The following is a 57,671-nucleotide window of genomic DNA, read 5'->3' as shown; positions in this document are numbered from 1 at the left end:
CTTTCGTTGTAGGTTTGTCCGCGCTTATTCCCTATGTGGGAGCGGCGATTGTTACTGTACCAGTTGCTTTAGTAGCTTATTTCCAATGGGGTTTTAACTCTGAGTTTGTCTGGTTGATGATTTGGTTTTTGGTAGTGCAAATATTAGACAGTAATTTGCTGGTGCCCCTATTGTTTTCGGAAATGGTAAATTTGCACCCAGTTGCAATTATCTGTGCGGTATTAGTATTTGGTGCATTGTGGGGGTTCTGGGGCGTGTTTTTTGCGATTCCCCTCGCGACACTGATTCATGCCGTCTTGAATGCATGGCCCAGCCTTAACCGAACCATGCCAGAAGCTCGTGTTGTTTAAGCCTTAAGCTTAAGTTGCGCTTGATGGCGATCTAATTGGTCAGCAGTTAAGAGGAAGACGCCATCACCACCGCGCTCAAACTCTAACCAGTGGAAAGGAATATTGGGATAGGCTTGTTGCAAAGCATATTGGCTATTGCCTACTTCCACAATCAAAATACCATCATCGTTTAAATAATGGCGTGCCTGTGCCAAAATGCGCCGTACAATGTCTAAACCATCTTTGCCAGCGGCTAAACCCAGTTGTGGCTCGTGGCGGAATTCATCGCCCATGGCAGCAATATCGTCAGCATCTACATAAGGTGGGTTGCTGATGATGAGATCATAACGTTTGGCTGGCATTTGTTCGAACAAGTCGGAGTGAATAATATTTACATGTTTGGTTAATTTATGACGCTCAATATTAATAGCGGCGACTTGTAACGCAGGATCAGAAATATCGCTTAAATCTACTTCTGCATCGGAAAAAGCATAGGCACAAGCAATGCCAATGCAACCGCTACCCGTACATAGATCTAAGATGTTTTGCACACTTTCCGGTTCCAGCCATGGATAAAACTGCTTTTCAATGAGTTCAGCCAGCGGCGAGCGAGGTACTAATACACGCTCATCAACAAAAAAGGGTAGTCCGGCAAACCACGCTTCTTTGGTCAAATAAGCAGCCGGTTTCCGTTCATTAACACGCCGCCATAAAACATCACTTACTTGCTTTTGTTCTGATTTGGTCAGGCGAGCATTAAAATATAAACTGGGTGTGTCGACAGGCAAATGGAGCGTGTGCAAGACTAAATAAGCAGCTTCATCCAGTGCAGAGGCCATACCATGTGAAAAATTTAATTCCGCTTCGCGAAACCGACTGGCTCCCCAACGGATAAAGTCTTGAATAGTAATCAATTCTTGACTAGAAAGTACGAGCGGATTTGAGGCCACAGTGCAATTCCTATTAATTCTTAGCGTTAATTAACGTATCATCCCTCATTTATCTTGTCATTTTAAATGCTTATGCTTAATCGTGCCAGTTTTGCTGACTATGTGAAATCTTTACCTTTTTATGTGTTACCGCATCATTTCTTATCGCGTATCGTGTTTAAACTCACGCGTGTACGCTCGAAAAAGTGGGTACCCGTGGTGATTCGGCATTTCGCTAAAGCGTTTCAGGTGAATTTGTCCGAAGCTGAACAGCCCGATCCGCAAGCTTATGAAACTTTTAATGTTTTTTTTACGCGACCTTTAAAAAAGGGACTTCGGCCTATTGTTCAGGGTGAAAAATACATAGCTAGCCCCGTGGATGGTGCGATAAGCCAATGTGGAGCAATTACGCAGGGACGTATTATTCAGGCCAAAGGGCAAGACTATACGGTTCAAGAATTATTGGGGGGGCTGGTCGAAACGGCTGCCCCTTTTATAAACGGGCAGTTTGCTACTATTTATTTATCACCCCGTGATTATCACCGTATTCATATGCCTTACGATGGGCGGTTATGCGAGCAAATTTATATTCCAGGGCGATTATTTAGCGTCGCGGGTTTTACCGCACGTGCTATCCCACGTGTTTTTGCACGAAATGAACGGGTAGTTGCTTTATTTGATACCGCATTTGGCAAAATGGCGATGGTATTAGTGGGAGCTATGAATGTGGCAGCGATTGAAACGGTCTGGGCTGGTTTAATTACGCCACCCCATCGTCATGCCATAAAGCGCGACATTTATGATCAGATAAAACTGGAGAAGGGTCAAGAAATGGGGCGCTTTAATATGGGATCGACGGTCATTTTATTATTTGAGTCAGCTAACTTGCAATGGTCTGAGGGCTGTGCGCCGGATATACCAGTGCGCTTAGGTGAGTTATTGGCTGAGTTTGCTTGATGTCTTTTGATGTCTAGTCTCTATTGAGTGTGCTTAAACTTTTGAATTTTTATGGCGATGAAGTATGAAACCCTATCAACATGCTTTTCTTGATTTTGCTATTCAACTTAATGTGCTGCGTTTTGGCGAGTTCACCTTAAAGTCAGGGCGAGTTAGTCCTTATTTTTTCAATGCTGGCTTATTTCAAACTGGCAGTGCCTTGAGTCAATTAGGGCGGTTCTATGCGCAAGCCATTATTGATTCGGGTGTTCAGTTCGACATGCTATTTGGCCCTGCGTATAAAGGTATTCCTTTAGTGTCTACGGTAGCAATTGCCTTAGCTGAGCAACATGGGCGCGATTATCCTTATGCCTTCAATCGCAAAGAGGCTAAAGATCATGGTGAGGGTGGTGTGATCGTAGGGGCGGCTTTACAAGGCAAAGTCCTAATCATTGATGATGTGATGACGGCTGGGACAGCTGTGCGTGAAGCAGCCGCTTTAGTCACTAAACAAGGGGCCAAGGTGGCCGGTGTTGCCTTAGCATTGGATCGCCAAGAAAAAGGCGTGGTAGGGGATTTATCGGCAGTGCAAGAAGTCGAGAAAAATTTAAGTATTCCGGTTATTAGTATCGTGCGTTTAAATGAAGTCATCCAGCATGTTCATGCACAACAGAGCGACCAGAAGCTTATCAAAGCCATTGCAGATTATCGCGCCCATTATGGTGTTATGGATTAGCGACTAGCATGAAAAACCCCCAGCGCTTGATGTTTTGGGGGTCTTGTTGGAATCTTAGTTCAGTCAGTAAACTAGGATTAGAGGAGGTTGTGGCGCTTCAGCTTAGTACGTAAAGTAGCACGGTTAATGCCCATACATTGTGCAGCACGAGATTGATTGCCATGTGTATATTTCATCATGACATCCAGCATAGGTTTTTCTACTTCATCCATCACTAAACGATGGATATTAGTGGCATCATGATCGCCAAGCGCGTCTAAATATTCTTGTAGCGTGCGCTCAACGGTTTCTGATAAAGAGGGATCTAAGGCGCGATTTGGTGTACTCATTTTCATGTAACCTTTTAATATTAAGCCCATGCAGCACTAAGCCGGTTCGACTAGCACCACATTTGTATGGACAATTTGTCGTGAATCTCTCTAAATTTGTTGTAATTTGATTTTTCGGTTATCCAGTCCAAAATACCATCTGATATTGTAAGGTCTTATCCGAAGGCCAGCCTCCACGCCGGAAAAATCATCCGGGGCTGTGACAAATCTTGTTACAACGATGGCCAGCAATTTAGACAAATTTTATTTCGCCCAGTTGCATTAACCTTAGGCGCTGAATGCCCATTGTTCCACCATTTTCTGTTTAACAGTTTGTCAGCCAACCGCAGGTTTGCTTGATATTAAAACACCGAAAATAAGCGGAATTTTCTTCTCTAACGCATAACCTGCATAAAAGAATACCACAGACGATAAATTCTTCGTCAATAGCAAGACGAGCGTAAGTGATGCACGGACAAATGGAAAGTTTAATAGAATTTACTAATTTATGTCCGTGCTAGAGAGGGCTTATATGCTATGAAATTTAATCAGTAGAAAGATTTTTGGCCTTAAAAAATAGCCAAATTGCATAAGTTGCTAATAAAATAAACAATGGTAAGGTAAGCTCTGGCATACTAAAGCCCATAAAGCGCCAATCTACTTCGGCACATTCACCACTACCCTTAAAGACATTGTTAATGACCGAGCTGAGCGGTAGGGTTTCTAACCAATAATCTAAGCCAGGACCACAAGCAGGCACTTGATCTTTGGGTAAATGCTGCAACCAGACATGGCGGCCAGCCACCACTACGCCCCATAATGCTGACAAAAATAATAAAACCCCATAAATTCTTTGCCCAATCAGTCTAGGATTGTGAATAAAGCCAGCCAATGCCACCAAGCCAATGCCAATCACAGCAAAGCGTTGGAAAATACACAAGGGGCAGGGTTCAAGGCCTTGTATATGTTGAAAATAGAGTGCCGCACCCATCATGGCTAAGGAGAAGAGAAATAAAATTAAGTAGTGGTAACGTATGGTCATCATAAGTCCTGATCAATAGAGCCTAGCTTTGTGAGGGCTGAATTTTAGCGCTTTTTTCAGCCGAACTGTCTTTTTCTTTTGCATCACCGTGTAGGCGCTTTTCAATGTCTTGAAACTGGTTGGTGGTGCGTTCTAAGACCAAGATATCACCGGCTTTAATAAGCATATTGGGTTCAGGGTTATCGCCGCGAATGTCGCCACGGCGCAAAGATTTCAAACGGATATTCAACTCCTCAAGCCTAAGATCGCTAATCATTAAGCCAACAGCCTTATCTTTTTCTTGGATGGTCACTGTATGTAAAAAGGTCTCCGTGCGGCGGCGTGGTGCATTAAACTCTTGGCCATGGAAAAAGCTTTTTAAAGAACGATAACCATCAGCACGTAAACGATCTACCACTTCTGTGATTTCATTATTCGGTAAATCAAGACTTTCCAAGACACGGCGCGTTACCATGACGCTAGCTGCAATCGCTTCTGGTAAAACTTCGGTTGCTCCCGCATCCATTAAAGGCTGCATGGCTTGTTCTTCACGGATCCGAACTAAGATGGGTACAGATTTTTGTTTTTTACGAGCAGCCTCGGTAATACGCTTTGCTATTTCAGGGTCAACGACGGTAACAACAACCATACGTGCACGATATAAACCGGCGGCAATTAAAATTTCGGGGCGTGTTGCGTCCGCATAATAAACCTTATCGCCTGCATCCCAAGCTGCACTCACAATACTAGGATCTAGTTCTAAACCGATATAGGGAATATTCTGTTCTTGTAAAAGGCGGGCTAGCACTTGTCCTACTCGACGGTAGCCGCAGATAATCACATGGTTTTCGATTTCTTTAACTTCGAGACTGAAGGTATGAGCTTCTTTATAACGCTGTTTTAAATATTGCGCACCAACTAATTTGCGAGTCAGTTTATCATTATAGCGAATAATAAAGGGTGCTAAAGCCATGCTAATGACAACCGCGGCCAAAGCAGCTTGCACTTCTGATTCATCCAGTAATTGATTGCTTAAAGCCAAGGCTAATAAAGCAAAACCAAATTCACCGCCTTGCGCTAACACTAGGCCAGTACGGGTTGAAGAAGCTAATTCACCCGTAAATAAACGGGTCAAGCCAGCAATTAACGTCGCTTTAACAATAGTCATGCTAAGAACTAATAATAAAATAGGCCACCATAATTGAGGAATGACGGCTAAATCAATTTTAGAGCCAACAATGATAAAAAATAGACCCATCAAAATATCGCGAAAGGGACGAATTTCACTTTCAATTTGATGCTTATATTCAGTTTCACTTAAAAACATCCCTGCAACAAATGCCCCTAAGGCGAGCGATAGACCAAGCGCTTCCGTTATCCAAGCAGAGGTTAAAGCGACTAATAAAACCGTGATATTAAAAAGTTCGACCGATTCTGTTTCAGCAATGTATTTAAATAGGGGGCGCAACAAGTAATTCGATAGCCAGACGGTAAGCATGAGCCCAAGAATACTGACCAAGCCTTGTAGCAACATGACTAATAGGTTCATATCTTCCCCGCTATTTCCACTGAGCAAAGGAATAGCGATTAAGAAGGGCACGACAGCAATATCTTGGAATAAGAGGACACCAAGGGCCAATTGGCCATGGCGAGCTTGTAATTCGCCTTGATCAGTTAATTGTTTGACAACAATAGCAGTGGATGAGAGCGCCATAGCACCCGCTGCGATGACTGCGCCTTGCCAACTAATATTAAAGAACTTTAATAATAAAAAGCCAGTTAGTGTTGACACTAGCATTTGCAGGCTGCCTAATCCTAAAATAGTATTACGCATTGCAAGAAATTGTTTAAAAGAGAATTCTAGTCCAATAGCAAATAAAAGAAAAACTACGCCAACTTCCGCCATAAAATCTATTGAGTGATTTTCGGGTAGCCAGCCCAATGCGTTGCTACTGGTGAGAGCGCCCACTAATAAATAACCTAGAATAGGCGGTAATTTAAAAGAGCGAAACAGAATGACTGCGGTCACTGACATAACCAGCAGTAATAAAATACCTTGTAATAAATTAATATTCGATTCCACGAAGCCCTCAAGTCCTAGTTTAACGTTATATTCTGGACGCCACTGCTACAATAAGTGGTTGTTTGCTTGGCTTCGACTGCTACTAAGCGAGTCGATATGATAGAGTAATTTTATTTCTTTTTGGTGAAATTCATTAAGCGTTTGCGTTTATGTTGTTGTCGCGGCGTTAAGGTATTACGCTTACCCTCAAAAGGATTATCACCCGTTTTAAATTCTAATTTAATCTGCGCACCTTTAATTTTTAATGTTTTCTGGAAATAGTTAATTAAGTAGCGTTTATAGGCAACCGGAATCTTTTCTGTTTGGTTACCATGAATAACCACTACAAAAGGATTGCTACCACCTTGATGCGCAAAACGTAATTTGATACGTCGACCTGCGGACATAGGCGGTTGATGCATACTAACCGCTGTTTCCATAATACGTGTTAGACGTGAGGTCGGTACTTTTAACATAGACGACTCATAGGCTTCATGAATCGATTTGTATAGATTACCCACACCAGAGCCATGTAAAGCAGAAATAAAATGGCGTTCAGCAAAATCTAAAAAAGTGAGTTTTAGAGAAAGTTGATGCTTAATATAATCGCGCTCATCATTTTCTAGGCCATCCCATTTATTGATGGCTAAGACTAAGCCCTTACCTTCGTCTAAAATCAAGCCAAGTAAGTGGGCATCTTGATCCGCAATCACATCGTGGGCATCCAATACCATCACAACAACATGGGCGGCACGAATAGCTTCCAGCGTTTTAATAACACTAAATTTTTCAATCGTTTCATTCACACGACTACGGCGCCGTACACCTGCCGTATCAATCAGTGTGTATTGGCGGCCATCTTCACGTTCGAAAGGAATGAAAATACTATCGCGTGTTGTCCCTGGTTCATCAAAGGCAATAACACGTTCTTCGCCTAAAATACGATTAACTAAAGTAGATTTTCCCACATTCGGGCGACCTACTATAGCAATACGAATCCGAGAATCTTCTTCTGGCTCGGCTGTTTCATCCGTTTCACTAAGCTCAGTTTCTGGTTCCGGTACATCGGTCGGAAAATGCTCCAGTACAGCTTCCATCATCGCCGTAATACCGCGATTTTGAGCAGCGGCGATTTTATGAACTTCAGTAAAACCTAAGCCATAAAATTCGCCTGCGACTTGATCCGCATCGACGCCGTCAATTTTATTGATTAATAAAAAGACAGGCTTACCCGTTTGGCGCAAGTCTTTAGCGATGGCTTCATCACCAGCATTTAAGCCTTCACGCCCATCGACCAAGAATAATAAACCGTCAGCCTCGTCAATGGCAGCTAAGGTTTGCTTAGCCATTTGCTGGTCAATACCTTCTTTTTGTTCGCTTAGGCCACCCGTATCGACCACTAAATATTCGCGCTCAAATAATTCGCCTGTACCGTATTGGCGGTCGCGCGTAAGCCCGGGAAAGTCTGCGACTAAGGCATCGCGCGAGCGGGTGAGTCGATTAAACAATGTCGATTTGCCCACATTGGGGCGGCCTATCAAGGCTAATACTGGTTTCATAATGATGCTAATTGGTAGGCAGCTAGCACGCCGCTTTTGCCAAAAGTATAAATGACTTGGTTAAAATTCACAGGTGCTACCGTGTAACCGAATAATTGCCTTGCAAAGTAGGCGCAGTAGGTTCACGGCGCGCTAAATCCTCTATTGTCTAAGATAAGTTGCTCGTTTGTGGATCAGTTTCCAGACCTGCTCTAGTTTACTTATTGAATAAAGCTGGCATTAACGCTCCGCTAGAGCAGCAGTATCTCAGGAAATGCTTAAGCTCCTTGGCCTAAATTATCCAGTTTTAGCTGAATCAGTTCATTACCGCCCGCTTGATTAGCAGCAATGGCTTTTTTATAAGCTTCACGCGCTTCATTGAGCTGGTTCTTGGTAACAAAAATATCACCCTTTAGCTCTTGCTTAAGGGACTCATACGCCGTTGAGCTAACACTATCCACCAATTTTAAAGCTTCATCCTGCTTATTTTGATCCAGTAACACCCGAGCTAAGCGTAAGGTAGTCACTAGCTTTAAATCGGGGTCTTTACCGTTATCCATCACCCAGCGCAAAGCTTTGGCAGCCGCCTCTAAATCACCCTGTTCCGCCGCAACTTTCGCGGCTTCTAAGGAGGCCAAGGCTGCATAAGGTGTTTTCGCATAACTAGCTTGCAACTCTGACACTAGTTTGTCAGATTGGGTTTTATCGGTTGTTTTAAGGAGTTTTTGATATTCCAGTGCAGCGGCTTCCGTGGTTTGTACCTGATGCTTCTGCCAATACTCCCAGCCGAATAAACCCACAATCGCTAATATGATGGCGGCAATTACGGAGGAGCCATATTCACGCCACCATGCTTTGACATCTTCGGCTTTTTCTTCGTCACTTTTGTACTCAATCATGCATTAGCCCTTTGCTACTCTGCTGTTTATTAGTTGAATTAATTAATCGTAAAACGAGCCACACTGCCTTTAATATGAGGAGCGAGATTATAGGCCTGACCATTGAAGTAAATTCGTACACCTTCAGCATTACCAATCTTAAAGCTTAGGGGCGTGCCGGTTTTAAATTCCTTCCAAGTATTGGCGGTATTCAAAGCTTCAAAAATAATTTTATTGCGACCATCACGTACTTGTAACCAAGCATCATTTAAAAACTCCATCCGCACGACAACCGGCCCATCAATGGGTTGCTGGCGCGTCGCAGGGGCAGGTGTTTTAGTACTAGCAGTGTCTGTCGCAGCACTAGCCGGAGGTGTTGTTGTCGCTGGGGGAGTAGCGGTAGCCGTAGTAGTCGTTGTACTGGGTGCAGTTGTAGTACTTGCTGTGGCATCGCTTGGCGGTGTGCTAATTGCAATAGGCTCTGTTGGTTTTGTATCAGATGTAGCTGGCGTGTTGACATCGGCTGGTTTAATGTCAGTTGATAAAGCACCTGCTTCAACCGAGGGTTTGCCAGTATCTTTCATCGCCAAGCTAGTCGCCTCTGGTGTAGTGGCCGTCGCCGTGTTACCCGAGGCTGTTGTGCTGTCAGTTGGCGGAGTGGTACTAGGAGTTGCGGCAGTTGTAGTGGCATCAGTAGTAGCAGGCGATGTATTAGTGTCCGACGCATTAGTGCTTACAGTGCTGTCCGCTGTACTGGTATTGCTAGCCGTATCGGCAGATGAACTATTGGATGTCGTACTACTGCTGGGTAGTGGTGCGGGCAGGTCCGTCTTAGCCATAGAAGCTGTTGGGTGCTTGAGTGTGGCCTTTTCTGAAAAACTTGCCCAAGTATTTTTTACCCAGTCTGCAACGCTAGGAACCATAGACAACATGGCAAATAAAGCCACGACCAATACCAAGCCAAATAAGCGCAAGCCATTGCCTGAGCCTAAATAAACACGTTTATCACGTTGTTTAGGGTCTTTTGAAGCTAGGGACGAGGTATTGGTGATAGTAGGTGTGTTGCGAATCGCAGATTTAATGGGCTTGCCTGCTTCCGCAGCACCAACACGCAATACTTCGTAAGTACGAATTAAATCCTGAGGATCGCTGCCATCTAAGCGCGCGTAGCTACGCAAATAGCCACGTACATAAGGCGGATCGGGTAGGTCTTTAAAGTTTTCCGCTTCTAAAGCATTAACAATGGCTGATGACAAGCGCATTTCACTAGCGGCTTGTTCAACATTCATATCCGCTTTATCACGAATAGCTTTGAGCTTGTGCGATAAATCCCCGGGCAGAATTACAGAAGGATCACGCGCAGGCGCTTGTGGGGTTGCTTGATGTTCAGTGTCTTGTATTGGTTGAGTTTCTGTCACGCCCAGCTCCATGGAATCATAACAGCTAGCTACCTTGATTTAAGCTAGCAGCTTCATTGCTTTTGGGGAAGCGCGCTAATAGGGTTGTTGCGCATTTCTCCGCTTGATCAGTGTCATTTAAGGCTCGGTTTATCTTAGTACACAACCACAAGGTTTCGGGTGTGTCTGAGCCTTGCTCATTATACCGATAAAGGAACGCTTGTGCTTTGGCATTTTCGCCACGCATGTGCTCAATTTCGGCCATTCGATATAATGCTAACGCAAATTTGGGGTTGCGCTCTAAGGCAAGGCGATAATGGTGTTCGGCTTGCACATAATCCCCTTGTTTTTGTAAACAAACGCCTGCATTGGTATATGCAAATTCAGGGGTAGGATACAGAGGATTACTGAAGGCCACCGAAAATGCCTTAACCGCTTCTGCATAAGCGCCCGTTTTACATAAATGCGAGCCATAATTATTTAATAATTCAGGATTACGACCATCGCGCTCTAAGGCTTTGCGAAAGTGTACCCTTGCTTGTTCATTATAGCCTAAACGATCTTGTAACAGGGCATAATAATGATGCGCTTTAGAGGAACGTGGATTTTTAACCAAGGCTTTTTGTAAGTTTTCATTGGCTAAATCAAGTCGTTCTTTCTGCAAATACCCAATACCTAAGTCGGCGTAATAATCGGCAGTTTTTGCATCACTCGTTTTTGGTTGGCTAGATGTCGTCTCGCAACCGCTCAAAGCTACACATAGCAGCAAAGCGGCTAAGCCTTTTATTGTTTTCATTATTAAAGCCCCTGTTCAAGCCGGGCGAAATGTATCTCTCTACGACTGCGATCATTCACTTGGCCTGCTAACTGCCCACATGCCGCTTCAATATCATCGCCCCGCGTTTTTCGTGTTGTTATGGTATAACCGTAGTTTGTTAAAATATCACGAAACCGATAAATCCGATTGTTACTAGAGCGCTTATAACGCGTATCTGGGAACGGATTAAAAGGTATCAGATTAATTTTAGAAGGTATATCTTTCAATAGCTTAGCTAGCTCATGAGCGTGCTGATCACTATCGTTTACCCCATCAAGCATTACATATTCCCAAGTAATATGATTGCGTTGATTGTCTTTTTTATCTAAAAATCGTTGGCAAGCTGGTAAGAGTACTTCAATCGGGTATTTGCGATTGAGCGGAACCAGCTTATCACGCAATTCATTATTAGGTGCATGTAAAGAGACAGCCAGCGATACATCAATCACATCGCCTAAGCGATCTAGAGCTGGGACAACCCCTGAAGTACTGACTGTCACGCGACGCCGACTTAAGCCATAAGCATTATCGTCCAGCATCAGTTGCATCGCGGCCACCACATTATCAAAATTCAATAGTGGCTCACCCATGCCCATCATGACTACATTGGTGATAGCGCGCGCTGATTTAGCATCCGGCTGTAAAGCGCGTTTTGCAATCCATAATTGCCCAATAATTTCGGCAACACTCAGATTACGGTTAAAACCTTGGCGCGCTGTGGCACAGAATGTGCAATCTAAGGAACAGCCCACTTGTGAGGAAATACACAAAGTGCCCCGATCATCTTCTGGGATAAAGACCATTTCGATGGCATTGCCGCTTTCTAAGCGTACCAACCACTTACAGGTGCCATCGATGGAGCGGTGTTCTGACATCACTTCAGGAGCACGAATTTCAGCGTGCTCTTGAAGGTAGTTACGCATGGTTTTGCTCAGATTTGTCATCTGCTCGATGCTATCGACACCCTGTTGGTGTATCCATTTCAAGACTTGGGTAGCACGAAAGGGTTTCTCGCCAAGGCTAGCGAAATAGTCTTTTAGTCCATCATGGCTAAAATTCAGCAAATTAGTGCGAGCAAAATCTGTCACAAAATAACCTTAGCGCAGCGCTAATCAACGTGTACGTGGGCAAAGACCATCTTTAAAGAAATAAGCGATCTCAATTTTAGCGTTTTCTAGGCTGTCAGAACCATGAACAGCATTTTCATCGATACTATCAGCGAAATCCGCACGAATGGTACCTTTGTCAGCGTTCTTAGGATTGGTTGCACCCATCAATTCGCGATTCTTAGCGACAGCATTTTCACCCTCTAAGACTTGAACCATGACTGGGCCTGATGTCATAAATGCAACTAAATCGTTAAAGAAAGGTCTTTCTTTATGAACAGCATAAAAACCTTCTGCTTGTTCCTTGCTCAGGTGTATCATTCTAGCCGCCACAATCTTCAAACCGGCTTGTTCGAAGCGGCTATAAATTTGACCAATCACGTTTTTTGCAACAGCATCTGGTTTAATAATAGAAATAGTTTGCTCAATGGCCACAGTGTAACTCCAATAAATCTTGAGTGAAGATAGAATAAACGTTTTGCGGCGCATAGTGTAATGCCTGTACCTAGTACAGGTAAACAAGATTGCTTGACGATGAGCTATCGATGCGCTTGGATGAAACGGGCTGGCTCGAAAACATGACGTTTAGTCGATGGAATGATTTATAGAAAGTGAACCTAACATTAAAATAGTGTCACTAATTATGACTCTAAAATGAAGGAATAAGAACACATGCGATTGTTTCTCAACAAATTTAGCCTAGGCTTAGTTGCTGCTTGCTTATTGGGTGCAACACCGTGGGTAGCTGCTAATAACCAAGCTTCAGCTCTGGGTTCTAATACCAATGAAGTCACTGAGGACGATTCAAGTGTGCCTTTCATTGACTTATTCCGTGCTGCTTTACCGTTTGCAGAAGCGCGCCCTTGGCTTACGGGACAAAATGTCCAAATGGATGCTGATGGTTGGCCCGCGCGTTTAAACGGTCAAATTGCGGGAACACGTTTTTTAAGTAATTTGCCCAGCGCAGCCATCCCAAGTGGCCAGTACATTGTGTTATACGATGGTCAAGGCAAAATCCAATTCGGTGGTGATGCAAAATTGGTCTCGATGGAGCCTGGGCGTGAAATTATTAGCCTGACACCGGGCAGTGATAATAAATTCGACGCGACTTTGCGCATTGTAGAGTCCAACCCTAATAACTATGTACGCAATATTCGTATTTTACCCCCTGATGGGATGTGCGCTAATAATCCTTTCAAGCGCGTACCAAATGCCGGAGCCTGTCCGGGCAATTACCAGTCCTTCGAGCAAAATTACGCACAGCAAATTTTTAATCCTGATTATTTAAACTATATGAAGGATTTCAAAGCAATTCGTTACATGAATTTTAGCGGGGTGAGTAATGACCCACGTTCTTCATGGAATCAGCGTAATAAAATGACTGATGCTACTTGGGGGGGCAAGCAAGGTACCCGTGGCGCACCGATTGAAATTCAAATTGAATTAGCTAATCGTGTCAATGCGCATCCTTGGTTCACGATTCCTCATGCAGCAGACAATAACTATGTGACGCAGTTTGCTCAGTTGGTCAAACAACGCTTGCGCCCGAATTTAAAGCCGCACATTGAATACAGTAATGAAACATGGAACTTCATTTTCTTACAAGGTAACTATGTGCGTGACATGGGCATGGCGCGTCGCTTGGACAGCAATAAGAATCGTGCAGGTTATCGCTTTTATTCCGAACGTTCAGTCGAAATCTTTAAGATTTGGGCGAATGTGTTTGGGGGTAGCCAACGTCTAGTGCGTATTTTGAGTGGCTGGACTATTGATACTCAAGTGACTGAAACCATTTTAAGTCATAAGGATGCTTATAAATATGCAGATGCTTTTGCGATTGGGCCTTATTTCTTTGGCGATCATCAATCGATTCAAACAGTACGCACCTTAGATCAAACGTTTAAATTATTAACGGATGATCAGTATCGTTATTCCATTAATAATGTTTTAGAGTTTGTGCATAAACAAGGTGTGGTAGCAGCAAAATATAATCTACCCCTTATGGCCTATGAAGGTGGTCAAGGATTGGTAGATTTTAAGACGACTGATGATATGCAAATGCCAAATCCCTTGTTGTATCAAGCTAATCGTCATCCACAAATGGCTACCTTTTATACTAGATTCTTAAATGGTTGGGCGCAAGACGGTAATACCACTTTATTTATGCACTATACTTCACCCCGCACTTATCGCCGTTATGGCGCTTGGGGGAGTAAAGAGTATGTGAGCCAGCCAACGAGCCAAGCTCCTAAGCATCAAGCCTTATTAAACTTTATTAAAAGTCGTCCATGCTGGTGGGATGGTTGTCGCCAATAATGACTTAAAGGCTCCTAATAAAAAGCCCGCTTTAGAGCGGGCTTTCTTTTATCTAATCCTTGTAGTGTTAACACTCAAGGATTATTAAAAACAGAGTTATTCGGAAAAAACGAGAGAAATACCGCGCGCCAATAAAGTGGTCACTAAGCCCAAGCTAAATCCTAGACTGAGTAGCGTTATAAACAAATGCAGTAAATGATTGACATCGGTCTGAGTCAAATTGTTAACTAATGCAGCACCTTTGGTTTCTTGCAACATGGCGATTAAACCTAAGGCTGCACCACTAATAAAACTACCTGTGAAAAGTAGTATAGATGAAGAAGCGTGTTGTGTATTCATAACAGCTATTACGCCATAATGCCTATTAATAAAAAATAAGGCTCTGTTTAATTGGCAAGGATTAGGTGATAGGTGTTTCCCATCCGTCGTGTACGGTTGAAATGGGAAAATGAACGTTGGCAAAATAGCAGCATTTATAATAATAACTGACATTGCCATGAATTTAGCCATTGTGTATAGCCGAACGAATGCTGGTTTGGATGCTCCTCTAGTCAGTACCGAAGTTCATCTTGCCAATGGTTTGCCCAGCTTTTCAATCGTGGGATTGGCAGAAATGGCGGTGCGCGAGAGCCGTGATCGGGTGCGTGCAGCCATTATTAATTCAGGTTTTAGCTTTCCGATTAAGCGGATTACGGTGAATTTAGCGCCTGCGGATATTCCCAAAGATGGTGGTCGTTTTGATTTGCCGATCGCCTTGGGCATTTTAGCGGCTAGTGAGCAGATTCCAGCAGATACTTTTCAGGATTATGAGTTTATTGGTGAATTATCCTTGGGCGGGCAATTGCGTGCGGTGCGTGGTGTGCTACCAACCGCAATTAAAGCACGAGTGAGTGGGCGCAAATTGATTTTACCAGCCGATAATGCTCCCGAAGCAGGCATTATACAGGGATTAGACGTTTTTCCCGCTCAAGATTTAGCAAAAGTTGTCGAACATTTGCAAGGGGTCAAGCGCTTAGTGCGTTGGCAACAAGCTATAGAGCGCCACAAAACCAGTTACTCGATGGATTTAAGTGAGGTAAAAGGTCAGTTTCCAGCACGACGTGCGTTGGAAATTGCTGCGGCAGGTGGTCACAATCTCTTAATGGTGGGGCCGCCCGGCACGGGTAAAACGATGTTAGCCAGTCGACTGGCTACTATTTTGCCCGACTTAAGTGAACAAGAGGCCTTAGAGGCTGCCACACTTGCTTCGATTAGTCATTTGGGTTTTGATGCAAATGATTGGGGTAGGCGTCCTGTGCGCGAGCCGCATCATACTTCCTCTGGTGTAGCCTTGGTGGGTGGTGGATCAAGTGTAAAGCCGGGCGAAATTTCTTTAGCTCATCATGGTGTGTTATTTCTGGATGAGCTGACAGAGTTTGATCGTAAGGTCTTGGATGTTTTGCGTGAGCCTTTAGAAACTGGCCGCATTACCTTATCGCGTGCGGCACGCCAAGCAACTTATCCGGCTCAGTTTCAGTTAGTAGCGGCCATGAATCCTTGTCCGCAGGGGCGTGCTTGTGATTTTCAAGCCCATTGCGAATGTACGCCAGAGCAGCAAAAACGCCATCGTGCACGCATTTCTGCACCTTTTTTGGATCGAATTGATTTACAAGTTGATGTGCCACGCGTGAAACAGGAGGATCTACAGTCGTTAAAAACAGGGGAGTCTAGTGCAGTGGTGCGTACACGAGTACTCCAAGCACGCGAGCGTCAATATGAGCGCCAGCAAAAAACTAATCATGCGCTGAGTGGAGGGGAGGTCGATCGTTATTGTACGCTTGCCCCTAAAGATCAACATTTATTAAGCCATGCCATGGAACAGTTTAAGCTTTCTGCACGTGCCTATCACCGCATTTTGAAAGTGTCGCGTACCATTGCTGATTTGGCAGAGAGTGATGCGATTCAAACGCGCCATTTAACAGAAGCGCTGTCTTATCGTGCTTTGGATCGTCTGGCTTAGTTTAAGCACTAACCCGATTGCGCAACACGCCGATCTTTTCTACTTCACACTCGACCACATCGCCGATCTGCAAATATTCCGGTGGATTACGCGCAAAACCGACACCGCTCGGAGTTCCGGTGGCAATAATATCACCAGCTTCTAAAGGCATGGCGCGTGATAGTGTGGCAATGATTTCCGCAATAGTGAATAACATAAAGCGAGTATTGGAAGCTTGCTTCGTCACGCCATTCACGCGGCAAGCAATAGTGAGTTGCTGTGGGTCGCTGATTTCATCTTTGGTAACAATCACGGGGCCAATAGGGCAAGCACCATCAAGACTTTTACCGAGGAAATATTGCTTATGATTAAGCTGAATATCGCGCGCACTAATATCATTAATGACGGTATAGCCGAACACATAATCCAGTGCATTCTCGGGGCTAATTTTTCGCCCTGTTTTGCCAATAATGACCCCTAATTCGGACTCCCAGTCTAATTGTGAACAAGTATCAGGGTCATACGGAATATCCGTTTCATGCCCAATGACGCTGGTGACTGATTTGGTAAATACAATCGGATAAGTTGGCTTTTTGGCGGTTTTGCCTGTCAAATTTAAAGCTTCTTCAATATGTTCGAAATAATTTAAGCCCATGCACATAATATTTTTGCGTGGGCGAGGAATCGGGGCAAGCCATTGCACATCTTTTGCGGCCACTCGCATATTGGTTGTGGCTTGACTTAAAGCTGCATTAAAATCGGCCTTGTGTTCAATCAGGCTTTGTAAATCGTGCCAACCCGCTTGTGCGAAAGCAGGTTCGAGCGCAGGTAAAATTAAGTGGTCGTCTTGCTCAATAAACACATACGGTTGGTTCTGATAACGACAAGTTCCTAAACGCATAAACCCTCCTAAAACCCTCGCCAACCGTCATAGAGCAACTTCAAACCAGTCAAAAATAACACTAGATAAGTAATCTGGTAAAACAATTTGTCCGAGACGCGCTTATGCAAATACACCCCCACCCCAATGGCAAGAGCCGCCAATGGCAACAGCATCAGCGAGATTTTAAAATTACTGAAGTTAAGTTGGCCTAGTATCGCATAAGGAATAAGTTTGAAGTAATTGACGATGGTGAAAAACAGTACTGTGGTTGCCTGTAGGGTAGTTTTCGCTAACTGTTGCGGCAGCAGATAAACGCTCAATGGGGGGCCGCCTGTGTGAGAAACAAAGCTCGTCAAACCAGCAATAAACGCCCAAAACCTCCCTGCATTCGGACTTGGCTTGTTTTTCATCCAACGTTGTGCCGGTTTGAACCAATTATTTAAGGCAAAACCGGTTGAGATGAGTCCAATGACAAAGCGAATATGATCAGCATTTAGATATTGGAAGGTGAAGGCGCCTACGACGGTACCAATCAGTGCAGCAGGGACGGTGATTTTAATATGTTCCAATGACCAACGCCGCCAATAAGCACGCATCGCCATCAAATCCATGGCGCACAGTACAGGCAATAAAATGGCAGCAGCCACCATCGGTGGCATGGCAAGTGCCATGATGGGTACGGCTAACATGCCAAACCCACCACCAAAGCCGCCTTTAGAAATCCCTACAATCGTAACCGCGATAAAGGTCAGCAACCACGCTTGAACACTCCACTCCATTTAGGCAGCTTTGGCGCGGCGTTGCAGCCAAATCGCTAAACCTTGACCATTCAAATCAATGTCGAGCGCTAATAACTCACGAATTTTTGCTGCGCTGAAACGGACACCATGTGCTTGTGCGCTGGCAACCAGATTTTTTGCAACTTTTTCTTGAATGCGGGCTAAGCGGCCTTCGGGTTGCTGTTCTTCACTCAAGGCAATATCCACCATGTCTTGCAAGCTTTTGCGTAATAAGGGGAAGAGGCGATCTAATTCGGTCACACGGCTATAATGCGTCAGTAACATGGCGTTGGGGTTTTTGCTTTCGTATTTGAGCAAGGTTTTTTTCCAACTTTCAGGGTCGAAAGCCACAGGGGTAGTGGTGGCGAATAACCAAGCGCCTTGCTCGGTGTCGAATTCGCGGTAGGATATGCCAAAGGTGTCACCCGTGAACCATGAGCGAGTACGTTCGTCGAAGATGCTACCGTGATGATTAGCATGGCCGGGGGTGTCATAGAAACCTAGTTGGCGGCCATTGAGATTGAACTGAAAACCATCTTCTGCGCTAATCAGGCGTTCTTTGGGTACTGGTGTTAAGGTTCCGTAATCGCGAGCAAAGACTTCTGCGCCATAAACAGCACTTGCTCCCGCGATCAGTTTGGCAGGGTCTATCATGTGCGTTGCGCCCCTCGGATGCGCAATCATGGTCGCTTTCGGGCACAAACGCATCAATTCACCCGCACCACCCGCATGATCAAGATGCACATGGGTCGGAATTACATATTGAACATTTTCTGGCTTTAAACCCACGTCTGCCAACGCTTGCATAATCAAGGGTACGCTGTGATAAGTCCCACTATCCACAAAAGCCGCTGTATCGCCTTCCACAATCAAATAACAAGCCGCAAAATCATCACGGCATAAGGCGGTGTCAATGCAATAAATACCATCACCTAAATCTTGGTAGTGAGCTTGGGGCATGGGCGAACTCCTTGGGTTTAAAAAACCGATATCGAGTGGGTGCTAAACAAGTGTTGGTATTTAAGTTGTTTATTGATTGTGCTGAGTTGTATGAAGTCGTGATCATGGTGCAATAAAATGAGACTGTGCTCAAGTGCAAAGTATTGAGGTAGTTTACGTGCTCCGCCTTAACCCCCTATACTGCTTTTTGGCGAGGATTAGTGAGTATCATCAACGTGATTACTCATTTAAAAAATTAAAGTCCTGCAATGTTAATCCATACCGATTCAAGTAGTCATGGAATATCGATCCTTCAAATATTTTAAATCATGACTGATTATCTCTTAACTATAAAATTCTGCTGACTCGATAATTGAACTGGAAAATCAGTTAAATCGAATCAAGAAGCTATCGCTAGCGCCGCCTAAATAATTGATCATCAGGATGCTAAATATATCGTAGTAGAAGTATATGCCTGATAAAGTTTTAATAAAAAACTTTTTAAAAAATTAAGATGATCCTAAAAATGGAGGGTTTCTGATCCGATAAGATTATTGTATCTAAAGTTGTAGAGTTGCACTACTAAAGTTTTAACTAATAAAAATTAGCTTGAATTTTTTTTTTAAAAGTTGTTTATATTTTAATCTTATTATTTAAAGTCAAGGTACGACATGCTATGTCACAGCAACTAAAAAATTATCCCCGCGCATTATTAGCCTTAGTCATTAGCAGTGTGTTCCTCAGCGCCTGTAACGACGATAATACCTCTGCCTCCGCCACCCCAATCACCGCCACTTTAAAATCCCCCCGTGTTACTAACCTAGTGTATCAAGGTAATCAGGGTAGTACAGGCCGTACCAATGAAGCAGGCGAATATACCTGTAAATCAGGCGAAACGATTAGCTTTAACTTAGGCAAAACGGCAATAGGTACAACGACTTGTCAAGCCGGTGACACAAGTCTGATGCAAATGGTAGGGGGTGGTCTAACGACTCAAAATGCCTTACAAGAAATGCAACGGGCTGGTGGTACGCTAGAAGTATTGCCCTATGACCAGTGGATTAATCGTTTAAGTTTGCTTGCTGAGTTGGATAGTAATGCCAATTTAAGTGATGGCATCCAGTTGCCTACAGGTTTGGATAAACTTGCTGCACTTAACACGACGAGCCTCGATTTCAAACAAGATCACAGTGTGTTTGGTTCGCAACTGGCGCAAGTCTATTATCCATCTGTGGGCGCTGGTTTGTATCAACGTCCCCTCTTAAAGGCTAGCCAAGGGGAGTTAATTAAAGGTCTAGAAGCCGAATCAGCTGGTAGCTTGAAATTTCCTGCCTATGTGCCGCTCAAGAAAACCTTGAACTCTACCAACGATTCATTTGCTTACACATGGGATGCGCAAGGTCTGCTGCAACAAATAAGCACCGCTAACGGAATAGAAAGCGCAACCTTTGATACGCAAGGTCGCTATCAGCTAGTAACTTCTCCCTCTAGTACAGGTGGGAAAATCGAATTAAGTCTAGTATGGAATAATCAAAATCAGCTTACCAGTATGGTGCAAACCACTTATGATAAGGCTGGCACTAAAACTAATATCATGAGTGACAACAAGGTTTATGATGCCAATGGTTATACGATTCAGCATAATGTTACTAACGCGGATTTAAGCACCAAAACCACACAATCTACCAAGTCTACAATGACTTACACCAATCAAGGTCAAGTGCAACAAGTCATTGAAACAATCACGACTGAAGTGAATGGTGTGGTGGATGCTACTAAAACAACACTCGTGACCATTGATTCTACCTATGATGCTAAAGGGAATTTAAGCACCTTAACCAAGCAAATTACCAATAGTGAGGGTGGTTTTGTCAGTAAGGAGTTAACACAATTCATTTATAATAATCTGGGCGCGATAGTCGAACGGACTTATCAAGACTTAGATATGAATGGTAATAGTAAATCCAGTAATAAATTAACTAATAGCTATACGGCTGATAGTTATTTATCAGGCGCGACCCGTGTTTACCAAAATAATAATCAAGTGATTGGGAGTTATAAAGATGTCTATCAATATGGTACGAATGGGCATTTAATCCGTAAGGTAAGAGCACATTATAATGCGGCCTATAATAATGCTAATAAACCTGTGCGTACTTTTGATTTAAATCTTACTTATAATGCGTTGGGTTTACGTACTGAGTCTAAAGAACAGACCACTCAATATCAAGATGGTCAAGGTGTGACACTAAGCACACCGACGGTTAATACAGTAACCAAACAATGGGTATATGATGCCAATCAGAACCCTATTAGCCAACAGATTGATAGTAATGGTGATGGTATATTTGAAACTAAAACACAATGGACATGGCAAGCGGTGGCTAGTATAGGTAATGCTGTATTAATTGATCAATATAAAGCCGATACACTGGCGGAAACCTATTCCACTGATAGTGCTTCGGAGGATGGTTGGGAGGTGGCATTAATGCCAAAGCCTCCATTGCAGCTTTGGGGTGCTATTGTTTGGGGATTAGTTGGATTTGCAGCTATAATATATGTTCTCATGTAACCAATGTCTATACAGATGAGGTGATTGCAGACATCGTTATGTCAGCATTTGATACAAGCGATAAAGCTCTTCCAAAGCCTGATTGGGCGTTAAATCATTGGGGCTTAACGCTTGCAGGGCAGTTTTAATTTTTTCGGTGTGAGCTAAATAAGCTGCTGCGCATAGCGACTCGCCAATTGATTTGCCAACGATGGTTTCACCACATTAAAGCGGCAATTGGTACATAAATCACCTTTCTTAGAAAAAGAAACTAGATTTTTCCGCCATTGACTGAGTGGTTTACCCGCGTAAATATGGAAAATCGTTGGTTCTTTTGTTAAATCTCCCACAATGGCTTGTTGGTGATATTCGACATCAGAACGGATATTGCAGCACGGAATGACTTTGCCATTGTAATCGATATATAAATGTTCAAAAGGTGAAAAACAAGGCGCTGTGCGTTGATAATCTTGGAAAATAGCTAAAGTATCACCGCGACTACAGCCGTTTATATCAAAATTGCGTGCATACTGGCGAATCGTTAAACCTTCAAAGTCAAGTTGCGCTTCTAGCCATTCATCTTGCTTTTCTTTTACAATCTTACCAGTCAGCTCTAGGCGTTCTTGAACCTTGAGCATCGTTTTTCGCATTTTCTCATGATCATAATGCTCCTGATTCGCTAAATAGATTTGAATATTTAAACTATCAAGGCCAGCTTCTTTTAATTCGTGCAAGTAGGTATTATTAAGATAATCACCGTTGGTATTAGTGTGTAAGTGGGCTTTTGGTAATAAGTGACGGGCCTGCTTAACGCGCTTTAATATAATTTTATCGGCCAATGGCTCATTATAGCGGCTATAAGATATTTTTCCATCATAGTCGATTTCGGCTAATTGCTCCAAAATAGCAATATAGAGCGCTTCAGGCATATAAATATTGGTAGATCGGCGATCAATAAAGGAGTTGGGACAGAACCAACAAGTCCGATTGCAATAAGAAAAAGCTTCTATTTCTACTAAATTGACCGAATGCTTAAACAGTGATTTAGCAGCTTCTAGATTGTCTAAAGGTCTGAAGTGGGAGGGCTTAATCTTTAAAAATCTTAGAAATTGCATTGCGTTGAACTGTGTTTGGAAGGCGTAAGGATGGCTATCTTAACGTTATTGATGTGGCAAAGTCGATTGGCACAAGTAAAGGGCACGCTATCAAGCATGAGCGTGTTCTTCGCCCTGTGAGTATGCCTATGTGGCGTGGGTTGAAAATATTAGGGCACTCAGGAAGTAACTTTCATTAGGGTCACGTTGAGAAGGTGAGGGTGTGAGAAGCAAATTTAATGATCATGTCCTCTTTATTGAGGTCAAAGGGTAGTAGAATGATGATTCTGGGTTGTGCTGCTGCGTGCTAGCAACCGCCAACAGCTAGCACAAAATCCTGCAACCTGTTACCTTATCGCCCTTAGTCAGAAGTCCGAGTCTCCCGATGAAATCAAGAAAAATCCTCATTACCAGTGCGCTTCCCTATGCCAATGCCAATATCCACTTGGGGCATATGTTTGAGCATATTCAAACGGACATCTGGGCACGCTTCCAACGCTTACGTGGGCATGAATGCTATTATGTGTGCGCGGATGATGCTCATGGCACGCCGATCATGCTCAGTGCACAGAAAAATGGAATAACGCCACAACAATTAATTGATCGTGTGTATCAAGAACATACTCGCGATTTTGCAGGCTTCAATATTAGCTATGACAATTATTACACAACACACTCGGACGAGAATCGCGAGTTTTCTGAGTACATTTATTTAGCAGCACGCAATAATGGCCACATCGACAAACGCACCATTCGCCAAGCCTATGACGAACAGGCACAGATGTTTTTGCCAGATCGTTTCATTAAAGGTGAATGCCCGCGTTGTGGTGCGCCCGATCAGTATGGCGATAATTGTGAGGTCTGTGGTGCTACTTACGCACCGACCGATTTGAAAAATGCCGTTTCGGTCGTATCAGGCACCAAGCCTATCGAAAAAGAAACCGAGCATTATTTCTTCAAGTTAGGTAATTTTGAAGCCTTCTTGCGCGATTTTTTGCAAAGTGGTGCGGTTCAAAAAGAAATTGCCAATAAACAAATGGAGTGGTTTGAGTCTGATCAAGGCTTAAGCGATTGGGATGTATCGCGTGATGCACCTTATTGGGGTTTCAAAATTCCCGATACTGAGGATAAATATTTTTACGTTTGGTTGGATGCCCCCATTGGTTATTTAGCCAGTTTCAAAAATTATTGCACGCGCAGTGGTTTAAATTTTGACGAATTTTGGAAAGTGGGTTCTGAAGCTGAAGTTTATCATTTCATTGGTAAAGATATTGCTTATTTCCATACCTTATTCTGGCCAGCTTTGTTAAAAAGCGCAAATTTTCGCACACCCACGGCGGTATTTTGCCATGGTTTCGTAACGGTAAATGGCGCAAAAATGTCAAAATCGCGCGGCACGTTTATTCAAGCCGAAAGTTATCTGCGTCATTTGAATCCAGAATATTTGCGTTATTACTTTGCCAGCAAACTAGGTAATAGTGTTGATGATATTGATTTGAATTTGGACGATTTTCAGCAGCGCGTGAATAGTGATTTGGTTGGTAAGGTAGTGAATATTGCCTCACGCTGCGCTGGTTTTATTAACAAGCGCTTTGATAATCGATTAACTGCTACCTTGCCTAATCCGGCTTTATACCAAGAATTTGCCGCAGCCAGCGAATCCATCGCTGAGGCATTTGAACAACGCCGTTATAGCCAAGCGATTCGCGAGATTATGGCGTTGGCGGACAAAGCGAATCAGTATGTGGATGAGCAAAAACCGTGGGCATTGGCGAAAGACGAAACGAAGCTTGCGGAAGTGCAGGCTATTTGTACGCAAGGCTTGAATTTGTACCGTGCGATCATTACTTACTTAAAACCAGTATTGCCTCAATTGGCCGCAGAGAGTGAGGCTTTCTTAAATGCAGGCGCGCTGCGCTGGGCGAGTGTGCAAGAGCCATTATTGGGTACGAGCATTAATACCTTCAAACCTTTAATGACACGTGTGGAACAGGCGGCGGTGGATGCGATGATTGAAGATAATAAGCAAGCTTTGGCGGCGGCACAGGCAAGTCCTGTGACCCAATCTAAGCATTTGACTGATGACCCGATCAGTGCGCCGATTCAATACGAAGATTTCGCGAAGTTGGATTTCCGTGTTGCCAAGATTGTCAAAGCGGCGGCGGTAGAAGGGGCGGATAAATTAGTGCAACTCACACTGGATTTGGGGGGTGAGACGCGCAATGTATTTGCGGGCATTAAATCAGCCTACCATCCGGCTGATTTAGAAGGGCGTTTGACTGTTATGGTCGCGAATTTAGCGCCGCGTAAAATGCGTTTTGGAGTTTCCGAAGGCATGGTCTTAGCGGCAGGTCCTGGTGGAAAAGATATTTTTGTCCTCACGCCAGATGCAGGTGCTGAGCCTGGTATGCGTGTTAAGTAATTAAACGAGGCGATTGGATATATGCTCGGAGCGCTGTTTAAGCCTAAGTGGCAACATAAGGATGCCAAAGTCCGTTTACAAGCCCTGTCCAGTTTGGAAGCCAATAGCGCTGAATTATTAGGATTGGCGCAAAATGATCCTGATGAAGCGGTGCGTTTGGCAGCCATTGCGCGCTTAATTGATATTCCTTTATTAATCAAGTTTGGCAAACAAAGTGGCAAAGTCGCTGAGATTGCGCGTGCGCGTGTTGTGGCATTGGCGCATAACACTTATGGTCAGGATAGGTTGTTCGCGGAAGTCTTTGATTGGTTGAAAGACCAAGCCGACTTAATGCGTGCTTTAGTAGAAAACAAAAAGCGCGATTCCTATATTCGCCGTTTGGCCTTGGCGCAAATTGATGATTCACAGTTATTGTTCCGCATCGCGAGTACAGAAGATAGCAGTGCACGCGAATTGCAAATCGAAGCGGCTACGCGCTTACAAGATTTAGAGTTATTACGTCAGCTTGAAAAGCATTACGGCCACAATAATAAGCGCTTGCGCCAGTTAGTCAAAGATCGTACTGCTCAAGAGCAGGCACGCGAACAAGCGAGACAAGCCCTAGAAAGCCTCTGTGCTGATTTAGAAAAGCTCGGCTCCACGGGGCAGTGGGCGCAAGATCGTACACGCCATAAAGTCTTATTGGAAAGTTGGCGTAAGCAAGCCACAGCCGAAAATCCAGCAATCTCCCCAGACTTGAGTGAGCGCTTTGCTAAAGCGGATAAAACCTTTACCGAGCGTTTACAAGTTTATGAAGCAGAGCAAGCGGTGGAAGCTCCGCGTTTGGCTATTTTTGAGCAATGCTTAAAAGATGGTCTTGCCTTGCAAAAACAGTTGGAGCAGGGTGAGCAGCTCTTATCTAGCGAGCAAATTGACCAGCAAATTGAGGCTTTGCAAGAGCGTTGGGTCAAAGCGGAAACGATTAAAGGCGAGTTACAGGCGAGACTCAATCAGCGTTGGCTTGAGCAATTTATGTATTTGACCGAGGCGCGTGATGCACTAGCTAAGCAAATGGCAGGTTTGGATCAATTGCACCAATGCTTGCAGCGTGCCGAGGTGATGCGTCAAAGCGAGAAGCCAGTGCAATCCGCAAAAGTGACTGAGCTGCAAGCGGATTGGGTGAAAATCAAGCGCCCGCAAGGCTTGCAACAGGCTATTCAACAGCTCGAAATACGTTTCCAACAAGCGATGAGTAGCTTAAATGCGCGTTTGCAAAAGCAAATTGCGCAACGTGATCAGACTATTGCTAGCCTCAAGGCCGAATTAGCGCAAATGGAGGCCGATTTAGAAGCTGAGCAATACGGGGAAGCAATCGATTTACACCGTAAATTATCACAGCTCCTGCAAGATCATACCGATCTTCCTGCGCGTGAGTTAAACGAAATGAAAGGGCGTTTGAAAGCAGCGACGCCTTTGATTTTAGAGTTAAAAGATTGGCGGCGTTGGGGCACGGATCAAGCCCGTGAACATTTGATTGAAACCGCGCAATGGTTAGAGAATGATGAAAGTTTAGACCCTCAAGTGCGGGCGCGTGAAATTAAAGCGTTGCGCGAAGAATGGCGTAAATTAGCGCACATGGAACCGGGGCAGCAGCGCAAGCAGTGGAAGGTGTTTGATAGCAAGGTGAATGCGGCTTATGAAGTCAGCAAGCAGCACTTTGCTGAGCAGGCCAATGAACGTGAAGCGCATTTAAAAGCGCGTGAAGCGATTTGTGCTGAGCTAGAAAATCTTTATGTGCAAACCGATTGGCAAGCTGCTAAATGGCAGGATATTACGCAGGCGATTAATCGTTTGCGTAAGGCTTGGAAAGAATGTGGTACGGTCGGTCATAAAGAATGGAAGCCAATCAATGACCGTTTTAATGCAGCCATGGATGCGTTGGATGGGCAGTTAAATCAAGAGCGTGAGCGTAATTTCCAATTGCGCCAAGGCTTAGCGAATACGGCGCTCGCGCTATCCGAGCAAGCGGATGTGCAAGATGCGGTGGAAAAAGCCAAGCAATTACGCAGCCGTTGGCAAATTAGCGTGCCTTCACGCCCCAAAGATGAACAGCGCATTTGGAAGCAATTCCAATCTTCTTTAGATAAGGTGTTTGAGCGTCTGCGTGAATCGCGCCAAGCCCAACGTTCTGAGCAAGATGAGCGTATTGCACGTAAAAATGCCATTTGTGCTGAATTGGAGGCTCTCCAAACACTGGAAGGTGAAGCTTTTAGTGCTGCTTATGCACAAGTTGACGAGCAGCGTAAAGCCTTTCAAGCAATTCGCGATATTCCTAAATCGGTACATATCAAGTTGGAAGAGCGTTTCCAGCGTGCTGAATTAGCCTTACGTGAGCGTGCTAATCACGTGCGTTGGCAGCGTAAGTTGGCTGAACTGGATCAATTGGCACAAGACTCGGAGCAGCGCAAACAAGCCTTACATGATGATCAAGTCGCCTTGGTAGCTCAGCAAAAGGCGGGTGAAAACCTGTGTTTACAATTGGAACTATTGCTGAATTTACCTACGCCAGAGGCTTTCCGGCAGGCGCGTATGACGTATCAGGTCGAGCATTTGTCTGAAGCGATGCGTTCACGTTCTGCGGCACAAGATCGTGAGCAAAATGCGTTGAAATTATTAAAGGATTGGTATCGTTTAAATGCCATGCCAAGTGATGCTTTAACCAGTCAGCAAGAGCGTATTGTAGCGGTGCGTAAGGCTTTGGCAGGCGCATAACACAAGGTGCTTGATACTTGTTTCGGGTCAGTATGAAGTCAATCAGCATACTGATGCTGTTGAGTTTACGATGTAAGCGTGTTTATTCTGGCGCTCGGCTAATTCAATAGTACCGCGCTCTTAAAGCTTGTTAGCTTGAAAGATCTATGCTTTACCTCATCCCAAGCTTATTTGCCTTAAAATACTAAGGACGATTTTTATGCTGAAATTATTAAAAATATTAGGTTTTTGCGTACTGTTAGCGAGTAGTCAAGCGTATGCCAAAGAGGATTTGGCAGTGGTGTATCAGCCTTCTAAAACCGCTCAGGCCATGCAGCAAGACTTGCAACAGTCTGAATCCTTAAAAGCATTATTTAGCACACTGAATGCGCATTTTAAATTTCCAAAAGGTTTGAAGGTGGTGTTTAGTGATGAGGATGATGCCGCGTATGATCCTGAGCGTAGTGAAATCATTATGTCTTATGCCTTCGTGACAGAAATAAAGGCTTTATTTAGCAAAGCGAAAGCAGATTTAGATATTTCCCCTACCGAAGCAGCAATCCAAACCTTGAGTTATATGTTAATTCACGAGGTCGCGCACGCCTTGATTGATCGGTATGCCTTGCCTGTGGTGGGTAAGGAAGAGGACGCGGCGGATGGCTTGGCGAGTGTGATTTTAAGTGAGTATTTCGAGGATGGACAAGAAACCATTTTAGATGCGGCGGGCTTCTTTGACCTTGTCAGTGCTGATCGTAAAGTATTGAATGACGAGGATCTTTGGGATGAGCACAGTTTAGACGAACAGCGTTTATATACTAGCTTATGCCATGTGTATGGCAGTGATCCAAAAAAGTATGCGGCTGTCAAAAAAATCGCAGGTTTTCCCACTGAACGTGCTGAATTATGTGAAGAGGAGTATGCGAATCTAGCCAATAGCTGGAATGTATTGCTAAAGCCTTATAGGAAGTAGTGAGTTTTTAAATCCCCTCACTATCTACTAGCGTTTGGTTGGACAAGCTCACCATCAGCAAGCTTTAAAAAAAAATTCACCCCGCTAAAACACTAGATTTAATGCGGGGTATAAAAGTATGGGAGCTTATTCAGGTCGCATATGCGGAAATAGAATCACATCGCGGATCGACGGTGAATCCGTAAATAGCATCACCAAACGGTCAATGCCAATCCCTTCGCCTGCGGTGGGTGGCATACCGTACTCCAAAGCGCGTATGAAGTCAGCGTCATAAAACATCGCTTCATCATCACCCGCTTCTTTATCGCGTACTTGCTGTTGGAAGCGTTCGGCTTGATCTTCTGCATCATTTAACTCTGAGAAACCATTGCCGATTTCACGTCCGCCAATATAAAACTCGAAGCGGTCAGTAACGAAAGGATTTTCATCATTGAGCCGTGCTAGAGGTGATACTTCTGCAGGATGCTGCATCACAAAGGTGGGCTGTTGCAATAAATGCTCAACCGTTTCTTCAAAAATGGCTACTTGCACTTTGCCTAAGCCATCGCTATCTTTAATGGGGGCATGGACTTTCTTGGCGAGTGCACGCGCTGATTCCAGCTGATCAATCTGCGCTGGGGTAACGTCAGGATTGTATTTCAGAATCGCATCACGAATCGTAATGCGCTCGAACGGTTTTCCAAAATCAAATACTTGGCCTTGATAAGTGACTTCACTGCTCCCTAATAAATCAGTCGCTAAACCTTTAAATAAAGCCTCAGTCAAGTCGATTAAGTCCGTGTAAGTAGCATAAGCTTGGTAGAATTCAATCATGGTGAATTCGGGATTATGTCGCACCGAAACGCCTTCATTACGGAAGTTGCGGTTGATTTCAAACACCCGCTCAAAACCACCCACGACCAAACGTTTTAAGTAAAGCTCCGGCGCAATCCGCAAATACATCGGCAAATCGAGGGCATTATGATGCGTGATAAAAGGCCGTGCTGCGGCACCACCCGGAATCACTTGGAGCATCGGTGTTTCGACTTCCAGATAATCGCGCTGGATGAAGAAGTTACGAATATAGCTGATGATTTTGGAACGCATTTTGAAAGTTTCACGCGATTCTTGATTCATAATCAAATCAAGATAACGCTGGCGATACCGCTGTTCTTGGTCAGTTAAACCATGAAACTTTTCTGGCAATGGACGTAGTGATTTAGTCAGTAGGCGAATTTCTTTGACTTTGACCGATAATTCACCAGTTTGGGTTTTAAAAAGTGTGCCTTTTGCCCAAATAATATCGCCTAAATCCCAGTGGGTGTATTGCTCGAATAATTCGTCACCGACTGCATTTTTCTGTACATATAATTGAATGCGTCCTGAGACATCAGACAGGGTCGAGAAACTAGCCTTGCCCATTAAACGTTTTAGCATTAAGCGACCAGCAACTGTCACGGGAATTTCAGTAGTCTCAAACCAAGGCTTATCATATTGCTCGTACTGTTCATGCAACTCTGCCGCCTTGTGCTCACGTGTCACATCATTCGGGAAAGCGATGCCTTGCCCACGTAAGTGCGCTAGCTTTTCGCGGCGTTGCGTAATGAGTTTATTCTCGTCGTGGTGTTGCTCTGGCTCGCTCATGATTACAGTCCGCTTTTCAAACTAGCTTCAATAAATTTGTCTAAATCCCCATCCAATACGGCCTGCGTATTTGAGGTTTCAACGCCTGTGCGCAAATCTTTTATGCGCGATTGATCCAATACATAAGAACGAATTTGGCTGCCCCAACCGACATCCGATTTGGTGTCTTCCAAGGCCTGCTTTTCCGCATTACGTTTGAGCATTTCCAACTCGTATAACTTGGCGCGTAATTGCTTCATCGCCGTGTCTTTATTTTGATGCTGGGAGCGCCCATTTTGACATTGCACGACGGTATTAGTCGGCAGGTGAGTGATCCTTACCGCAGATTCGGTTCGGTTAACGTGCTGACCACCGGCGCCCGAGGCACGATAAACATCGATCCGTAAATCAGCCGGATTAATATCGATCTCAATCGCGTCGTCAATTTCGGGCGAAACAAACACCCCCGCAAATGAGGTATGACGCGCACCTGCTGAGCTAAACGGTGATTTACGCACTAAACGATGCACGCCCGTTTCAGTTCTGAGCCAACCAAACGCATAAGGGCCTTCAAAACTAATGGTGGCACTTTTGATACCGGCCACATCCCCCGGTGAGGCTTCAATCAATTCAGTCTTAAAACCTTTGGCTTCGCCCCAACGCAAATACATGCGCAATAGCATTTCCGTCCAATCTTGGGCTTCGGTGCCACCGGCGCCAGATTGAATATCTAAGAAGGCATTATTAGCATCCAACTCACCTGAGAACATACGTTGGAATTCGAGCTTTTCAATATCGGCTTCAATGCTATCTATATCAGCTATGACACCATTGACGCTGGCTTCATCATTTTCGGCTTCGGCCAGCGCTAGTAATTCATTGCCATCATTAAGGCCATTGGTAAGGCGAGTAATCCCCAACACAACACCTTCTAAATAGGAGCGCTCTTTACCAAGCTGTTGAGCGTAATCGGGATTATTCCAGATAGTGGGGTCTTCGAGTTCGCGATTTACTTCTTCGAGGCGTTCGTGTTTGGTATCAAAGTCAAAGATACCCCCTCAGCGCATCCAAACGCGCCTGAAGGTCTTTGATTCGGGTATAAATGAGGTTCAGTTCCATGACTGCAATCTTCTAAAAACGAAAGGCCGAGATAATACCAAGCTCTGGCTGATGTGCCTAGCGTTGTGTGCAGCGCAAAAAAGGTTATGCTTAACGCACCTTGTTTGGAGGAGTTCGCCATGTGTTTGGCCTTATTCGCGCTTAATCAACACCCCGCTTATCCCTTTATTTTGCTGCATAACCGTGATGAACGTTTTGATCGGGACAGTGCCGCGTTACAAACGTGGCACGATAATCCAGCACTGGTAGGTGGGCGTGATTTGGAGTCGGGTGGCTCGTGGTTGGCTTTAAATCAAATTAATGCACGCCTTGCTTTTGTCACCAATGTACGCCATTTTCCAACGCAAGCAGGCGAGCGTTCGCGGGGCTGGTTGGTGACAGACACCTTAACCACACAGCAAACTATTCCGGATTATCTAAACCACATCGTTCAACAACAAGACACTTACGCGGGTTTCAATTTAATCGCGGGAACTTTGCCGAATCAGTTCTATTACTTATCGAATCGTCAAACGCCAAACCTTGAGCCATTAGCGGATGGTTTATATGGCCTTAGTAATGCGGCGTTGGATACGCCTTGGCCAAAAGTAGAGCATGGCAAGACCGCACTGAAAGCTTGGTTAGCCAAGGGTGAAAGTTTGAATCCTGATTGGCTATTAGATCTATTACTACACAGCGAAATGGCAAATGATCAGGACTTGCCCGACACCGGTATTGGTTTGGAAGGAGAGCGCTGGTTGTCACCCCTATTTATTCGCAATACACGCCATAATTATGGGACGCGTTGTTCGAGCTTGATTGCTGTCAATAAACAGGGGCAAGGGTATTTTTATGAGCGCAGTTATTTAAGTGACAAACGGTATGTTTCACAAAGGTTAAGCTTTTATTTGGTTTGATTGCGAAAAAATTTATATTGAAAGTTTTTATAGGTATTCTCCATATCTACTATAAACGTTATTATTTTTCAGATAAGCGGTTGGATTGTATTTTTAATAAAATCAAAGATGTTTTTATTTAAAATTACGATTTGAACCTCTATTAATCAGAGCTAGACTACTTACTAGGGATGGTGTTTTAAAATCATCCTGTTATCAAAAATAATCTGGAGTAGTGACTATGAGAAAAATAATGCAATACGCTCTGTTCGCGAGTGTTGTTCCTTTGGGCCTAAGTATTAGCTCTGAAGCTAGCGCTAAATCATTCTCACCATTAATTAATAAAGCTAATGATTATCGTGCTTCAGCGTGGTGCTTGAATAAACATGCACGCTCGCTTGAGAAAACTGTGGGCTATTATAAAAAACGTGGTATCAATCCTGTGGGTTTGACGCGTAAAGCACGCAATATGCGTCAGGGTGCTACCAGCCTAGCCTTACGTTCCAATCAAGTCGCCAAGCAAGTGTTTGGTATGGGTTATGTGCGCCCAGCCTACCCTGTGGCGTATTACAGCTAAGTAACGCTGTAGTCTATAAAGGAGGTCTCTCATGACTAAGTCTATCTCTACCAAACGAAATACTTACTGGGTATTGGGTTTAACTCTGCTGGGTGCTACGACCATGCTGTTTACGGCGGGCAATGCGCAGGCTAGCTCTCGCTCTCAACCCACTGTCCAAAAAGCCTTAGTGCGTTGTACGTGTATGGTTATGTTAAAACGTACACCGGTGCGAATGGTTAAAACCAGTGCGAAGCGTGGTAAGGTGAAACGTATTAAAACGGCGGGCACTTATTGCCGTATCCCAAAACATAGCCGTAATGCACGATTTATCTGGTAAATAACGAGGGAATAGCTAAGCTTAAGTTTTAGCTATTTCCGCTAACAAAACGATTTTAATGACGATTCAGATTGTGTTTAAGTGCTGCCAGTTAGTCTTGCCCTTGATCGTCATCATTCAACAGCTCTAAGCACACCTTGGGGCGGGCTGTACATGATAAATACAATAAGAAACGGCAGTCCTCGTACTCCACCTTGGCGGCATAACCATTACCGCTTTGAGGTAATCTCATCCACCTATGGCGTTACAGCGCTGCCTAATCTTCGTACATGGTTGTCCTGTGGGTATTTGGATACAAATGCATTACAGTATGAAAATGAACGTAGAACGCATTGTTAATGTCAAAATAATTGTCAGACACTTGTGTTGTTGCGATTCCACTCTATAGTCAATGGCAGGACGATATTTTCGCAGCCTGTCGGAAGGGGTTAAAAATGAGTATTTTCAGTCACTATCAGTCCCGCTATGAAACACTCAAGGAGGAAGAGTTTAGCCTACAAGAATACCTTGATTTGTGTAAGCGCGAGCCGATGGCCTATGCCACGGGGGCTGAACGACTACTTTGGGCTATTGGTGAACCCGAGTTAGTTGATACCTCACGTGATCCACGTTTGAGTCGCATTTTTTCTAATAAAGTGATTCGTCGTTATCCAGCTTTCTCAGAGTTTTACGGTATGGAAGATGCGATTGAGCAAATCGTTTCTTTTTTACGTCACTCCGCGCAAGGCTTGGAAGAAGCTAAACAAGTCTTGTATCTATTAGGGCCAGTCGGTGGTGGTAAGTCCTCCTTGGCTGAGCGCCTTAAAGCCTTAATGGAAAAAGCCCCCATTTATGCCATCAAGGGTTCACCGGTTAATGAATCACCACTAGGCTTGTTTAATCCGGAAGAAGATGGCGCGATTTTAGAAGAAGATTATGGTATTCCACGCCGTTATCTACGCACCATCATGTCACCTTGGGCCGTAAAGCGTTTGCAAGAGTTTGGCGGTGACATCACTAAATTCCGTGTCGTCAAACGTTATCCTTCACGCTTAAATCAAATTGCAATTTCTAAAACCGAGCCGGGCGATGAAAATAACCAAGATATTTCATCCTTAGTAGGTAAGGTAGATATTCGCAAACTGGAAGACTATCCTCAGAACGATCCTGATGCTTATAGCTATTCAGGTGGTTTGTGTTTGTCTAACCAAGGCTTGATGGAATTCGTTGAGATGTTTAAAGCACCGATTAAAGTGCTACATCCACTCCTAACCGCTACCCAAGAAGGTAATTACAACGGTACGGAAAGTATCGGCGCTATTCCATTCAGTGGGGTGATTTTGGCGCACTCGAATGAGTCAGAATGGCAAACCTTCAAGAACAATAAAAATAATGAAGCCTTCATTGACCGCGTATCCATTGTCAAAGTGCCTTACTGCTTGCGCGTCACGGAAGAAATTAAGATTTATGAAAAACTCCTGATCAGCAGCTCATTACATTCGGCGCCTTGTGCACCGGATACGCTGAAAATGTTGGCACAGTTTATTATCTTGTCGCGTCTGAAAGAGCCAGAAAACTCGAATCTCTTCTCCAAGATGCGGATTTATGATGGTGAAAACCTGAAAGATATCGATCCAAAAGCCAAAACCATTCAGGAATACCAAGATACGGCTGGGGTTGATGAAGGGATGTCGGGTCTTTCCACCCGTTTTGCTTTCAAGATTCTCTCTAAGGTATTTAACTTTGACGCGGTAGAAGTCGCCGCTGATCCTGTTCACTTGATGTATGTGTTAGAGCGCCAAGTAGAAAAAGAACAATTCCCCGCCGAGCTGGAAGCACGTTATATCAGCTTCATTAAAGAGTATCTGTCTCCGCGCTATGTGGATTTTATCGGTAAAGAAATTCAAACCGCCTACCTAGAATCTTACTCTGAGTATGGTCAGAATTTATTCGATCGTTATGTCACTTATGCGGATTTCTGGATTCAAGATCAAGAGTATCGCGACCCTGAAACCGGTGATTTCTTGGATCGTTCGGCCTTAAATGCGGATTTGGAAAAAATCGAAAAGCCAGCAGGCATCAGCAATCCGAAAGATTTCCGTAATGAAATCGTGAATTTTGTGTTGCGTGCGCGTGCGAATAATAATGGCAAAAATCCAAACTGGACGAGTTATGAAAAATTGCGCCGTGTGATTGAGATGAAAATGTTCTCTAGTACTGAGGATTTATTGCCGGTGATTTCTTATGGGGCAAAATCTTCCAATGAAGAGCAACGCAAGCACGATAATTTCGTTGAGCGCATGATGAAACGTGGCTACACGGAAAAACAGGTACGCTTACTCGCTGAGTGGTATTTACGGGTGCGTAAATCACAATAATCGCGTCGTAAGTTAGGGAGCACACTAGATGGCTTATATCGTTGACCGTCGTTTGAATAGCAAAAATAAAAGCTTGGTGAATCGCCAACGTTTTTTAAAACGCTATCACAAACAAATTCGCGAAGCGGTTTCAGATGCAGTGAGTCGCCGTAATATCACCGATATGGAGCGCGGCGACACGATTACGATTCCGAAGCGCGATATTTCTGAGCCAACCTTTCGCCATGGTAAGGGCGGTCAACGCGATATTGTGCATCCGGGAAATAAGGAATTCGTGCAAGGCGATCGGATTCCTCGCCCACCGTCAGGCGGTGGTGGCGGTAGTGGTTCGGGACAAGCTTCTGATTCGGGTGAGGGCGAAGATGAATTCGTATTCCAGATTTCACAAAGTGAATTTCTGGATTATTTATTCGAAGATCTCGCGTTACCGAATATGGTCAAGCGTCAGTTAATGGGGCAGGATGCTTTTGAGCATCGTCGCGCGGGTTATAGTGAGGTTGGTAACCCTAACCAATTAAACATTGTGCGCACCATGCGGAGTGCTCAAGCGCGTCGTATGGCTTTAAGTGGAAAAGCGCGGCGGCGTAAGCGCGAAATTCTGGTTGAATTAGACTTATTGCCCGCAGAGGAAACTGAAAAACGTTTGGCTTTGGAGGCGGAGTTAGCAAAGCTCAATGTACGCTTGCACCGTGTTCCATTTTTGGATGATTTTGACCTTAAATATAATCTGCATATCAAAGTGCCAATGCCGTCCCCCAAAGCGGTTATGTTTTGTGTGATGGATGTATCGGGTTCAATGACGCAAGATATTAAAGAAACTGCTAAGCGTTTCTTTTTCTTGCTGTATTTATTTTTGCAGAAAAATTACGAAAAAATTGAAGTGGTATTCATTCGTCACCATACGCAAGCGCAAGAAGTGGATGAAGAGACCTTTTTCTATTCCCGTGAAACCGGCGGTACAGTGGTTTCCAGTGCCTTAAATTTGATGGCGGATATTATTGACGAGCGTTATTCACCGAACGAATGGAATATTTATTGTGCTCAAGCCTCGGATGGTGACAATTGGCAAGAAGATAATCAACGTTGCCATAAAACCTTAGTCGATGGCATTTTACCCTTAGTGCAGTATTTTACTTATATTGAAATTGGTGATCGTGAGCCACAAGGTTTATGGCGCTTATACGAGCATCTGCAAGGCGATTATGCGGATCGTTTTGCGATTCAGCGTGTGCGCGATAATTCAGAAATTTATCCGGTATTTCGTGAACTATTCCATAAAACCATGGAAAATGCCTAAGCCACCGTTTAAAAGCCCATTTAAATGGGCTTTTTAGTCTTGGGTTTATAGAGATAAAACAGCATACCTAGCACTTGAATGCCTAAGACAATCGCAAAGGCTGTTTGATAGCCTTGTGGGGCGTAAGTTGGGCTGCCTGCGGCTGAATAAGACTTAATAATTTCACCCATACACCATTGCGTGGTAAACGCGAACACGAATACCAACATATTCAAAGCGGTATTCACCCGACCGGCTAATACTTTAGGGAAGGCTTGGGATAATTGCGCGTAGGTGAGCGCGCCCATGGTGCTGAAAAAGCCGAATAAAATCCACAGTAAGGTGGCAACCTGGGTAAGCTCAAGAATAATGCCCACTTGTACCAACATGAAACAGATCATGCCGATGGCTGAAACGCGCGCTAGGGGAATGCCCAGCCTAACTAAGCGTTCTGCAATGAAGCCAGTCATGAAATAACCTGCTATCACACCAGCCGCCATCCACGATAAAATCGCAACACTGGCGGGTCTATCTAACAAGGCAACATCGCGTAACCAAGGCCCAGCCCATAGACCCATAATTGCACCGGAGGCGCCTTGAGTAGTGAATGACCAAGGTGCGCTTTGCCAAAAGGTGGCGGAGGTGAATATTTGTTTGATACCGGCCACTTGTTCTTTAAAGCTGCCTTGAGCTGTGGAATTAGGTTTTTCCGGTACGATAAAAAAGATGAGAGCAGCTACGCAAAGGGTTAAACCAGCCAAAATCATAAATACGCCGCGCCAATCCATAAATTGTAAAGCAAATTCAACCGGACGAGTGGCGGCCAAAATCCCTAAGCCACCCGCCGCCAGATGCAAGCCATTAGCAGCCGGTAATTTTTCTGCTGGAAACCACTGCACAAAAGCACGTAAAGCGGCCATTAAACAGGCTGAGACGCCAAAACCAATCAAGGCGCGTCCTAGTACTAAACCAGATAAGCTTTGTGCTAGGGCAAAAACAATAGCTCCTATAGCAGCAAAGACTAATAAAAATGCTTCAACCCGACGTGAGCCATAGCGATCTAATAAAATACCCAGCGGCAATTGAAACGCGGCAAAACTAATTAAGTAGGCACTGGTGAGTAAGCCTAATTGTCCCGCATCAATACTTAAATCACGTGTTAAATCGCCTGCTATGACATTATTCACCACACGATAGAGAAACGATAAGAAATAGCCGAGTGCAAACGGAATGAAAATACGTAAGAGTAAATGGAGGGGAAAACGTTGCGAATCGGTCATGGTGAGCATCCACATAAATAAAAAAAGCGGCACGAAGACCGCTTTTAGAGTAAGCGTTTTAGGCTTGCTTATTCAACTACACTAATTTTCTTAATAGTAATCGTGTCAACAGGTTTGTCATTTTCAGTTTTCACATTGACGATAGCATCCGCTACATCCATACCTTCTAAGACTTTGCCGAATACAGCATAGCCCCAACCTTGTAAGGTTTCTGCGCTGTGATTTAAGAAGTCATTGTCATTAACATTAATAAAGAATTGCGCAGCGGCTGAATCGGGATCAGGTGTACGTGCCATAGCGATTGTGCCGCGGGCATTTTTTAAGCCATTTTTTGCTTCATTTTTGATGGAGGGTTTGGTTGGCTTTTCCGTCATGTCCGCTAACATGCCGCCACCTTGAATCATGAAGTTGGGAATAACGCGGTGGAAAATCGTACCTTCATAGAAACCATCTTTAACATAGCCCATGAAGTTTTCGACCGTATTTGGTGCTTTTTCAGCATCCAGTTCAACTTTGATATTCCCCTTGCTGGTTTCAATTAAGACAACAGGGTTTTTGCTAGTAGGTTTTGCGGCTGAATCGGTTTTAGTGTCAGTACTTAGCTTCTCAGTGCTTGCGCTAGTACTGCTAGCGGTAGTGCTAGTAGCGCTAGTCGTGGTGCTAGTAGTATCCGCCCATGCCGCACTGGCTGAAATGCTTAAGCTTAATGCGAAAACAAAACTCAATAGATTTTTCATGGCCCATGTTCCTTTCCGGTTATTGTCAAAAATAGGCTAGGTTTAACAAAGGGCGCATGATAGCCGATTCCCGCTATAACACAACAGAAAACACGGCTTTAACCCAGTTGTGCCTGTAAACCTAAAATACCCGCGCCTCGTTCTTTGGGAACATCCCGAATGCCACGAATTTCACGGCTTTTGGTAATCAGATCATGAATAAAAGGCATGAGAATGACTTCTATGGCATTCAACATTTGTGCACCTGGTACAACTAAGGTATCACGGCGCGTAACAAATGCACTGGGGAAACGTTTCACCAATTTAGCAATGGGGACTTGCTGCGCTACTTTTTGTAAGTGAACAATTAAGTAGCACTCATCAAGACTGGGTAATTCATCAAAATGAAAGGGGTCAGAGGTATCGACGGTTGGAACAATTTGAAAGTTAATATGGGTACGTTCGAACTGGGGCACGATGTAATGCGCATAATCATACAAACGTTCCAAAATCGTGTTACGTACTTCATGCGCACTGAAACCACGTTTGGTATCGCGATCAATGCGCCGCATCCATTCCAAATTTAAGTTCGGAATTGCGCCAATTAAGAGGTCTGGGTAACTGGAGAGATCAATATCCTCGTGAATAACAGCGCCATGCAAGCCGCGATACACCAGCAAATCATTATCAGGATCGAGCTGTTGCCAAGGTGTGAAACTTCCCACACGTTGCCCTAGTTTGTCGGCTAGCTCAGAAGCGTGTAGGTAATAACGATATTGCCCTGTGCCGGTCGAGGCATATTGGAAGAACATGGTCTCTAATTTATCTAAATGATTGCCTTCAGGCCCGTAGTGTGTAAGGCGCTGGCCCGCTTGTTTGGCTTTCTCCATTTCAAGATGCATTTGTTCACGTTCATAGCGATGAAAACCACTGCCGGGAATGTAAACCGCTTTGATGCGTTCACGAAAAAAGATACGTTGCAACACTAAGGTGATCCCTGTGGTGCTGTGATCAGACGAACCCGTAATGGCGACAATAGGATGTTCAGCCGACATAAAATCACCTTGTTCTATGCATATCGCATTAGACTAGCGGCAATCGTTAGGGGCGTCTAGCAAACAAATGTGATATAGCCTTTAGAGATAAATTGCTTAAATAAGTAACAAGTTGTATGTGGCGCACATGTTACCTAATTACTTAGTGGGTGTAACTTTTTCTGAACTCCCCAGTAGTTTACAAGCTTGCTTTGACTGGTTGTGGGAAAGCCTAGCAAGGCTAGCGTTGTTTAATTACGCTGATTAAGCAGTGGAACTTTTTGCTTTGTCCATAGTCTTGGTTTATGACAATGGATATAATCGTTAATGCAGTTGGGGCTGCTTCTCCATTTATCAATTATAAATATTTTTAGGGCAAAAATAGGGGGCTGTCATGGCTTATAATGTCGTTACTAAAAGTGGCGAAGTCTTTAGAGCAACTAAAGTGGATCATATGCCGGGCTTTGTGGTGTTTCGCTGCTGGGGCTTGGATATTGAGCGCCGTCTACCCATGGGCGAAGTGATAGAAATTTACTCTACCGAAATTCAAGATAGCCGCTATTTTATTGGAGGTTTAGCCGTTTTATTTGCAGTGGTATTCGTTGGTGCCTTGATTTTCCTCTAATCAAGACGCTTTCCATTCGCGTAACACGACATGGGTAATGATTTGCTTAATAGACGGAAGTTTATCAATGGCTTGGCGTAGTTGTTCGATTTCTGGCAGGGATGCTGCTTCCGCCTTAATGAGTAAGTCTAAATCACCGCTAATACCGTAACATTCACGTACGCCGCGCAAGCGCATAATGTCTTTTACAAGACTTTCGCAAATACCTTGATGACGTACTTCAAACCAAACATGAATCGCTTGCGTATCAGGCCGACGTAGCATGACTTGATAACCTTGGATCTCGCCACTTTCCTCAAGGCGCTTGATCCTTTCCGCGACTGCTGAGCGCGATAAACTGACTTGCTCTGCGATGCTCGAAACACTTTGACGTGCATTGTGTGCTAATACCCGCAGGATTTTCTGATCAAAAGCGTCCATAACCGGTGTGTTTGCTGGAAAAAGTCAGGGCAGTGTAACAAGACAAATTGCCGTGCAAAACGCCAAATTCACAGGCAAGAGTAATAAACTGTCGCCACGCACTCGGCTACACTACTGCTTTTTTTAATGGGATCAAACCATGTCGAGTTTAAATCCTAGCCTGACCCGTTGGCAGGGCATTGGTTTAATGGCTACTACTTTATTGGGGACTGGGGTATTTATTTTGCCACAATTAACGATTGCCAGTGCAGGGCGCTCGGCAGTCTTGACCTGGGTCTTACTGACTTTAGCGATCTTGCCGATTGCTTGGGTATTTGCCGAACTGGGGCGGCGTTTCCCCAGTGCCGCAGGGCCCGCATTTTTTGTGCAGGAAGCGTTTGGGCGACGCTATGGTTATGTGATTGGCTTAATGTTTTTCTTTGTGGTACCGATGGGTGCGCCCGCCGCGTTAATGATTACCTTCGAGTTTCTGAAGCCGATTATTCAATTAAGCCCTTTGCAATCTATTATGGGGCAATTAGTTACCTTAGGACTCCTGTTTGCTATGAATTGGCATGGCTTACGTTTGTCGGGGCGTGCACAATTGCTATTAACGCTTGCGATTGTGGTCGTAGTGGTGCTATTGCTCAGTGCTTATCTTTGGCAACATCCCAGCCCGAAAACACCTATTGCTACAGGGTCAAGCTTCGGTGTGCTTCAAGCGATGGGTTTGGCCCTCTGGAGTTTTTTGGGTATTGAGGCTATTACGCATTTATCGGCTGAGTTTAAAGATCCAAAGCGTGATTTCGTGCCTGCAGTATTGGGCGGGACGGTATTGGTGGGATTAATTTACGTCGCTTGTACGTTGCTAAGTCTATTGGATGTAAACGCGCCTTTAGCCATCGTAGCGAGTTATAAGCTTCTTTTGGGTCATGATGGACGTTGGTTGATTGCGGTATTGGGGATAGCGAGTGGTTTAGCGACCGTGAATGTATATATGGCCAGTGTCGCACGCTTAGCGTGGTCACTAAGCCAAGAGGGGGTATTGCCGAGCTTTATCAAGCCATTGAATCGTCATCAAGTACCGAGCCGTGCTTTGTTGCTAGTCCTGTTCATGTGTAGTGCTACGATGCTCGTCGCTTATGCTATGGGTGAAAACTATGAGGCGATGGTACGCTGGACGAATGGGGTGTTTATCTTTATTTATATCGCTTCCATGCTAGCAGCTTGGCGCTTATTGGGTAAACGTTATCAGCTAGCCATCTTCCTAAGCTTAATCGTCTGTAGTGGTTTTGTAGTAAGTTTAGGGACTTCGCTAGGCTATGGTGTGTTATTGGCCTTAGTCTTAAGTGTGTGGGTTCATTGGCGTAAACCTAAGCCGCTAACTGCTTAAAAAAGTCTAGCAGGCTAATTGGTATTCTGATTAGCCTGCTGAAATTTTTTATTTGCTGGGGTCAAATCCGAGCGAAACACCCGTTGCAGGACAATTAGCAAGATTAGCTAAGTTGACAAAGCCACCGTCTTCAGAGCGAATAAACGTATAGGCCAAATCAATGTTTTTTCCATTCACTTTCACCGCCCAATAGGTTTTACCACCCACTTTCTCGGTGTTGATTTGTAAGCTGCGTAAGCGTTCCACTTTCTGCTGATAAAAGTCCTTATCACCACAGGGTTCACAAAAGTTCACATACTCAATATTCGGCTTCATAAATTCCAGCATTTCGCTGGTTTGCTCAGCACTAATCAGTTCGCATTGGTCTGCCCAAACAAGACAGGGAAGCCACAAACCTAAACACAACAGGATTTTGTTAGTGAGTTGTTTCATACACGTTCATCGCGACAGTTAATTCGCTATCAGTGTAGTTTAGGCTTGGAAAAAGTTAAGGGACTGGTCAAAACTTGTATTATCCATGGTTTTGACCCAGTGGGCTCTTGTCAATTGTTTGTTGAGAGGCTGAGTTTAGCCAACCGCACGTAGCTTGATTTCGACGGGATTGACATAACTATCCGGCCAGCGTTCGCGTACTAATTCACCTGAAGTAGACCACGTATGGCAGGTATTCAAATAGCGCGGTGGTGTGGTAGAGGGTTTTTCTGATTCAGAACGCACAAAGCGTGAGCCAAAAATGGTTTGAAATGCTGTGGTAGCAAGCGGACCAAAAAGCTCGGTAATATGGGTACAACCATGAACTTTGCCAAACTTTTCTTTTAAATATTGGTTCCAACCTGGGCCAATGGTTTTGCCCACCAATTGCTTATACGTATCAACAATCTGCGGGCAGACGTTAAAAGGTGAGTCGTCGATCACTGCTTCGATAGCTTGAATGCACAAATTATCATCTACCGTCATCCGCACTTTAATATTATGCAATGCTTCACCCGCTTGAATCATGCCACCACGATCTTTATTCGCAAAAGCAAAATTTTTAGTATCAAGGAGTTGGGCTTCAATATCCCATAAGCCATCAGTACGTTCATAGCCTTGGCAAGTAATGGTACGAGTGTGGGACAGGTTGCGTTCAACAGGTGCTGATAAAGGCATAACAAAATCCAAATCGTTCAAACAAAAGCAAAAATTTCTGGTTTATTCAGCTTTGGCGTGCTGAATTTATCCTCTATGATGCAAGTTCTTGTCCGTCATGAGAGCTAGGCCATGAGCAAACTGCGTGTATTTCGAGCCGCTATTTTGCACCTGTTGGATGATCCGAAGCAGAGTTTAACATCAGATATTGCTGCAGTGCAGTATTTTTCGGATGGTTTACTGTTAGTGCGCGATGGCTTAGTAGAAAAGGTCGGTCATACGCCCGATTTGCTCTCAAGCTTGCCAGTAGATTGTGAGATCATTCATTTTCCGGAGCACTTAATCATTCCCGGGCTGATTGATACCCACATTCATTATCCGCAAACCGATATGATTGCCGCCTTTGGTGAGCGGTTATTGGAGTGGCTAGAAATCTATACGTTTCCGACTGAAAGCCAATTCGGGGATGAGACGCATGCGGCTGAGGTGGCGGCGTTTTTCTTAGATGAATTATTGCGCCAAGGCACCACGACTGCTTTGGTCTTTGGCACAGTGCATCCTGCTTCAGTCAATGCCTTTTTCAAAGCGGCACAAGCGCGCCGTTTGCGTATGATTGCAGGCAAAGTCATGATGGATCGCAATTGTCCCGCCTATCTGCAAGATACTCCAGACAGTGCTTATGCCGATAGCAAAGCACTGATTGATCAGTGGCATGGTAAGGACCGTTTGCTCTATGCGGTCACTCCGCGTTTTGCACCGACTTCCAGTGATGCGCAATTAGCTAAGGCAGGCCAGTTATTGCACGAATATCCGGATGTCTATTTGCACACACATGTGGCAGAAAATCAGGATGAAGTGGCGTGGGTCGCTGAATTATTCCCAAAAAGTCGTAGCTACTTAGATGTCTATCATCAGCATCAGCTCTTAAAGCCACGCTCGGTCTTGGCTCATAGCATTTATCTGGATCAAGCTGATCGCGATTGTATGGCACAAACTGGAGCAGCAGCGGCCTTTTGCCCTTGTTCAAATCTGTTTATTGGCAGTGGCTTATTTAATCTGAAAGCGATGCAGGACAGTGGGGTGAGGGTTGGTCTAGGTAGTGATGTGGGAGGCGGGGATAGCTTTAGTTTGCTACAAGCGACTAATAATGCTTATAAAGTATTGCAATTACAAAACCAAAAGCTCTCCGCATGGCAAGCCTTATATTTAGCCACCTTGGGCGGGGCGCGTGCACTGTATTTAGACGATAAGCTGGGTAATTTCTTACCGAATAAAGAAGCGGATTTTGTGGTGCTGAATGGTAAAGGGACGCCTTTGTTAGAGCGGCGTTTGGCGAAAGCGCAGAGCCTGCATGAGAAGCTATTTGCCTTATTGATGTTGGCGGATGATCGTTCTATCTCCGCCACCTATATTTTAGGCGAGGAGGCCTATTGCAATCCTAATACTTGAGCGGCCCAAGGCTTGTTTTCTAGAATTTCTTCTTTGGTTAAGCCGTCTAATTCATGTGGGAACACTAGCCATTCATCGGTTTCGTGCACATAGTAATCAGGGATAATATTAGTTTTATTTTTGTTCGGTTTGAAATACGGCGTTGCGATGCGAATATCATGGGGTGTATTACGACGTGATTCAGCGCGAATTTTCTCCAAAGTAGCCCGAATACTATTACCTGAGTCAAATACATCGTCCACGATTAATAAGGAATCTTCGGCGTCAGCTTGGCGAATCAAGTATTCTAAACCATATACTTTTACTTCGCGTGCTGTTTGATTGAGGCCGGTATAATACGAGGTGCGAATCGCAATATGGTCAGTTTCGACGCCGTAATAATCGAATAATTCTTGAATAACAATGCCAACCGGTGTGCCGCCGCGCCATATAGCCACAATAAAATCGGGGCGAAAACCACTGTCATAGATTTTTTGTGCTAGTTGTAACGAGCTATCCATTAAGGATTGTGGTGTCAGATAGGTTTTGCTGATAGTCATACTTCACCGCCTTGGACACGAAAAGAAGGCGGCAAATTAGCATGGATTCCCTCAATTCTCTAGCACTGCACCACTTTGCTGCTGTGCAAAAAAATATTGGTTTTTAAGCTGTTGATTCAAAGTGTTCATGATAAAGTAATTCTTTTTCAGATTTTTTTGCTGTTTTAGTTTTTAGGTAAGTGCCATGACCCAATCCGAAGCCCTGTTTCAACGTGCTCAACAAGCGATCCCCGGCGGTGTCAATTCACCCGTTCGTGCTTTCCGTAGTGTGGGTGGCACACCACGGTTTATTGCCAGAGCACAAGGCGCTTATATGTATGATGCAGATGGCAATCGTTTAATTGATTATGTTGGCTCGTGGGGGCCGATGATTGCCGGTCATGCACATCCTGAGGTGATTGAAGCGGTACGCGAGGCGGCTTTGGGCGGTTTAAGCTATGGTGCACCGACTGAAATCGAAATTACTATGGCTGAAACCATTCAGCGTATTATGCCGTCGATGGAATTAGTGCGTATGACGAGCTCTGGCACAGAAGCTACTATGTCAGCCATCCGTTTAGCACGTGGCTTTACTGGGCGTAATTTCATTATTAAATTCGAGGGCGGCTACCATGGTCATGGTGATTCCTTATTAGTCAAAGCTGGCTCCGGTCTGTTGACCTTTGGGGAACCTAACTCGCCTGGGGTGCCGGCGGATTTAGCAAAATATACCTTAACCTTAAGCTTTAATGATATTGAACAAGTGCGCAGTGTCTTTGCGCAGCGTGGCGCTGACATTGCCTGCATTATTGTTGAGCCAGTCTCGGGTAATATGAATTGTGTGCCGCCTGTCGCAGGGTTTTTGGAAACTTTACGCGACGTTTGCGATCAATATGGTACGGTGTTGATTTTTGATGAGGTCATGACGGGCTTTCGTGTGGCCCACGGCGGCGCTCAAGCGTTATATAAGATCAAACCAGATTTGACCACGTTAGGTAAAATTATTGGTGGTGGTATGCCGGTCGGGGCTTTTGGGGGGCGACGCGATATTATGAGTTGTTTGTCGCCGTTGGGAGCTGTTTATCAAGCGGGTACCTTGTCCGGTAATCCTTTGGCGATGGCTGCGGGCTTGAAAATGATGGAAATTATTTCGCGCCCGAATTTTTATGAAACCCTAAATACAAAAACAAAACAAGTCGTTGATGGTTTTCAGCAAGCCGCTGATCAAGCGGGCGAAGCTTTTACGACTACCCGTGTGGGTGGCATGTTTGGTTTATTTTTTACAGCGGAAAAGTCGATCACTAGCTATGCTCAGGTCACTGCCTGTGATAGCAAGCGTTTCAATCGCTTTTTCCATGGCATGTTAGAGCATGGTGTTTATCTAGCACCTTCTGCTTTTGAAGCGGGTTTTGTGTCTACCGCTCATAGCGATGCAGATATTGCCGAAACCTTGCAAGCAGCGCGCGATGTGTTCGCCTCGCTGAGATAGGATTAATCATTAAACTAAGATAGGTTATCAAGGAAAATGTATCGGCTTGTGTTGTTATGCTGCCTGTTGGCGGCATCAGGGTGGTTATTTGCTGCTGAAAACCGCTCGTCTAGCCTGTATTCCGAAGTCGAGAAATCTATTTTTCAGGTACGAGTAGTCAATAAAAAAACCGGCAATAAAAGCACGATTGGCTCTGGCTTTATTGTGGCTCGCCCCACTATTTTGGCGACTAACTATCATGTGATTAGCGCCTACGCGAATGACCCTGAAACCTATGCTATCGATTATTTTTCTACTAATGGTGACACGGGGCATTTGCAACTGATTGATGTAGATGTCTTGCACGACCTAGCCATTTTGAAAGCCGAAGCCCCGCTGGGGAGGCCTTTGCAAACGGCGCGAGTACCTGAAAAAGGTGCTGTCTTATATGCTTTTGGGAATCCTTTGGATTTGGGGTTTTCGATTGTCACAGGAACGAATAATGGTCTGATGACGGGTAGTGAGGATAATAATATTTTATTCTCTGGCAGCTTAAACTCAGGCATGAGTGGTGGCCCAGCCTTGAACCAAGATGGCAAAGTAGTTGGTATCAATGTGGCGACAGCGGGAAATGATGTCAGCTTCTTGGTATTAGTTGAATACCTCAATATTATGTTGGAGCGCTTAAAGCTCAGTGAATTTCAACCGGTGCAAGATTTGTTTGGCAATATTATCCGCCAATTACATGAGCACAGTGTCGAAATGCTGGACGATCTTCAAACAAATGAGTGGCAAAAAACCCAGATCGGTAAATTCGCGGTTCCTACTCGTTTGGGGCAATATATTAGTTGCTGGGATGGCAGTAGCGATGCAGAAGAACGTGGTTTAGTCAATGTTGTCTCTGCTAATTGTGCGAACGATCTTGATATTTATTTAGGTGAGAAACTGAGTATTGGTGCTATTCGTTATCAATATACTTGGTACGATAGTCAGAAAATGATTTCACCACGTTTTTACCGTATGTATGAGCTAGAGAATAACAGTGGCCTAGGAACGGTGGGCAATAAAGATGAGGTCAGTAAATTTAATTGTCATACTGGATTTACCCAAGTGGCTAGTAAAGACTTTAAGCTAACGGTTTGTCGGCGTGATTATCTACGTTATAGCGGTTTAAGTGATGTCTTAGTCACAGGAGCAATGGTGGGCGAGAAACAACAGGGCTTTATTTTTGATCTTTATCTGACAGGAACCGATTTTAATAATGCAACTAAGCTTCTAAAAAAGATATTAGAGAACTTCGAATGGACGTCCTAAAATCCACTCATGTACCTTCAGATCTGATTTTAGAGGTGCAAGCGCGGGGATTGAATCAATATCATCGCTTAGAGCGCTTTCCGGTGCGCGTTGGGCGTGCTTTAGATAATGATATTATTATTTCTGATCCCACCGTATCACCTTATCATCTACTCATTGATCTGGATGATGAGGGTAGTTTAATACTACGTAATTTATCTAAAGAAAATGGCTCACGTTTAAACTATTATCCCCTAAAAGAAGCACGTATCAATTTCTCTAGACCGATTAAGCCACTTGCTTTGCGACTGGGCGGTCGACGTTTAACGTTAATGCGGGCGGATACACCTGTTGAACAGACAGCAGTACGCAAATGTCGCGGTTTATATCGTTTGTTATGTGAACCAGTTTGGTCGGTAGTTTTAGTTATTGCCATGCTATTAGCATTTTTATACGAGAATTATCTTGATACGATTTTCGCTAAAGATGCCGTGTATTATTTTGGTAATTTAATGCCTTATGTGATGGGGTCTTTAGCTATTACCTTGGTGGTTGCAGGTATTAGCCGTCTCTCATTACAGCGTTGGGAAGTAGGTGCTGCGGCCAGTTTGGCCTCTTTATTATTACTCATTCCGCATAGCTTAGGGCAGCTTGGGCATTGGCTAAATTATTTAGTGACAGCAGATTGGCCTTTAGACTATATTTTACTGGTCAGTAATTTTTTATTAGTGCCTTTATTATTATATGCCTATATTCGCCTCATTCATCATGCTTCTTTCTTTCCAGCACTGGGTGTTGCCTTATTATTTAGTGCGCCGATTATTGTTTATCAAGCCAGTGAGCTAGCTGATAATTTGACCCTAAAAAAAGAGTTTAGTGGTGAGGCTAAGTTTAATCGCACTTTAAGTTCGGGCGATTTTCGTCTGAAACCTACTCAGTCCATAGACGATTACTTGAAGGAAATGCAGCAAAGCCTAAACGCAGAATCGAGTGAGTCATAAATCACCGAATCGATGTTGCATTAAACTCAAGGCCGAAATACTCGCTGTTTCAGCACGTAAAATGCGTGGCCCTATCGTTACTCCATGGACACCTCTATCTAGGCAAGCTTTCACTTCTTCTGAGGTGAATCCGCCTTCTGGCCCAATAACTACATCAAGGGCTTGCGGCTTATGCAGAGGCAAATCTGCTAAGGTCTGTTCCAGTTCAGGGGCTAAGATAATGCGTGCCGCTCCTGTGGTTTGGGCTAAATAAGTCTCCAAGCTAATCGGCTCCAGTATCATAGGTATGGAAGTCCGCCCTGATTGCTCACAAGCCCCTAAGGCGATTGCCTGCCAATGCTCCAGTTTGCGCGCTATTTTTTCTTTGCCGACTTGTACCACACTACGGCGGGTAATCAGTGGTTGAAAGGTGGTAATACCTAACTCCACTGCTTTTTGCAGGGCGAAATCCATTTTATCGGGTTTAATCAGTGCTTGAACCAAGCTTAGTTTTAACGTTGACTCAGGATTGGTCGGGATATATTCCTCGATGATGACACTGGCTTGGCGTTTGCTGAGTTCAGTAATGCGTGCCTGATATTCACCGCCTTGACCATTAAATAAGATTAATAGCTCATTGAGATTTAAGCGTAATACCTGAATGGCGTGACGGAAAACTGTGTCAGGCAAAAGTAGGGTATTACCCACGTCTAGGGAGTCAGCGATATAAAAACGAGGCATACGCAAGGTCTTGATCTCAGGTTGGGATGGCAGTTTTTGAAAGGGTTTGGCGAGTTTCTAATCAGCTCGTCCTTGCCTAAGCTTCATTCTATCCTTGTCATAATTCGCTAATCAATTGCATACTTCCGGCAAAATGTTAGGGAGACTAGCCACATGGGGCAGTTTGCAGTCATGGGATTAGGCCGATTTGGTTCGGCCGCAGCACTGGAGTTAGTACGTTTAGGGCATAATGTGGTTGGTATTGATAGCAACCCCAAAATGGTGAATAGGATTGCTGATGAGCTCAAGTATAGCGCGATTGTAGATGTGACTGACGAGCAGGCGATTAAGGAACTGAATGTCAAAACCTTTGATGCTGTGTTAGTCGCTATCGGAGGAAGTTTAGAAGCGAGTATTCTTTGCGTTTTACATCTGAAAAATCTTGGTGTGCAAGACATTTGGGTAAAAGCTGCCTCGCGTTGGCATCATGCCATCGTTTCCAAATTGGGCGTGAGTCGGGTCATTCATCCTGAAGTGGAAATGGGCGTCAAAGTCGCGCAATCAATGAGCTATCCCCTGATTAATAAGTTTATGCCCTTGGGTAAGAATGTTTATTTGGTTGATATTGAAATTGTCTCAGCCTTACATGGTTTAACGATAGCCGAAGTACTAGGTAAAGAAACTGCCTTAATAAAGCCCATTTTAGTTCGGCGTAATAATGATTTGCACATGCCTATTACTGAGGAATTCTTATTAGAAGGGCAGGATTCTTTAGTATTAGCAGCGCCTTTGAATGCTCTAGCGCAATTAGCCCCACGCTTGGAGTGATTCGTGCGCGATTGGGAACCTGATCTTAATGATGAACCCTTGGCGTCTACTACGACTGCTAATAAAGCTCGTCAACTTAATCCCCCTATTATTTTAGCGATTGGCTTTTTGCTACTTATTTTATCGGGAACTGTCGTATTAAAGTTGCCTATCGTCGCTAATCATCCAGTTACTTGGATGGAGGCTTTATTTACCGCCACTTCCGCTGTTACGGTAACCGGCCTTTTAACTATTGATATTAGTGCTTATTTTAATATCTATGGACAAGTCATTATTTTATTTTTAATACAGGCGGGTGGTTTAGGTTTTATGACCTTCGCGGTCGTCGGGGCTACCATGCTAGGGGCGCGTTTGGGTATGGGGCAGCAACGCCTCGCTCAAGAGGCTTTTAATGAGATTAGTTTGGATAATGTAACGCGTATTGCCAAAACAGTTTTGTTATACTCCTTGGTGATAGAGGCTTTTGGGATAATTTGGTTAGTTGGGATTTGGTCAGATGAAATGAGTCTGGCGCAAGCTTTGTATCAAAGTACTTTTTATGCGATATCAGCTTTTAATAATGCAGGCTTTGCCTTAGGACCTAATAGTTTGGTGCCTTATGCCAGTGATATTGGAGTTAATCTAGTAATAAGTGCTTTATTTATTATTGGAGGTATTGGTTTTTCTGTTTTAATAGATTTGAATCATAAGCGCTCATGGTCAAAACTACAAACTAATACCCGTATTATATTACTAGCGACTTTGTATCTAAATTTAATCGCTTTTTTATTAATCTGGATTATTGAGTCTCAGAATCCCGCAACACTAGGCGCGATGTCACTAAAAGACCAAGTTTTGGCGGCTTGGTTTCAAGCAACTGCACCGCGCACAGCAGGTTTTAATACCATTCCTATGGAACAAATGAAAAACACCTCGATTATTTTAATTTTATTTTTAATGTTTGTCGGTGGTGGTTCTTTAAGTACAGCAAGTGGAATAAAAATTGGTAGTTGTGTAGTCATACTGATGACAACGGTTGCCTTCCTAAGAAAGCAAGAGGACATCACCGTATTGAACCGCACAATTCCTATTCGCCAAGTTATGAAGGCGATTGCGATAGTAGTCTGTTATGTATTACTGATGTTTTTAGGGATTTTTATTCTCGATCTTACAGAAGAGGCGCGTTTTTTAGATATTTTATTTGAGGTCATTTCGGCTTTAAGTACAGTAGGTCTGTCGCGTGGATTGACCACTCATTTAAGTCCAGCAGGGCAGTTTGTCATGATCCTTCTCATGATCGCTGGACGTTTAGGCCCTTTAACCTTAGCTTATACTTTAGCAAAGCCCAATCGGAGTCGCGTGCGTTATGCGGAAGCGAATATTCAAGTAGGCTAATCCGCCAAGCATACCTAAAAATCTCAGCGCAAAGTTTTTGCTGAGCTTAGTTAAACACGCTAGTATGCGCAGTTCCACATCATATTTAAAACAATAGGCGCACCCATGTTACCACCACGGCCTTCGGGTCTAATTGCATTAGCAGCGGAAACCGATACGGGCGGAGCTTTAGCTCGTCTGACGGCATTGGAGGGCTTGGCGCGTGCTGTATTGGTGAGCATTATCCCCTTAGTCGCCTTCGAAGCTTTAGGGAGTAAAGAGGCTGTAGCGCGCACTTATTTATTAGCGGCCATTTTCACTTTATTTATTACCCTCAATTTTAATCGCTTAGAACAGTTACTCCAGCGACGTTGGGTTCTAACACTCGGTGCTAGTTTACTAATGCTTGCTTCCCTACTCATCTACAACGGTGAGGGCTGGCTTTTTGCTTTGGGCATTGGGATGCGATCAGCGGCGGCTTCTATTTTTACCGTCTGCATTTCGCTTTATGTGATGGACTATATTGATAAATTAGAATTTGCGCGTACTGAATCACGCCGTATGTTTCTCAATGGCATCGCGTGGTTGTTAGGGCCATTATTAGGCATTTGGCTTTGGAATAATCAGTATCCTTTCAGCGCATTTTTAGTATCTATTGCTTCCGCTGCTATGATGTTAGCTTATTTCTGGCATTTACGTTTAGGTGATAACCCTGTGTTAGTGGCAGCAAAACCGCGTAAAGCCATTCAACCTTTAGTCTTAATTCCGCACTTTTTTAAGCAAAAATTCTTAAGGATTTCTTATTTAATTACGCTAAGTCGAGCCATTTTCTGGGTGCTACTTTATGTGTATGGCCCTATTTATGTCGTAGAGGCTGGCTTGCCGAATTGGGTGAGTGCCGTATTATTATCGGCAGGCTGTGCTATGTTATTTTTCAGTCCATGGATACGCCTGTTAGCAGAGCGTTTTCAAACTAAGAATGTATTAATTTTCGGACTCAGCCTCTGTGGTGTTTCTTTGCTCATTTTAGGTTTGCTAGGTGAGGCTAAGGGTATTGGTGTCTTAGTTTGGTGGACTGGAGCATGGGGGGCTTCTATGGTAGATATATTAGGGAATATTCCTTTTATGCGTACGGTAAAGCCGTATGAACGTATTCAAATGACTATGGTATTCTCGACTTGGCGTGAAATGTCGGAATTAGTAACACCCTTGTTGATTTCTCTTATTCTTTTATTCTTGCCATTTTATACGGTTTATTATGTTTTTGGTGGGTTTTTAATTGCTGTTGCCATCTATGCTAGCGTTTTGCCGAACCGAGTTTAATAAAAAACTACAAGTTTGTTATAAGTAGGTATTTATAAGTCCTTGAATGAAATTCGCGCTTTCGTGAGGATTTATTTCTGCATGGCGAATTAAACTATCAAAGTGACGCGTTAGACTACGAATTTCTTCTAAGCTATTAATCACGACATACATATCGCCGACATAAATAACGGCGCGCCGTGACCCAAATACTGTTAAAGGAGCAGAAAAGGTCTTGCGCTCATTATATAAAAATAGACGGAAAGTCGGGTATAAATCATTCAGCAGCTTTTTAATATGATGTAGCTGTTGATAACGTACATAAGCAGGTAACTCCTCCCAAATACCAACACCTTGTGCTAATAGCTTGAGGCGCTGCAACGGCATACAAACTTCCATTTCGGATTCATTGATACGGTTATAGGCGAGCTGAGAGTTCGTTTCTAATTTGCGAACTTCTAAGGGAACTTGGGTGGATTGACGTTCATAAGCGATGACTTCTTCAATCATTAAAGAGTCAGGCAGATTGGAGGGTACATAGCGAATTTTGTAGCCTATTGCATCTCGATGCCATTGACCCAACTTAGTATGTTGTCCATTCGTCACCTGTTCAATTTCCATCGCTGAGGCAACTGCTGACACCACATGCTCATCTTGTGATAGCCCCAAAAGCCAATCAACACTGACATTATAGCTTGAGGCCATTTTGCTTAAGGTTTCTGCACGGGGTAGACGAACCTGTTGCTCGGATAATAATTGCGCTAATGCAGAGCGATTAACACCAATCGATTCAGCGAACTGAGCTTTATTAAGACCAGAGCGCTGTAACAGAAGTTTGAGACGTTGTTGGAAAGTATTGCCGGTTTCTCGTTTGGAATGAGCCATTGCTATCTGAGTTGATGCTTATGTTAAACAGTTGTTTACTTTAGTGAACTAATCTTATTTTAGTTATCTATTAATAACAAATGTAGCATAGTGTTTCATGGGCAAGTAGCGGCAGATTTTTTAGAATAACTGAAAAATTCTAAGGGTATATCTTATGCTTGCGGCGTCTAAAAAAATAGAATATTTGACACTGAATTTCATCCTCGCGTGCTATGTCAGTTGGGGAATTTTAACCGTAGCACATGCTGTGATACCGGCTTGGTTATTGCTACCTTTATTGATCGTGGTATTAAGTTTCTATGGCTCTTTGCAGCATGAAATCATTCACTACCATCCTACCCCTTGGCAAAAACTCAATGAGGCTTTGGGTTCGCCACCTTTGGCTTTATATCTGCCTTTTATTATTTATCGGGATACCCACCGTGAGCACCACGTTTTAGAAAATATTAGCTATCCTGATAAAGATCCTGAGTCGTATTACATGCAGGCCCAATCTTGGCAAACCTTGCCCGCTTGGTTACAGACTTTATATCAGTGGAATAACACACTGGTGGGGCGCATTTTGCTTGGTCCGGCTTTGGGTGTAAGTCGTTTTTTGCTCGCTGAATTTAAAAAGTTAAAAGCAGGGGATCGTTATACGCTTCATGCTTGGCTTGCTTATCTGCCTTGGCTAGTGCTAGTGCTCGCATGGTTGGTATATTGGCAGTTTCCAATCGGACTTTACTTGATCGCTTGTTATTTCTCGATTTCTTTGACTTCCATTCGCATTTTCGCCGAGCATCAAGCAGTCGCCACACCTGAACAGCGTACTATTGTGGTTGAGGCCAATGGCTTCTTAAGTTATTTATTTTTACAAAATAACCTGCATTCTGTGCATCACAAATATCCAGCTTTACCGTGGTATCAATTACGCAAAACTTATCAACAAGAGCGCGAGACCATTCTGCAAGAGAATGGCGGTTATGTGTTTAAGACTTATCTTGAGCTATTTAAACGGTATGCGTTTAAAGCGAAAGAGGGCGTGGTGCATCCTTTGTAAATCAATAGCCCTTGTGTCTTGAGTTGCGATAAACGTCATGAAGCATTAGCCATTGCTTGCTCAGTTCGATACTTATTGTTAAAAATGGATTTCGATTGGGCAATGGCTAGGTAAACTATGCGTTTTAATGAAGATACACGCGTCAAGATCCCAACGCTTTTGCATCTAATGCGCTTGGGTTATACCTATCTGTCTTTGAAAACAGCGCAATGGGATGAGGAAAACAATATTTTTCCCGCCTTGTTTCGTGATGCTATTAGCTTGCTGAATCCAGAGCTGGCCCCTGATGATGTTGAGCGTTTGCGTGAAGACACCAGCTTATTGCTGAATAATGAGGATTTAGGTAAAGCTTTTTATGAGCGACTGATTCAGCGTTCCGGCATACGTTTAATTGATTTCGATAATTTTGACAATAACAGCTTTCACGTTGTCACTGAGTTAACTTACAAAAATGGTGATGATGAGTTTCGACCCGATATAACCTTGTTAATTAATGGGATGCCGTTGGTATTCATCGAGGTTAAGAAGCCGAATAATCGTGATGGGATAATGGCGGAACGTAGCCGCATTAATGCACGTTTTCAGAATAAGAAATTCAGGCGCTTTATCAACATCACTCAGTTGATGCTGTTTTCCAATAATATGGAATACGGCAATGATGCGTCTGAACCGATGGAGGGCGCGTTTTACGCTTCAAGCTCCTATCAGCAGGCAGTGTTCAACTATTTCCGCGAGGAAGAAGCACTGAATATTGCTGCTTTGTTAAGCCCTGAAGATGATGCTAGTGAAACAGCCGTACTTAGGGATAATAACTGCCTAATCATCAAAAACAGCCCTGAATTCATTACTAATAAAGATGCGAATACCCCAACCAACCGTTTATGTACCTCGTTACTGAGTCGAGAGCGTTTGCGCTTTATCCTGCGTTACGCGATTGTGTATGTGAAAGAAAAAAATGCTTGGGAACAGCATGTGATGCGTTACCCGCAACTGTTTGCTACCAAAGCCATTGAGCAAAAACTTAAGGCAGGTAAGCGCAAGGGTATTATTTGGCACACGCAAGGCAGCGGAAAAACCGCGCTGGCGTATTACAGCACCCGCTATTTAGTGGATTACTTCCAACAACAAAAAGTTATTCCGAAGTTTTACTTTATCGTAGACCGGCTAGATTTGCTGAATCAAGCTTCCAAAGAATTTATCAGTCGTGGATTAACCGTTCACAAGATTAATTCTCGTGAAGATTTCGCGCAGGACATCAAAAAAACGATTGCGATTCACAATGACACTGGCAAGCTCGAAATGACTGTCGTTAATATCCAAAAGTTTAAAGATGACCCTGACATCATCGATGTGAAAGATTATGAGCTTAGCCTCCAACGTATTTACTTTTTGGATGAAGTGCACCGTAGCTATAACCCACAAGGAAGCTTTCTGGCCAATCTTGAGCAATCCGATAAAAACGCCATTAAAATTGGGCTAACAGGTACGCCGTTACTGGGCGCAGACACTAATTCTAAAGCCTTATTTGGTGATTACATCCACAAGTATTACTACAATAAGTCGATTGCGGATGGTTACACTTTACGCCTGATTCGGGAGGCAATTGAAACCAATTACCAACTGGCTTTGCAGGAAGCCTTGGCAAAAATCGAGGTAGAAAAGGGCAAATTGCCGATGAAGGACATTGTTGCCCACCCTACTTTTGTAAAGCCGATGTTGGCCTATATCGTGCGTGACTTTGAAAAAAGTCGTGCCACCCTGAATGATTCAAGCATGGGTGGGATGGTGATTTGCGACAGTTCCGACCAGGCTAAGGAAATGTTTGCACAGTTTCAGTCCGATTATGCGTTTAAGTCGGTTGCGGAAATGCCCAGTAACTATGACGTGGGTGTGTCGCTAAAAAATAAAGTGAAAACTGCTGCACTGATTTTGCATGATGTCGGCTCGAAGGAGGAGCGCGATACGTGGGTGGAGGACTTCAAGGCAGGCAATATTGACCTGCTGTTTGTCTACAATATGCTGCTAACGGGGTTTGATGCTAAACGCTTGAAAAAACTCTATTTGGGGCGGGTAATCCGTGACCATAATCTGTTGCAAGCCTTGACCCGTGTGAACCGCACTTATATAGTAAATCCCTAATTAAGAGCTACAAATGACTTGATCGATAGCCTCCAGCAAGGATAGACCGTGTTGACAGCGTAATAACACCTTTTGTTTCAAGGTTGCCCACACCTTTTCAATAGGATTGAGTTGAGGGGAATACGGGGGTAGATACATCAACACCTGACCATACTGCTGAGCAATGGCTGGAATACGTCCTCCTCGATGAAAGGAAGCATTATCGAGAATGAGATAATGGGTTTTACCTTGCAAGGACTGGCACAAGCGTTCTAACCAACGTTCAAACCAAGCTCGAT

The 57,671-nt window shown here is 44.0% G+C and carries 53 protein-coding genes (1 of these 53 running past the window's edge); 25 read left to right on the top strand and 28 right to left on the bottom strand.

All coding sequences use genetic code 11. The features are described 5' to 3' along the window. A protein-coding gene (locus A3IE_RS0108920) for an AI-2E family transporter (RefSeq protein WP_020395270.1) crosses the window boundary here: on the top strand, positions 1 to 350 show its final stretch. The gene continues 727 nt to the left of window position 1, outside the view; 350 of the gene's 1,077 nt are visible here — the last part of the coding sequence; its start codon lies off the left edge, out of view; the stop codon is at positions 348 to 350. Here the strand turns inward: A3IE_RS0108920 and prmB are convergent. Next, positions 347 to 1,279, bottom strand: coding sequence for a 50S ribosomal protein L3 N(5)-glutamine methyltransferase (prmB, locus tag A3IE_RS0108915; RefSeq protein ID WP_020395269.1), 933 nt, complete (start codon positions 1,277 to 1,279; stop codon positions 347 to 349). The two genes, A3IE_RS0108920 and prmB, sit on opposite strands and share 4 nt — an antisense overlap. A gap of 66 nt (positions 1,280 to 1,345) precedes the next feature. Here prmB and asd point away from each other — a divergent pair, with 66 nt between their 5' ends. After that, the gene (gene asd, locus A3IE_RS0108910) at positions 1,346 to 2,215 is read left to right on the top strand and encodes an archaetidylserine decarboxylase (RefSeq protein WP_211206816.1); all 870 of its coding nucleotides are present in this window, start codon (positions 1,346 to 1,348) and stop codon (positions 2,213 to 2,215) included. A gap of 64 nt (positions 2,216 to 2,279) precedes the next feature. Further along, on the top strand, positions 2,280 to 2,930 hold the full coding sequence (pyrE, locus tag A3IE_RS0108905) for an orotate phosphoribosyltransferase (RefSeq protein ID WP_020395267.1): 651 nt from the start codon (positions 2,280 to 2,282) through the stop codon (positions 2,928 to 2,930). A gap of 77 nt (positions 2,931 to 3,007) precedes the next feature. Here the strand turns inward: pyrE and A3IE_RS0108900 are convergent, their stop codons facing one another. From A3IE_RS0108900 to ndk, 9 genes are all read right to left on the bottom strand, one after another. Beyond that, the gene (locus A3IE_RS0108900; protein WP_020395266.1) at positions 3,008 to 3,259 is read right to left on the bottom strand and encodes a helix-turn-helix domain-containing protein; all 252 of its coding nucleotides are present in this window, start codon (positions 3,257 to 3,259) and stop codon (positions 3,008 to 3,010) included. Between the two features lie 523 nt (positions 3,260 to 3,782). Next, positions 3,783 to 4,283, bottom strand: coding sequence for a disulfide bond formation protein B (locus tag A3IE_RS0108895; protein ID WP_211206815.1), 501 nt, complete (start codon positions 4,281 to 4,283; stop codon positions 3,783 to 3,785). Between the two features lie 19 nt (positions 4,284 to 4,302). Beyond that, positions 4,303 to 6,342: a cation:proton antiporter domain-containing protein gene (locus A3IE_RS0108890; RefSeq protein WP_020395264.1), complete on the bottom strand. Its 2,040-nt coding sequence runs from the start codon at positions 6,340 to 6,342 to the stop codon at positions 4,303 to 4,305. Between the two features lie 110 nt (positions 6,343 to 6,452). Further along, a complete protein-coding gene (gene der / locus A3IE_RS0108885) occupies positions 6,453 to 7,880 on the bottom strand; it encodes a ribosome biogenesis GTPase Der (protein ID WP_020395263.1) in 1,428 nt (475 codons plus the stop codon). Between the two features lie 257 nt (positions 7,881 to 8,137). Next, positions 8,138 to 8,758 (bottom strand): YfgM family protein, encoded by a 621-nt coding sequence (locus A3IE_RS0108880; protein ID WP_020395262.1) that lies wholly within the window; start codon positions 8,756 to 8,758, stop codon positions 8,138 to 8,140. 38 nt (positions 8,759 to 8,796) lie between these two features. Beyond that, positions 8,797 to 10,155, bottom strand: coding sequence for a RodZ domain-containing protein (locus A3IE_RS0108875; RefSeq protein ID WP_169333053.1), 1,359 nt, complete (start codon positions 10,153 to 10,155; stop codon positions 8,797 to 8,799). Positions 10,156 to 10,180: 25 nt separating this feature from the next. Then, positions 10,181 to 10,930: a type IV pilus biogenesis/stability protein PilW gene (gene pilW, locus A3IE_RS0108870; RefSeq protein ID WP_020395260.1), complete on the bottom strand. Its 750-nt coding sequence runs from the start codon at positions 10,928 to 10,930 to the stop codon at positions 10,181 to 10,183. A gap of 2 nt (positions 10,931 to 10,932) precedes the next feature. Next, positions 10,933 to 12,039 carry a dual-specificity RNA methyltransferase RlmN gene (gene rlmN / locus A3IE_RS0108865; RefSeq protein WP_020395259.1) on the bottom strand — a complete coding sequence of 369 codons (1,107 nt, stop codon included), beginning with the start codon at positions 12,037 to 12,039 and terminating at the stop codon, positions 10,933 to 10,935. Between the two features lie 24 nt (positions 12,040 to 12,063). Next, positions 12,064 to 12,492, bottom strand: coding sequence for a nucleoside-diphosphate kinase (ndk, locus tag A3IE_RS0108860; protein WP_026154852.1), 429 nt, complete (start codon positions 12,490 to 12,492; stop codon positions 12,064 to 12,066). 237 nt (positions 12,493 to 12,729) lie between these two features. Here ndk and A3IE_RS0108855 point away from each other — a divergent pair, with 237 nt between their 5' ends. Further along, the gene (locus A3IE_RS0108855) at positions 12,730 to 14,373 is read left to right on the top strand and encodes a hypothetical protein (RefSeq protein WP_020395257.1); all 1,644 of its coding nucleotides are present in this window, start codon (positions 12,730 to 12,732) and stop codon (positions 14,371 to 14,373) included. A 96-nt stretch (positions 14,374 to 14,469) separates the two neighbouring features. On the opposite strand, the gene A3IE_RS22830 is transcribed toward A3IE_RS0108855, so the two are convergent. Next, positions 14,470 to 14,712 carry a hypothetical protein gene (locus A3IE_RS22830; RefSeq protein WP_157832856.1) on the bottom strand — a complete coding sequence of 81 codons (243 nt, stop codon included), beginning with the start codon at positions 14,710 to 14,712 and terminating at the stop codon, positions 14,470 to 14,472. A gap of 157 nt (positions 14,713 to 14,869) precedes the next feature. Between A3IE_RS22830 and A3IE_RS0108845 the strand changes: the two genes are divergently transcribed. Next, a complete protein-coding gene (locus tag A3IE_RS0108845) occupies positions 14,870 to 16,372 on the top strand; it encodes a YifB family Mg chelatase-like AAA ATPase (RefSeq protein WP_020395255.1) in 1,503 nt (500 codons plus the stop codon). A 1-nt stretch (position 16,373) separates the two neighbouring features. Here A3IE_RS0108845 and A3IE_RS0108840 read toward each other — a convergent pair whose 3' ends face one another. From A3IE_RS0108840 to A3IE_RS0108830, 3 genes are read right to left on the bottom strand one after another with little or no spacing between them, the layout of a single operon-like run. Beyond that, complete coding sequence (locus A3IE_RS0108840) at positions 16,374 to 17,252, bottom strand: fumarylacetoacetate hydrolase family protein (RefSeq protein ID WP_020395254.1); 879 nt, start codon at positions 17,250 to 17,252, stop codon at positions 16,374 to 16,376. 8 nt (positions 17,253 to 17,260) lie between these two features. Next, positions 17,261 to 18,013, bottom strand: coding sequence for a sulfite exporter TauE/SafE family protein (locus tag A3IE_RS0108835; protein WP_020395253.1), 753 nt, complete (start codon positions 18,011 to 18,013; stop codon positions 17,261 to 17,263). After that, the gene (locus A3IE_RS0108830) at positions 18,014 to 18,973 is read right to left on the bottom strand and encodes an MBL fold metallo-hydrolase (RefSeq protein ID WP_020395252.1); all 960 of its coding nucleotides are present in this window, start codon (positions 18,971 to 18,973) and stop codon (positions 18,014 to 18,016) included. 655 nt (positions 18,974 to 19,628) lie between these two features. Here A3IE_RS0108830 and A3IE_RS0108825 point away from each other — a divergent pair. Next, positions 19,629 to 21,524 carry a hypothetical protein gene (locus tag A3IE_RS0108825; RefSeq protein ID WP_020395251.1) on the top strand — a complete coding sequence of 632 codons (1,896 nt, stop codon included), beginning with the start codon at positions 19,629 to 19,631 and terminating at the stop codon, positions 21,522 to 21,524. A 143-nt stretch (positions 21,525 to 21,667) separates the two neighbouring features. Here the strand turns inward: A3IE_RS0108825 and A3IE_RS20260 are convergent, their stop codons facing one another. Beyond that, positions 21,668 to 22,618 (bottom strand): radical SAM/SPASM domain-containing protein, encoded by a 951-nt coding sequence (locus tag A3IE_RS20260; protein WP_083900607.1) that lies wholly within the window; start codon positions 22,616 to 22,618, stop codon positions 21,668 to 21,670. Between the two features lie 364 nt (positions 22,619 to 22,982). Here A3IE_RS20260 and metG point away from each other — a divergent pair, with 364 nt between their 5' ends. The 3 genes from metG to A3IE_RS0108805 all read left to right on the top strand — a co-directional run bounded on the left by metG (position 22,983) and on the right by A3IE_RS0108805 (position 28,719). After that, positions 22,983 to 25,019, top strand: a complete 2,037-nt coding sequence (metG, locus tag A3IE_RS0108815) for a methionine--tRNA ligase (RefSeq protein WP_020395249.1) — start codon at positions 22,983 to 22,985, stop codon at positions 25,017 to 25,019. 21 nt (positions 25,020 to 25,040) lie between these two features. Continuing rightward, positions 25,041 to 27,770, top strand: coding sequence for a DUF349 domain-containing protein (locus A3IE_RS0108810; protein ID WP_020395248.1), 2,730 nt, complete (start codon positions 25,041 to 25,043; stop codon positions 27,768 to 27,770). Between the two features lie 199 nt (positions 27,771 to 27,969). Further along, positions 27,970 to 28,719 carry a DUF4344 domain-containing metallopeptidase gene (locus A3IE_RS0108805; protein ID WP_020395247.1) on the top strand — a complete coding sequence of 250 codons (750 nt, stop codon included), beginning with the start codon at positions 27,970 to 27,972 and terminating at the stop codon, positions 28,717 to 28,719. A gap of 126 nt (positions 28,720 to 28,845) precedes the next feature. On the opposite strand, the gene lysS is transcribed toward A3IE_RS0108805, so the two are convergent. Together lysS and prfB are read right to left on the bottom strand one after the other, a co-directional pair. Beyond that, positions 28,846 to 30,342 carry a lysine--tRNA ligase gene (gene lysS, locus A3IE_RS0108800; RefSeq protein ID WP_020395246.1) on the bottom strand — a complete coding sequence of 499 codons (1,497 nt, stop codon included), beginning with the start codon at positions 30,340 to 30,342 and terminating at the stop codon, positions 28,846 to 28,848. Between the two features lie 2 nt (positions 30,343 to 30,344). Continuing rightward, positions 30,345 to 31,440, bottom strand: a protein-coding gene (prfB, locus tag A3IE_RS0108795; RefSeq protein ID WP_110721415.1) for a peptide chain release factor 2 whose coding sequence is annotated in 2 segments (ribosomal slippage) — positions 30,345 to 31,367 and positions 31,369 to 31,440 — 1,095 coding nt in all. Because the reading frame shifts where the segments join, the coding sequence is not laid out codon by codon here. A gap of 119 nt (positions 31,441 to 31,559) precedes the next feature. On the opposite strand from prfB, the gene A3IE_RS0108790 reads away from it, so the two are divergent. The 3 genes from A3IE_RS0108790 (at position 31,560) to A3IE_RS0108780 (ending at position 33,211) form a co-directional block, all read left to right on the top strand. Further along, positions 31,560 to 32,336, top strand: a complete 777-nt coding sequence (locus tag A3IE_RS0108790) for an NRDE family protein (RefSeq protein WP_020395244.1) — start codon at positions 31,560 to 31,562, stop codon at positions 32,334 to 32,336. A 232-nt stretch (positions 32,337 to 32,568) separates the two neighbouring features. Beyond that, complete coding sequence (locus A3IE_RS0108785) at positions 32,569 to 32,892, top strand: hypothetical protein (RefSeq protein WP_020395243.1); 324 nt, start codon at positions 32,569 to 32,571, stop codon at positions 32,890 to 32,892. Between the two features lie 31 nt (positions 32,893 to 32,923). After that, on the top strand, positions 32,924 to 33,211 hold the full coding sequence (locus A3IE_RS0108780; protein WP_020395242.1) for a hypothetical protein: 288 nt from the start codon (positions 32,924 to 32,926) through the stop codon (positions 33,209 to 33,211). Between the two features lie 91 nt (positions 33,212 to 33,302). Here the strand turns inward: A3IE_RS0108780 and A3IE_RS22825 are convergent, their stop codons facing one another. Further along, the gene (locus A3IE_RS22825; protein WP_157832855.1) at positions 33,303 to 33,443 is read right to left on the bottom strand and encodes a hypothetical protein; all 141 of its coding nucleotides are present in this window, start codon (positions 33,441 to 33,443) and stop codon (positions 33,303 to 33,305) included. Positions 33,444 to 33,645: 202 nt separating this feature from the next. On the opposite strand from A3IE_RS22825, the gene A3IE_RS0108775 reads away from it, so the two are divergent. Then, complete coding sequence (locus A3IE_RS0108775) at positions 33,646 to 35,568, top strand: PrkA family serine protein kinase (RefSeq protein WP_020395241.1); 1,923 nt, start codon at positions 33,646 to 33,648, stop codon at positions 35,566 to 35,568. A 28-nt stretch (positions 35,569 to 35,596) separates the two neighbouring features. After that, complete coding sequence (locus tag A3IE_RS0108770) at positions 35,597 to 36,865, top strand: YeaH/YhbH family protein (protein ID WP_020395240.1); 1,269 nt, start codon at positions 35,597 to 35,599, stop codon at positions 36,863 to 36,865. 20 nt (positions 36,866 to 36,885) lie between these two features. Here the strand turns inward: A3IE_RS0108770 and A3IE_RS0108765 are convergent, their stop codons facing one another. The 3 genes from A3IE_RS0108765 to A3IE_RS0108755 form a co-directional block, all read right to left on the bottom strand. Beyond that, positions 36,886 to 38,124, bottom strand: coding sequence for an MFS transporter (locus A3IE_RS0108765; RefSeq protein ID WP_020395239.1), 1,239 nt, complete (start codon positions 38,122 to 38,124; stop codon positions 36,886 to 36,888). 68 nt (positions 38,125 to 38,192) lie between these two features. Continuing rightward, positions 38,193 to 38,861: a peptidylprolyl isomerase gene (locus A3IE_RS0108760; protein WP_020395238.1), complete on the bottom strand. Its 669-nt coding sequence runs from the start codon at positions 38,859 to 38,861 to the stop codon at positions 38,193 to 38,195. 98 nt (positions 38,862 to 38,959) lie between these two features. Beyond that, entirely contained in the window at positions 38,960 to 39,895 is a 936-nt protein-coding gene (locus A3IE_RS0108755) for a nucleoside/nucleotide kinase family protein (protein WP_020395237.1), read from the bottom strand. Between the two features lie 373 nt (positions 39,896 to 40,268). On the opposite strand from A3IE_RS0108755, the gene A3IE_RS0108750 reads away from it, so the two are divergent. After that, positions 40,269 to 40,499: a hypothetical protein gene (locus tag A3IE_RS0108750; protein WP_020395236.1), complete on the top strand. Its 231-nt coding sequence runs from the start codon at positions 40,269 to 40,271 to the stop codon at positions 40,497 to 40,499. Here the strand turns inward: A3IE_RS0108750 and A3IE_RS0108745 are convergent, their stop codons facing one another. Further along, on the bottom strand, positions 40,500 to 40,919 hold the full coding sequence (locus A3IE_RS0108745) for an Lrp/AsnC family transcriptional regulator (protein WP_020395235.1): 420 nt from the start codon (positions 40,917 to 40,919) through the stop codon (positions 40,500 to 40,502). Positions 40,920 to 41,058: 139 nt separating this feature from the next. On the opposite strand from A3IE_RS0108745, the gene yjeH reads away from it, so the two are divergent. Then, positions 41,059 to 42,291 carry an L-methionine/branched-chain amino acid transporter gene (gene yjeH / locus A3IE_RS0108740; protein ID WP_020395234.1) on the top strand — a complete coding sequence of 411 codons (1,233 nt, stop codon included), beginning with the start codon at positions 41,059 to 41,061 and terminating at the stop codon, positions 42,289 to 42,291. 48 nt (positions 42,292 to 42,339) lie between these two features. Here yjeH and A3IE_RS0108735 read toward each other — a convergent pair whose 3' ends face one another. Together A3IE_RS0108735 and A3IE_RS0108730 are read right to left on the bottom strand one after the other, a co-directional pair. After that, positions 42,340 to 42,723: a hypothetical protein gene (locus A3IE_RS0108735; RefSeq protein WP_020395233.1), complete on the bottom strand. Its 384-nt coding sequence runs from the start codon at positions 42,721 to 42,723 to the stop codon at positions 42,340 to 42,342. Between the two features lie 135 nt (positions 42,724 to 42,858). After that, positions 42,859 to 43,440, bottom strand: a complete 582-nt coding sequence (locus tag A3IE_RS0108730; protein ID WP_020395232.1) for a DUF2889 domain-containing protein — start codon at positions 43,438 to 43,440, stop codon at positions 42,859 to 42,861. 111 nt (positions 43,441 to 43,551) lie between these two features. Between A3IE_RS0108730 and guaD the strand changes: the two genes are divergently transcribed. Further along, positions 43,552 to 44,868 carry a guanine deaminase gene (gene guaD, locus A3IE_RS0108725; protein WP_020395231.1) on the top strand — a complete coding sequence of 439 codons (1,317 nt, stop codon included), beginning with the start codon at positions 43,552 to 43,554 and terminating at the stop codon, positions 44,866 to 44,868. On the opposite strand, the gene A3IE_RS0108720 is transcribed toward guaD, so the two are convergent. Beyond that, complete coding sequence (locus A3IE_RS0108720; protein ID WP_020395230.1) at positions 44,847 to 45,407, bottom strand: phosphoribosyltransferase; 561 nt, start codon at positions 45,405 to 45,407, stop codon at positions 44,847 to 44,849. The two genes, guaD and A3IE_RS0108720, sit on opposite strands and share 22 nt — an antisense overlap. Before the next feature lie 184 nt (positions 45,408 to 45,591). Here A3IE_RS0108720 and hemL point away from each other — a divergent pair, with 184 nt between their 5' ends. From hemL to A3IE_RS0108705, 3 genes are read left to right on the top strand one after another with little or no spacing between them, the layout of a single operon-like run. Further along, the gene (gene hemL, locus A3IE_RS0108715) at positions 45,592 to 46,875 is read left to right on the top strand and encodes a glutamate-1-semialdehyde 2,1-aminomutase (protein ID WP_020395229.1); all 1,284 of its coding nucleotides are present in this window, start codon (positions 45,592 to 45,594) and stop codon (positions 46,873 to 46,875) included. A gap of 36 nt (positions 46,876 to 46,911) precedes the next feature. Then, positions 46,912 to 48,168, top strand: a complete 1,257-nt coding sequence (locus tag A3IE_RS0108710; protein WP_020395228.1) for a S1 family peptidase — start codon at positions 46,912 to 46,914, stop codon at positions 48,166 to 48,168. Then, complete coding sequence (locus tag A3IE_RS0108705; protein ID WP_020395227.1) at positions 48,156 to 49,148, top strand: FHA domain-containing protein; 993 nt, start codon at positions 48,156 to 48,158, stop codon at positions 49,146 to 49,148. Before A3IE_RS0108710 ends, A3IE_RS0108705 begins: the two co-directional genes overlap by 13 nt. On the opposite strand, the gene A3IE_RS0108700 is transcribed toward A3IE_RS0108705, so the two are convergent. Further along, complete coding sequence (locus A3IE_RS0108700) at positions 49,143 to 49,868, bottom strand: 16S rRNA (uracil(1498)-N(3))-methyltransferase (protein WP_020395226.1); 726 nt, start codon at positions 49,866 to 49,868, stop codon at positions 49,143 to 49,145. The genes A3IE_RS0108705 and A3IE_RS0108700 overlap by 6 nt on opposite strands. Before the next feature lie 153 nt (positions 49,869 to 50,021). On the opposite strand from A3IE_RS0108700, the gene A3IE_RS0108695 reads away from it, so the two are divergent. The 3 genes from A3IE_RS0108695 to A3IE_RS0108685 all read left to right on the top strand — a co-directional run bounded on the left by A3IE_RS0108695 (position 50,022) and on the right by A3IE_RS0108685 (position 53,351). Further along, on the top strand, positions 50,022 to 50,675 hold the full coding sequence (locus A3IE_RS0108695; protein ID WP_020395225.1) for a potassium channel family protein: 654 nt from the start codon (positions 50,022 to 50,024) through the stop codon (positions 50,673 to 50,675). Positions 50,676 to 50,678: 3 nt separating this feature from the next. Beyond that, positions 50,679 to 52,049, top strand: a complete 1,371-nt coding sequence (locus tag A3IE_RS0108690; protein WP_020395224.1) for a TrkH family potassium uptake protein — start codon at positions 50,679 to 50,681, stop codon at positions 52,047 to 52,049. Positions 52,050 to 52,154: 105 nt separating this feature from the next. Continuing rightward, the gene (locus A3IE_RS0108685) at positions 52,155 to 53,351 is read left to right on the top strand and encodes an MFS transporter (RefSeq protein ID WP_020395223.1); all 1,197 of its coding nucleotides are present in this window, start codon (positions 52,155 to 52,157) and stop codon (positions 53,349 to 53,351) included. Between the two features lie 18 nt (positions 53,352 to 53,369). Here the strand turns inward: A3IE_RS0108685 and A3IE_RS0108680 are convergent, their stop codons facing one another. Then, positions 53,370 to 54,215 (bottom strand): helix-turn-helix domain-containing protein, encoded by an 846-nt coding sequence (locus A3IE_RS0108680; RefSeq protein ID WP_020395222.1) that lies wholly within the window; start codon positions 54,213 to 54,215, stop codon positions 53,370 to 53,372. 154 nt (positions 54,216 to 54,369) lie between these two features. Here A3IE_RS0108680 and A3IE_RS0108675 point away from each other — a divergent pair, with 154 nt between their 5' ends. Next, positions 54,370 to 55,254: a fatty acid desaturase gene (locus A3IE_RS0108675; RefSeq protein WP_020395221.1), complete on the top strand. Its 885-nt coding sequence runs from the start codon at positions 54,370 to 54,372 to the stop codon at positions 55,252 to 55,254. A gap of 117 nt (positions 55,255 to 55,371) precedes the next feature. After that, positions 55,372 to 57,393, top strand: coding sequence for a type I restriction endonuclease subunit R (locus A3IE_RS0108670; RefSeq protein WP_020395220.1), 2,022 nt, complete (start codon positions 55,372 to 55,374; stop codon positions 57,391 to 57,393). Here the strand turns inward: A3IE_RS0108670 and A3IE_RS20255 are convergent. Further along, on the bottom strand, positions 57,394 to 57,671 hold a 278-nt coding region (locus A3IE_RS20255), incomplete at its 5' end, for a transposase (RefSeq protein ID WP_020395219.1). It lies immediately after the preceding gene.

It is taken from the genome of Thiolinea disciformis DSM 14473 (assembly GCF_000371925.1).
Classification (GTDB): Bacteria; Pseudomonadota; Gammaproteobacteria; order Thiotrichales; family Thiotrichaceae; genus Thiolinea; species Thiolinea disciformis.
This window is presented reverse-complemented; position numbering and strand designations above follow the sequence as displayed.

Coding starts and splice junctions, on each gene's coding strand:
- asd (WP_211206816.1), top strand. CDS start 1,346: ATGCTTATGCTTAATCGTGCCAGTTTTGCTGACTATGTGAAATCTTTA.
- pyrE (WP_020395267.1), top strand. CDS start 2,280: ATGAAACCCTATCAACATGCTTTTCTTGATTTTGCTATTCAACTTAAT.
- A3IE_RS0108900 (WP_020395266.1), bottom strand. CDS start 3,259: ATGAGTACACCAAATCGCGCCTTAGATCCCTCTTTATCAGAAACCGTT.
- A3IE_RS0108895 (WP_211206815.1), bottom strand. CDS start 4,283: ATGATGACCATACGTTACCACTACTTAATTTTATTTCTCTTCTCCTTA.
- der (WP_020395263.1), bottom strand. CDS start 7,880: ATGAAACCAGTATTAGCCTTGATAGGCCGCCCCAATGTGGGCAAATCG.
- A3IE_RS0108880 (WP_020395262.1), bottom strand. CDS start 8,758: ATGATTGAGTACAAAAGTGACGAAGAAAAAGCCGAAGATGTCAAAGCA.
- pilW (WP_020395260.1), bottom strand. CDS start 10,930: ATGAAAACAATAAAAGGCTTAGCCGCTTTGCTGCTATGTGTAGCTTTG.
- A3IE_RS0108855 (WP_020395257.1), top strand. CDS start 12,730: ATGCGATTGTTTCTCAACAAATTTAGCCTAGGCTTAGTTGCTGCTTGC.
- A3IE_RS22830 (WP_157832856.1), bottom strand. CDS start 14,712: ATGAATACACAACACGCTTCTTCATCTATACTACTTTTCACAGGTAGT.
- A3IE_RS0108845 (WP_020395255.1), top strand. CDS start 14,870: ATGAATTTAGCCATTGTGTATAGCCGAACGAATGCTGGTTTGGATGCT.
- A3IE_RS0108840 (WP_020395254.1), bottom strand. CDS start 17,252: ATGCGTTTAGGAACTTGTCGTTATCAGAACCAACCGTATGTGTTTATT.
- A3IE_RS0108835 (WP_020395253.1), bottom strand. CDS start 18,013: ATGGAGTGGAGTGTTCAAGCGTGGTTGCTGACCTTTATCGCGGTTACG.
- A3IE_RS0108830 (WP_020395252.1), bottom strand. CDS start 18,973: ATGCCCCAAGCTCACTACCAAGATTTAGGTGATGGTATTTATTGCATT.
- A3IE_RS0108825 (WP_020395251.1), top strand. CDS start 19,629: ATGTCACAGCAACTAAAAAATTATCCCCGCGCATTATTAGCCTTAGTC.
- A3IE_RS20260 (WP_083900607.1), bottom strand. CDS start 22,618: ATGCAATTTCTAAGATTTTTAAAGATTAAGCCCTCCCACTTCAGACCT.
- metG (WP_020395249.1), top strand. CDS start 22,983: ATGAAATCAAGAAAAATCCTCATTACCAGTGCGCTTCCCTATGCCAAT.
- A3IE_RS0108810 (WP_020395248.1), top strand. CDS start 25,041: ATGCTCGGAGCGCTGTTTAAGCCTAAGTGGCAACATAAGGATGCCAAA.
- A3IE_RS0108805 (WP_020395247.1), top strand. CDS start 27,970: ATGCTGAAATTATTAAAAATATTAGGTTTTTGCGTACTGTTAGCGAGT.
- lysS (WP_020395246.1), bottom strand. CDS start 30,342: ATGAGCGAGCCAGAGCAACACCACGACGAGAATAAACTCATTACGCAA.
- A3IE_RS0108790 (WP_020395244.1), top strand. CDS start 31,560: ATGTGTTTGGCCTTATTCGCGCTTAATCAACACCCCGCTTATCCCTTT.
- A3IE_RS0108785 (WP_020395243.1), top strand. CDS start 32,569: ATGCAATACGCTCTGTTCGCGAGTGTTGTTCCTTTGGGCCTAAGTATT.
- A3IE_RS0108780 (WP_020395242.1), top strand. CDS start 32,924: ATGACTAAGTCTATCTCTACCAAACGAAATACTTACTGGGTATTGGGT.
- A3IE_RS22825 (WP_157832855.1), bottom strand. CDS start 33,443: ATGAGATTACCTCAAAGCGGTAATGGTTATGCCGCCAAGGTGGAGTAC.
- A3IE_RS0108775 (WP_020395241.1), top strand. CDS start 33,646: ATGAGTATTTTCAGTCACTATCAGTCCCGCTATGAAACACTCAAGGAG.
- A3IE_RS0108770 (WP_020395240.1), top strand. CDS start 35,597: ATGGCTTATATCGTTGACCGTCGTTTGAATAGCAAAAATAAAAGCTTG.
- A3IE_RS0108765 (WP_020395239.1), bottom strand. CDS start 38,124: ATGACCGATTCGCAACGTTTTCCCCTCCATTTACTCTTACGTATTTTC.
- A3IE_RS0108760 (WP_020395238.1), bottom strand. CDS start 38,861: ATGAAAAATCTATTGAGTTTTGTTTTCGCATTAAGCTTAAGCATTTCA.
- A3IE_RS0108755 (WP_020395237.1), bottom strand. CDS start 39,895: ATGTCGGCTGAACATCCTATTGTCGCCATTACGGGTTCGTCTGATCAC.
- A3IE_RS0108750 (WP_020395236.1), top strand. CDS start 40,269: ATGGCTTATAATGTCGTTACTAAAAGTGGCGAAGTCTTTAGAGCAACT.
- A3IE_RS0108745 (WP_020395235.1), bottom strand. CDS start 40,919: ATGGACGCTTTTGATCAGAAAATCCTGCGGGTATTAGCACACAATGCA.
- yjeH (WP_020395234.1), top strand. CDS start 41,059: ATGTCGAGTTTAAATCCTAGCCTGACCCGTTGGCAGGGCATTGGTTTA.
- A3IE_RS0108735 (WP_020395233.1), bottom strand. CDS start 42,723: ATGAAACAACTCACTAACAAAATCCTGTTGTGTTTAGGTTTGTGGCTT.
- A3IE_RS0108730 (WP_020395232.1), bottom strand. CDS start 43,440: ATGCCTTTATCAGCACCTGTTGAACGCAACCTGTCCCACACTCGTACC.
- guaD (WP_020395231.1), top strand. CDS start 43,552: ATGAGCAAACTGCGTGTATTTCGAGCCGCTATTTTGCACCTGTTGGAT.
- A3IE_RS0108720 (WP_020395230.1), bottom strand. CDS start 45,407: ATGACTATCAGCAAAACCTATCTGACACCACAATCCTTAATGGATAGC.
- hemL (WP_020395229.1), top strand. CDS start 45,592: ATGACCCAATCCGAAGCCCTGTTTCAACGTGCTCAACAAGCGATCCCC.
- A3IE_RS0108710 (WP_020395228.1), top strand. CDS start 46,912: ATGTATCGGCTTGTGTTGTTATGCTGCCTGTTGGCGGCATCAGGGTGG.
- A3IE_RS0108705 (WP_020395227.1), top strand. CDS start 48,156: ATGGACGTCCTAAAATCCACTCATGTACCTTCAGATCTGATTTTAGAG.
- A3IE_RS0108700 (WP_020395226.1), bottom strand. CDS start 49,868: ATGCCTCGTTTTTATATCGCTGACTCCCTAGACGTGGGTAATACCCTA.
- A3IE_RS0108695 (WP_020395225.1), top strand. CDS start 50,022: ATGGGGCAGTTTGCAGTCATGGGATTAGGCCGATTTGGTTCGGCCGCA.
- A3IE_RS0108685 (WP_020395223.1), top strand. CDS start 52,155: ATGTTACCACCACGGCCTTCGGGTCTAATTGCATTAGCAGCGGAAACC.
- A3IE_RS0108680 (WP_020395222.1), bottom strand. CDS start 54,215: ATGGCTCATTCCAAACGAGAAACCGGCAATACTTTCCAACAACGTCTC.
- A3IE_RS0108675 (WP_020395221.1), top strand. CDS start 54,370: ATGCTTGCGGCGTCTAAAAAAATAGAATATTTGACACTGAATTTCATC.
- A3IE_RS0108670 (WP_020395220.1), top strand. CDS start 55,372: ATGCGTTTTAATGAAGATACACGCGTCAAGATCCCAACGCTTTTGCAT.